Genomic DNA, 57,671 nt, shown 5'->3' with positions numbered 1-57,671 from the left:
TGGATAAAGTTTTTTCTTTACCTCCCGTTTTTGCTACAAAAGATTTTAAAGATGGTGTAATTCACGAAATGAGAGAAATGCAGATTGCTAACATGGGACAGTATGCACATGGAAATCAGCCCATTCAGCACATGATTTATCTTTATAATTATGCAGGAGAGCCCTGGAAAGCACAATATTGGGTAAGAGAAACCATGAACAGAATGTACCATGCAACACCCGATGGCTATTGTGGTGATGAAGATAACGGACAGACTTCGGCCTGGTATGTTTTCTCTTCCTTAGGATTTTATCCTGTTACTCCGGCTTCTGATCAATATGTTATAGGGGCTCCATTATTTAAAAAAGTCACAATACAACTTGAAAATGGCAAAACCATAACCATAAATGCAGGTTCAAATAGTAATGAGAATCGATACATTAAAGGAATGAAATTGAATGGAAAAGCTTATTCAAAAAACTGGCTGAGCCATTCCGAACTAATGAAAGGAGGAACACTTGACTTTGATATGTCGGCAACGCCAAATAATAAAAGAGGAATAAATAAAGAAGATTTTCCGTATTCACTATCAAATGAATAACAGGAAGTTCTTTTTTTACAATTTTAAAATATAAAGAAATGCAAAGAAGAAAATTTATCCAGAACACTGTTTTATTTAGCAGTTTAGCACTTGTTGATCCTATGGAAATAATTGCCAGTACTAAGGCAGTCAAAGATTTTCCGATTGTAAGAGTTGCAAAAGGCAAAAGAAATTTCGAAAGTGAATTTATTGAAAAAACAATAGTAGAGTTTCAAAAGAATGTAAAGGATAAAGAATTAGGATGGCTATTTAATAACTGTTTTCCTAACACTCTTGATACAACGGTGACTCACACCCAGAAAAACGGAAGGCCTGACACATATGTTATTACAGGAGATATCGATGCGATGTGGTTAAGAGACAGTTCTGCGCAGGTTTGGCCTTACATGGCTTTTGCCGGAAAGGATTCAAAATTAAAAAATCTTATTGCAGGTGTTATAAACAGACAGACAGAATACATTCTGAAAGATCCGTATGCAAATGCATTTTATAATGACCCAAATAAAAAAGGGGAGTGGACCACAGACCATACTGATATGAAACCGGGTGTTCATGAAAGAAAATACGAAATTGATTCGCTTTGCTATCCAATAAGACTGGCTTATAATTATTGGAAAAATACCGGAGACATTGCCCCATTTGATGAAAATTGGGTCAAAGCTATCATAACGACACTTAAAGTTTTCAGGGATCAGCAGCAAAAAGACGGCAAAAACCCTTACACATTTCAAAGAACAACACAGTTTGCTACTGATACAAGGCCATTAAAAGGGTATGGATATCCAGTAAAACCAGTTGGCCTTGTTTGTTCTGCTTTCAGACCAAGTGACGATGCAACTGTCTTTTCATTTCTTATTCCATCTAACTTTTTTATTGTAGCCAGTATGAATCAGGCTGCAGAAATGTTGGAAGTGATTACAAAAGATACAGCCACAGCAAAAGAATTAAGGAATTTAGCAAATGAAGTTGATAAGGCTATTAAGGAACATGCAGTGGTTAAACATCCTAAATACGGAGAAATTTATGCATTCGAAGTGGATGGTTTTGGAGGTCATTTATTGATGGACGATTCCAATGTTCCGAGTTTGTTGAGTTTGCCTTATTTGGACGCAATTGGTGTTAAAGACCCAATTTATCAAAATACCCGAAAGTTTGTCCTTTCAGAAGACAATCCGTTTTTCTTTAAAGGAAAAGTAGCCGAAGGAATTGGAGGACCACATGTTGGGATGGATATGATCTGGCCAATGTCTCTTGTAATGAGGGCTTACACAACTTCTGATCCAAGCGAAATTAAGGATTGCATCAGAATGTTAAAAGCATCACACGGAGATACCGGATTTATGCATGAATCTTTCCATAAGGACGATGCTAAAAATTTCACAAGATCCTGGTTTGCATGGACAAATACTTTGTTTGGGGAGCTTTTATGGGATACTTATAAAACGAATCCTAGATTACTTGAACTGTAAATAAGACCAAATAAAGTTTATACAAAAAGAGACATACTATTTATCGTATGCCTCTTTTTTGTTAGTACTACCAAATTCAGTTATTTTTCATCCTTAAAAATCACTTTTCTTTTCATGATTGGTATTAACATCATTTTTATTTGTGGTTTTTTCCTCATTCTGAATATTTTCTGAATTGCTATTTTTGTTGATTTCAAAATCGTTTTCAGGATGTTTAAAATCTTCAATAAATTCTTCCTGATATTGATACGGATCTTCATCTCTTGCATAGTTATCATTATCAACAAGTGTATTTTGATCTATAAAATCAGGATCGCTTTCTCCAAATTCAGTTTTGCTTTCTTTGTTCAGATCCTGTTGAGAATGATTTTCATTTTGAATATCATTACCGTCAACAAGTGTGTTTTGATCAATAAAATCCGGATCTGTTTGACCATATTCGTTGTTGTTTTGCTTTTCCATGATATTGTGTTTTAGAATAGTTATTTTATGAAAAAGGAATTTTTTAAACTTATTTTTTTTACTGTTTTAAGTTTAAATTAATTTCTTTTCTACAAATTTATTCTAAAGAATAACTGAAGTATTTACAGAAAAATAAATTTTAGTTGCATAATTAATAGATTGCTTTCTAACATCAATAAATTGTATCAGGTTAAGATTCCCTGTCATGATTATCCTTTTAATCTGTACGTAATTTATGACACCTGATACCAAAGTAAAGTCTCTTGAAGAGTTTTAGAAACAATTTTAAGAGTATTTAAATAATAATCGTTTTCAGGAAAAAAAGTAATGGTTTTTTTTGTTATTAATGTGTTGATAAATAATGTTTTATAAGTTTTTTTTGATGATTGTTTTAAAGTAATTAATAGTTATATTTGAATTAATGAACGACTTATTAATTTAAAAATACTTACTATGGATAAAGCTATAAAACTAAAAGTTCGTAAAGAGTTAAATGGTCAGCAGCAGTTGAATATAATTAGATTAAAAGGAAGCTTAATTTCTAAAGGTTATACAGAAATAATACATATTCTTGATCAGGACGACGAATTTCATATCAATTCTTTTGAAACTCCTTTAGAGTCTACTAATGAAGTACAGGAATATATTACTGCATTTATTAATAAAGAAAACCTGAATGATACTATAACACTGTATAAATGATTTTTTACTTAGTTTTCAACTTATAAAATAACTTAAAAAAAATAAGTCAACAACACTACAGACAACAAAAGTGTTTGAATATTCTATGATTATCTATAGATCTTATTCGGTTAAATAGACATAAACCGTTATTAAATTCATTCTTAATTTTAATTTGTAATTAGTCAAATTTTCTTAAAAGACTAATTCAATTATGTTTATTTTTTATTTTAAATATTGATTGTCCTTGTATTATATAGAGATTTTTATAATCCTTAGGATTAAATAATCACGTAAATACAAACGAAAGCAATGCATGATTAAGATAAATAGTATTAAAGAACATTTGTTGTTAAAGATATTGGGTAAGATATTTACTAATATTGTTTTTTTATTATAATTTAACGGTTGTATTTTTTTTAATATTCAAAATTCTATGGAGTATAATTGTATTTTTTGTAATTATTCAAGGAAATTCAATACTTATTTGCTGAAAAATTAAAAATACATAGATTTGTTTTTTGTAGCCTATTTGCTTTTTTTTAATACTTACGTTGGAAATAGATATTGTTTTAAAAGAACTTCAAAATCAAAATAAATCCGTTTATAAAAGTGTATTTGATCATTTCTATAAACGATTGGTTATCTATGCCAATAATTTTTTGTTCGATCAGCAAGCAAGTGAAGATGTGGTACAGGAAGTATTTATTTTTTTATGGGAAAACGCCCATAACATTGAAATAAAAACCTCACTGAAAGCCTATTTGTATGCAATGGTACGTAATAGATGTTTGAATTACCTTAAATCAGTTAAAATTACAGATGATTTAAATTTGATTGATTTAAACTCAATGCTAATTTTGGATGACGATTTAGATTTGATTTCCGAAGAAGAAAAAACAATTCTTTATAATCAAATTTTAAAACTTATTGAAACCTTTCCTGAAAGTATGCAACAGGTTTTTAAACTCAAATTTATTGAGAATTATAAATACGATGAAATCGCCAATGAAATGGGGATTTCTGTAAATACTGTAAAAACTCAGCTTAAAAGAGCTAAAATCAAAATCAGCGAATTATTAGTTGTGATATTAGTTTTATTATCCATGAATTCGTAAGAAAGTTACTCTGCTTTCTTTTTAATTTAATTTTTTCTTCATTTTTTCTTAAACTTTTGTCACCCATTCTTTAGTTTCGGTTGTCTTAGTATTAAATTACATCATGTAATTGTTAATTTAAAGAGATTCTACAAATGGAATTTAAACTGATCATAAAAAAAATAAACGATACTCTTACCCCAGAAGAGAATTCGATTTTTGAGCTATGGTACAATGATTCTCAGGAGAATAAAAAATATTTTGCTAAAGTTCAAAGTAACTATCAAAATGAGATTGAGAATGTAGATCTTGATAAAGCATGGAAAGCTTTAGATGGAAAAAACAATCCGGAGAAAAATAAGAGTCAGTTTTACAAATATGCTGTTGCCGCATCAATAGCTTTATTGTTGGGAACAGGAATATTTTATTTTACAAAACCCAAAGAACAAATTATTCAGGTAGTTGAAAAACCAAAGGAAATTGCTCCGGGTGGAACAAGGGGAATCCTGACTCTTTCGAACGGAAAGCAAATTGTATTGTCTGATATTTCGGCAAAAGATACTATCGCACAAGAAGGAGAAAAAGAAGAAGTTACCATTAAGATGGATGCAAACGGAGTTATTACCTATACCATAAATCCGAATGCAGATGTTTCAAAAGCTGATGCAAATTCATTCAACACGCTTTCAACACCAACGGGCGGACAATACAATATCGTTTTGGGAGATGGTACAAAAGTATATCTAAATACAGTTTCATCGATTAAATATCCAACACAGTTTAATGGAAATCAAAGATTGGTAGAATTAGAAGGGGAAGCATATTTTGAAGTAGCCAAAAATAAAGACAAACCTTTTATAGTAAAATCAGGTAATCAGTCTATAGAAGTCCTTGGAACCCATTTTAACGTACATGCTTATAATAATGAACTGATTACAAAAACTACCTTATTAGAAGGAAGTGTTGCCATTACTTATAAAAATCAAAAAGCAATTTTAAAACCGGGACAACAGTCTAATGTATCTGATAATTCTAAAGGGATTGCAATTCGAAAAGTAGATACCGAAGCTGCTATTGCCTGGAAAAATGGCCGTTTTAAATTTGATAATGCCGATCTGAAATCAGTAATGAAACAGCTGGAGCGCTGGTACGGAATTAAGGTAGAATACCGTGGAGATGTTTCGGATGTAAGATTCAACGGAGGTACGTTTATGAATAAAAATTTGTCTGAAGTATTAAAAGTGCTTGAGCTTAGCAATATCAAATTTAAGGTCGAAGGAAAAACAATCATAGTGTATCCCTGATTTTAAATTTCCCCGATTATATTGCGCTATATACTAAAAAACCAGAAGCAGTTGCGATGCTTCTGGTTGTTAAAAGGGACTAGCCAATATAAGTTGTTCACCATTGTTTAACTAAAACCAAATGTAAATGTATGAAAATTAATTTGCAACAAAAAAAGCCTTACAAAAAACTAGAAAAAAAGATTACTGTGTTTAATTTATCTACTTATTTATGGATATTTAGTGCATTGTTTATGCTGTTTTGCAATTCTACAGCACAGGCGCAGAGTATTTCCATTAATTTTAAAGATGCCCCACTTGAAAAAGTTTTGAAAGAAGTGGCAAAGCAGGCCAATTACGAAGTTTTTTATACGCAGAAATTGCTTAAAGATTCGAATCCTGTAACTATTAATGTTAAAAATTCAGGTTTAAAAGAAACACTGAATCAAATTTTCAGCTCTCAAAAATTAAAGTACACACTTACTAATCAGACCATAGTGGTAACTGATGTTAAAGAAAAAGAGGAGGGACGGGGAAACGGAAAAATACAAGGAAAAGTATTAAATAGTAAAAATGAACCTTTTCCGGGAGTAAGTGTTACCATTTCTGGAACGAATACACATAGTATAACTGATTTTGACGGCAGTTTTTCTTTTGACAATGCACCTTTTGATGGTATATTGGAGTGTACAGGATTAACAATTGAAAAAAAATCTTTTGCTATCGATGGACGTTCTCAGTTGACACTTGTTGTTGAAGATAAAGTATCTGCCATGAAAGAAGTAGTTGTGACAGGTTTTCAGACACTTACGAGAAGCCATTCTACCGGTGCAATTGCCAAGATAGATGAGAAAGTGTTAAATGAAAATATCAACGCCAATCTAATGACTGCTATTGAGGGTCGTGTGGCAGGTTTAATGTTCCAGAAAAACCCAACCGGAGCTTCTGGTGATACTCCTATATTGAGAGGTATCGGTACCTTTTCTTCTGTAGAAGTAGGTTATAGCCCGCTCGTGGTAATTGATGGTTTGCCAACAGAATTAACTCTGGACGAAATTAACCCTTATGATATTGAAAGTGTAAATGTCCTTAAAGATGCCGCAGCAGGATCTATTTATGGTGCAAGAGCAGCAAACGGTATCATTGTTTTGACTACTAAAAAAGGAAATGGTAAGTTAAAAGTGAGTATAAATTCTGATTTCTTTATTTCTACAAAACCAAGTATAAAGGATATGAATTATGCTTCTACCAGCGATTTAGTTGATTTTGAACAAGCTGTTTATAATAGGGAAAGAGCCAGATTTACCAATACTGCAACAATGTTTAATAGTTATGGAGACATTGGAAGCAGCAGTCCGAAGTATTATAGTCCTCTTTATCAGCTAAACAGAGATTTGGAAGATGGAAAAATTAATAATTCAGATTATGACAGTACTATTGCCCAGTGGAGAAAGAATGACTACATAAAAGATTATCGAGATAATGTGTGGCAAAACGAATTCAGACAACGTTACAATATCGCATTTTCGGGAAGCACAAGTAAGCAAAATACATATGTGTCATTAAATTATGACGATGCAAAAAACAGAATAAAAAACAATACAAGCCGTGAGTTTAATCTTTATGCAAAAAGCAGTTTTCAGGTAAACAACTGGTTAAACGCTACTTTTGGATTAAATGCAAGTTATAGTAATGACGACGTTACTGATTTTGATTTGGGCAATTATAATATCCAAAAAAGATACGAGCGTATTACTGATGATAACGGAAATTTAGTAATGTCACCCTTTGTAGGTATTAAGGATGGTTTTACGAGCGGTAGTGTTCTTAACCCTGCCATGGCTGCAAAAATAAATAGTTTAAGTGGTTTTAAATCAGTAAATTTTAACGTGTTAGATGCGCTTCAGGAAGGTATCACACATGAAAATTCGCTAAGCTTAAGAGCTTTTACAAACTTGCGAGCCAAGATATGGAAAGGTCTAAGCCTTAATACACAATTTCAATATGAGCTAAGAAAAAATGATAACGATCAGTATTATGCTGTAGACTCATACAGAATGCGTTATGCAATTAATGCCTTGACAGGTTACAATCCTACTACAAATGCCTACACCTACGTAGATGGTTTTTCTACAGGAGGACGTTATAAGCAATGGAGCAGTCAGGTAAGCAACTATTCTTTTAGAAATCAATTAGATTTTAGTCAGGATTTCAGTGAAGGAAAACACTCGGTTAATGCCATAGCGGGTTTTGAAATGCGCGAAACTTTTGCCCCTCGAGGTATTGAACAAATACGATATGGTTATGATCCCGTTACACTTACCTCTGCTACATTAAACAACCTTTCGTTAAGTCAAACAGGGGTTGCGAGTTATATCTATGGAAATAACGCCACTTTAGCAGCTTTATCAAGATCGCAGACAGAAGTTTTACATCATTATTTTTCAGTTTTTAGTACTGCAGGTTACACCTATTTGTCAAAATATAACGTAACAGGAAGCTATAGAGTTGACAGGGCAGATTTATTTGGAGTTGATTCTAAATACAAAAACCGTCCATTATGGTCTGCTGGTTTAGGATGGAATGTTAGCAATGAAGACTTCATGAAAGATATAAAATGGGTCAACATGCTTAAATTAAGAGCAACTTATGGAGTTAGTGGAAACATTGATCAAAGTACAACTCCATACGTAACGGCTACAAGAAGAAACGATAACTTATATCAGTCTTTACAATATATAAACATCACGGCACAGCCAAATCCTATGCTAAGATGGGAAAAAACACAAACCACCAATTTAGGATTAGATTATACTTTGTTTCAAAATAAATTAACGGGTAGTATTGATATGTATCGAAAATACAGCAGTGATTTATTAGCTACAACTGATTTAGATCCAACTGTTGGCGCAACAAGCAGAAGAATTAATGCCGGAGCTTTGCTAAACAAAGGAATAGAATTTAGTGTGGGTTCTCAATGGTATAATAATGGTAACTTCCGTATTAATTCTAATGTAGTTTTTGGGTTTAACAAAACAACTATTGACAAAGTCACCAGAGCAGAATCAAGTGCTTCAGTATACATTAGTGCACCAACAAATTACTTTTTTGAAGGAGAAGTATTCAATAGTTTATATGCTTACAAATATGGAGGTACAGTTAACGGATATCCTTATGTTTTGGATGAAAACGGAAATCCGTCAATTACTTTTGATGCCAATGGTAATCCAATATCCACCACTGTAAAAACAATTACTAGTCCTAAGGCGTTGGTAAATATGGGAAGTTTAACCCCAACATACACAGGTTCCTTATCACAGCGATTTTCGTACAGACAATTTGATCTGAATATGCTGTTTGTTTTCTCAGGCGGAAATGTAATGCGCAGAGAAACTATTGACATGAGTACTGATGCAGTAAATCTTTCAGGTATTACGGATCGTTACACAGATGCACAGCCAAATAGCAATACGCGTTTATATGTAGATTTTGCAGAAAACGTTAGAAGTTATGCAGGAACAATCAGCAGTCAATGGAGAAACTCTAATGCCAATGTTGTAGATGGTGATTATATCAAATTAAGAAACATTTCATTAGGCTATAACCTGCCAAAAAATTTCGCAAATAAAATCAAAATGGAATCGGCTAAATTTACTTTTCAGGTAAATAATATCTGGTATTGGAGTGCGGCCGGTAGTCGAATCGATCCGGAAGTCTATTCGGCTAATTCCGGTATGCGTAATTTACCATTGCCTGCAACTTACTTATTTGGTTTTAATTTAACCCTTTAAAAAAATGAAACATTTACATACTATAATACTATCGCTAATCCTGCTAACTGCAGCATCCTGCGAAGAATATACAGATCTTACCCCTAAAGGAGCTTTAGTAGTAGAAACTGCAGATCAATTTTACGAAATGGTGTCTTTGCCAAACAGAGGCTATCCCATAAATAACTTTCAGTATCTGGTTGATGATCAATGGATGAAAGAATCTAATGTAATAGGAGTAACGCCTAATATCAATACGATCAATTTTACTTTTGATGAAACTACGGATAGGGTTTCTTTAATAAACAATTCAAGTTTTTATAATCAGGCTTATACCTATATTAACAGATGGAATACCATTATTACATTAGTTGATGACAGTAAAGGAGAATCGGGTACTAAACAATTAGCAAAAGCAGAAGCCAAAATTAACAGGGCATACGATCACTTTTTATTAGTAAACCACTATGCAAAAGGATATGACCCGCAAACTGCTGCTAATGATGGAGGTATTTGTATTATGGATAAATTCGATTTAGAGGCACAGCCATCAAAATCTACTGTTGCGCAGGTTTACGATTTTATTCAAAAAGATATTGAAGATGCATTGCCATATCTTCAGGAAAAACCACGTGATGTATACCACCCGTCTCTGGCATTTGCTTATGCATTCAAAGCAAAAGTTCATTTGTTCAAGCGTGAAATTGCTCTTGCAAAGGAAGCTGCCGAAAAATCATTAAGTTATAATAATAAAATATTTGACATGGTTGCTTATAGTGCACAAGGAGGACCAAATGTACTTTCTGTACCGGCAGCAAATAATATAGAAGTACTAAGTTACCAGTATATGACAGGTTATAATGAGATGAATTTTGCATATCAAAATATCATAAGCCCCGAGCTGAGAACTTTATTTGGTACAAATGATGCACGTTTTAATTTGTTTTTTAATACAACCAGTACAACAAATCTGGATCAGGGATCAAATACAGCGTATTGGGCTACTGTATATACCAGATTCTTTTATCCTACTGTTGGAATGAAAACGACAGAGGTATATTTGATGCTGGCAGAATGTTATGCCAGAGAAGATAAGCTTACAGAAGCGGTTGATATTTTAAATACATTAAGAGCAAAACGTATTTTATCAGGAACGGTAAATTTAACTGTTCCGGCTACCCGAAAAGAAACCATGGAACTTGTTATCAATGAACGCAGAAAAGAATTACTTTTAGGTTTTAATCGTTTTTTTGATCTTAAGAGGTTAAATACTGAAACTGAATATGCAAAAACGATTACAAGAGTATTTCCAATCGTGAATAAGACCGTTCCTCAAAAAACGTATACTTTATTACCTAACTCAAGATTATATATTATTCCGTTTCCTTTATCTGTTCTGATAAAAAATCCAAAACTTACATTAAACACAGACGAAAAAGTTCCATTTTAATTCTGATGAAAAAAATATTTATAATACTAACCATGCTGCTTGCCATACAGCAGCATGGTTTTTCACAAAACCCGACAGAAAAAAAAGCAGACAGTACAAGCACGCAACCAAAAGGTATGCTGGCTTACAGCAAAGTAATTACTGATAAAGCTAAAAGCAAAACAGGTCTTTTTACGGTTAGTCAGGTTGATACTAAATACTACTTTCAGGTTCCGGACAGTTTGTTTAACAGGTATATGCTGGTCGTAACACGTTATCTTTCTACTCCTGAAGGAATGGGAGTTTTTGGTGGAGAAAAAGCTAATGAGCAGACCATTTATTTTGAAAAAGGGGCAAACAATACCGTTTTTCTAAGATCATTACAATACAGACAGGATGTCCGCAACGCAGATTCGATGCTTGCAAAAGCACTGGCAGGAAGTAATGAAAATCCTATTGTGGCTGCTTTTCCAATAAAAACAACTAATCCGGATAATGGAAATGTTGTTATTGATGTGACAGATGCCTTTAAAAAAGAAAATGCAATGTTCTCTTTGGAGAGCAAAGAAAAAACAGAAAAAAAACTAACTGCTCTTGCAGATGATAAATCTTTTGTTGAAAGTATAGACACCTATCCGATTAACATCGAAGTAAAAACAACAAGAACATATACAAGTTCTACAGCCAGCAGCGGAACGGTAACACTTAGATTGAATACATCAATCGTATTACTTCCAAAAACGCCAATGCGCAAACGTTTTGCTGATGAAAGAGTGGGGTATTTTGCGAATAAATATATTTTGTTTGATGACGATCAGCAGCGTGCTGAGAAAAAATTCATTATTCAGCGTTATCGCCTGGAGCCTAAAGATAAAGACATTAAAAAATATCTAAAAGGGGAACTGGTTGAACCGAAAAAACAGATCGTTTATTATATTGATCCGGCAACACCAAAAAAATGGAGACCTTACTTAATTGCCGGTATCAACGACTGGCAGAAAGCTTTTGAAGCAGCAGGTTTTAAAAATGCTATTGTTGGTAAAGAATGGCCTGAAGATGATAAAACAATGAGCCTGGAGGATGCAAGGTATTCTGTAATACGATATTATGCTTCTGAAACTCCCAATGCTTATGGGCCACGTATAAGCGATCCGCGAAGTGGGGAAATTATTGAAAGCCACGTGGGGTGGTATCATAATGTGATGAAATTAGTACAAAGATGGTACATGATTCAGGCAGGACCGTTAGATCCAAAAGCCCGAAAAATGCACTTGGATGATGAATTGATGGGACAGTTAATCCGTTTTGTTTCTTCGCATGAAATAGGACATACCATTGGTTTACGCCACAATATGGGAGCGAGCAGTGCTACTCCGGTAGAAAAACTTCGTGATAAAAACTGGGTTGAAGCAAATGGTCATACCGTTTCTATCATGGATTATGCCCGTTTTAATTATGTTGCACAGCCGGAAGATAATATTGGTCCGGCAGGTATTTATCCACGTATTGGAGCGTACGATAAATGGGCAATTAAATGGGGATATAGCTATCTTCCAAACACTAAAGATGAGTTTGAAGAAGAAAACATTCTTGCCAAATTAACAACAGACAGCTTAACGGCTAATCCTAAATTATGGTTTGGAGGCGAAGGGAAAGACGAAGATCCACGAAGCCAGTCAGAAGACCTTGGTGATGACGCAGTACTTGCCAGCGATTACGGAATAAAGAATTTAAAGCGTGTAGTGCCTAACCTTGTAGAATGGACTTATGAGCCAAACGATGCTTATAACAATTTGGAAGATATGCATAAAGCGGTTGTAGCACAATATTCAAGGTACTTGTATCATGTGCTGAAATATATTGGGAATAACTACATTACTAAAAGAACTGTTGACGAAAAAGGTATCGTAAACCAGCCTGTACCTAAAGCAAAGGTAAAAGCAGCTATCGATTATTTAGGAAGACAATTGTTTGTGGCACCTCTTTGGATGTATCCACAAAATATTGATCAGCTTATTTCTTTAAAAACAGAGGATCAGATTTCAGATCAGCAGAATCAGGTATTAAATATAGTGTTAAGTTCAGGGATACTTTACAATATCAATCTTAAATCGATGCAGTTTGAAGGAGCTTACACCGTTCCTGAGTTTTTAAACGATGTGCAGCAAACCGTATGGGTAAAATTTACCGGTGACGCAAAACAGGACTATTACAGAAGATCGTTACAACGCAGCTATATTGATAAATTGGGTATGTTGTTATTGCCTAAAGAAACAGAGCCGGGTAAAGCTTTGAATGCAGCACAGCGCAGTGATGTAAGGTTATATGGCAAACAGCATCTTTTAAAATTAAGAACTGATGTTACCAAATTAATGAGTGCATCAACAGGATTAAACAAAGAACATTTTGAAAGCATTTTGATAGAAATTGACAAAATTATTTCAAAACTAAATAAAACAGATATATGAAAAAAATAGTAGTTATAGCATTCATCTGCCTGAGTGCTCTGGGACATGCTCAATTAACTTCAAAAGAGGAAGTAACGCCTGAATTAGTTGCTAAACGTGAAACACAAAAAAAAGAAGTCACAAAAAATTACCTGGCTTTAAAAAACAGTCTTATAATTTCTGATAGTCTTGCTGTTGTTAAAAATGCAGAGGCATTAAAGGCATCATTAAATAAGTTCAAATTTAAAAAACTAAGTCTTGAACAAATGAACGAGGCTACTATAAAAAGAAAGGATATTATTGATCTTGTAACTCAGGTAGCAGCTACTAAAAATATAAATAAACAACGAAAAATTGTTCAGGAACTTTCTGTTAAGTTCTGGGAGTTAGCACCAAAGTTCAAAGCTGAAGATGCAACATTATATCTTCAGGTCTGCCCAATGACAGGTGCTGTCTGGACAAGTGACAGTAAGGAAATCAAAAACCCTTACTATCCCAAAAATATGCTGACTTGCGGTGAAGTAAAAGCAACGTTATAAAAATTGAATTAGTTTGATAAATGCGGTATTCTGAAAAGAGCCGTATTTGTCTTTTTTAATAAAATCGTTTTCTTTTTGAGAAACCAATATTTTTAATTTATCAGGATAAAATTGGTTCGGCAGTTCAATACTTATGGTTTTAAATTAATCACTTCCCGGATAGGGAGGTGTCCATGCTCTGCGGAACAATTTATCTTCTTTAGTTGTATTAAAAAAAGAACCATTTAGAAAGTGAAATAAAAAGACAGTATTAACCGACATATGGATTGATTTCTTAGATTTGTATTAAGGACTCTAAAACTTTTTATTATGCCTATAGTTGAACAATCAGAATATAATTTTCCGGCTATAATTCATCGTAACAGGCATATTTCTACCATTTATGCAGCTGTTTTTAAAAGGTTTGAAATTCCAAAATATACAAGAGAAAAGCTCGAGTTAAGCGACGGAGATTTTATTAATATTGATTTTATTATTAATGATTCTAAAAAGGCAGTTATTTTATGTCATGGTTTAGAAGGAGATTCTCGCAGAACATACAATAATAGCTGTTCGGCTTATTTTCAGCAGAAAGGTTTTTCTGTTTTCGCATGGAATAATCGTACCTGTGGAGGAGAAATGAACCGTCTTCCCAGACTTTATCATCATGGCGCAGTTGATGATCTTGATGAAGTGATTAGATTTGTAATGCAAAAAGGATTCGAAGCAGTTTATTTGATCGGATTTTCTATGGGAGGTGTTCAGCTTCTTAATTATTTAGGATGGACAGAAATTGATGAGCGTATAAAGGCTGCAGTCTCAATTTCAGTACCAACTCACATCGCAACAAGCGCTGCTGTCCTTAAACAAGGATTTAACCGAATCTATTTAAAGAATTTTACAATCGATATTAAAAGAAAGCTGAAATACAAAGCGGCACAATTTCCTGATTTTATAAACCGTGATCAAATTGATAAAATTTCTTCTTTTGATGAAGTAGATCAGTATTTTACTGCACCACTGCATGGTTTTGCAAGTCGTGACGATTATTACCAGCGTGTTTCTCCTGAATTTTCCCTTAAAAACATTACCACTCCCGTTTTAATTATTAATTCTCTTGATGATCCTTTTTTAGGCGAAAGGTGTTATCCCAGAGCTATAGCCCGGGAAAGTGCATACGTATATCTGGAAACCCCTAAATACGGAGGGCATTGTGCTTTTCCTTTACGTAATTCAATGTATTCGTATGTTGATAAAAGAGCCTATGAGTTTTTTGAATCTTGTAAATAGACTGCATAATATTTTCTGAAAATTTTGAATATCGATATATTTTCAAGGCAAAAAACTGAAATTCTCTGTTTCAGGATTTTTAATTTATTGAGCTGCTTTAAATAAATTATTCATAAGTCATTCTTGAATAATATATTTTAGTTATTGTTTAATGACTAATAGTATTTATAAATTTCAGGTACGTAAACGGTATCGCAGTATAGTTTCTAAAACTTCTATGATATTTTCTATATCGTTATCAGCAGTTTCAATACCAAGACTATTGTGATTATACGGACTATATTTTAACGGGTTTGTAACATTGAACAGTCCTATGACAGGTATTTTTGAAGCGCTGGCCAGATGCATAATCCCGCTATCAGCCCCTATAAAAACAGATGTATTGGCAATAACAGAACCTATTTCACGAATATCCCGACTATAATAAGTTAAAGCTTTAGACCCAATCTGTGAAATATTCTCGACGGGCAAAATTTCAATAATGGTATAATCTAAGAAATGGAGACGAACTTTTTCATAAAATTCCTCCCACCATTCAACACAATGACATTTGCTTCCGGTAGCATAGGTAAACAGACTGATTACTTTTGTATTTTCCGGTACCAATGATTGTAAAATTTTACGTCCATTTAATATTTCCGAATGATCTAATTTTAAATCCAGATAAGGAATCTTGTCACTCTTGTCGAAGATGTTTTCCTGTAGTCCGGCAAAACGAAAATTATATACCGGAGCTTTGGCGATATGTTTGAAATCAAAATACATTAATCCAATAGACTCATTTAAAGAATCTCCAAAAAGCTTAAATCTAGCCCGTGAAAACCGGACAGATAATCTCCCCGATGAAGATACTTTATCGACGTTAATAGCCAAATCATAACTTGTCGTTCTGATTTTTAGCCAGGATTTCAGATAACGAAAAGGTTCTTTGAAAGGCTTTTTAGGCAGTTCAATAATAGTATCTATAATATCATAATTCTGGAATATTTGAGGGGCTACACCGCCTTTTACAAATAAGTCAATCTTACATTGAGGATAAACTGTGGCAATTTCCTGCAGCAAAGGGGTGATTAATAAAAGGTTGCCAAGTCTTTGATTGGGTCTCGAAATCAATATCCTTTTGATGTTGGTATCCTGGAAAATGTTTTCAGACGAGTTGTTTTTACGTCCAATGTTTGCAGTTAAGGTTCGCATTAAGGTCCTTCTTATTATATTTATTCTCTTTTTAAATTCCATTTCTGTATACTTTATTTTAATTAGTATTTATAAAGGTATGGCCGCATAAATCCTTGAGCACTTCTAAATCTACTTATCCCTAAATTCCATAGACGAACTATCTGATTTTACGCCATTAAGTAAGAATTAATGTATTGCTTTGTGGGATTAATTCCCAAAAGCATAACGCAAGGTGAATCCAGAACTAATGGTCGTAAGCGGAAATGAGGTTGAAATTGCCGGCTTTGAAAAAGAGTGATTGTAATAAAAGATCATAGTTAAGTTTTTGCTTAGCGAATAATCTGCGCTGGTTTTTAAGGTCCAGATATTTTGTCCGGCAACTAACTGATTATTTTCGTAATCAAGATATCTTACAATGGTTTGATTGTTTCTTAAAATCAAATCGGCTTTTATAATGATGTCACTTTTTATTGTATTGGTAGGATTATCAGCTAGTTTTGAAGTAAAAACAACATCTTTTATTCGATATCCAATTCCTATTACATATTCAATTCCGTTAACTTCTGTCAAATTATTATTGTCAAAACTCATTGATAACGTCCTGTCTTTATTAATTTGGGTCAAAAGTTTAAAAGAGTTTTTTAATTCAAAATCAACTTTTAAGAACGGGTTAAATTGTTCAGTCAAAGTCACATTAGAGGTTATGGTCTGGTTGTAGTAGTTTCCATTATCATCCATTCCGTCTGGATTTTTGGTGTAATTATAATTTGAATTGAAAGCACTTACCGTATAAGTTGCCTGATAACTGTGCTGTAAAGAGAATCGTTTGAAAGTGTTTTTGAAAAATGGGTAACGCATCAGACCATTATATTTCAACGACCAGTTTGGGATAGGAATATTTTTAAAAATCCCTAAGGCCGAATTATTGGCATCGACACCTGTATAAGCCGCTAAAAAAGAAGCTAATAAAACAGCCTGATTGGTGCTGCCATACCCTAGTGGAAAACCGTCCGGACCTACATTGGCGGTATTATTTATGTTGATTCCTCTTTCTATAGCGAGTCTCTTTGCTATTATGAGTCTGTTTTTTCTAAAATCATTAAAAGCTTCTGAGCTATTTTCATCGCTGGTTAAAAAGGCAGTTTTGATTAACACAGTTGAAATTGAAAATGCACCGGAAGTATAAGGAGATCTTGAATTGTAGTGACCATTGCTGACATCATATTGTTCAGAAAAATTTTCAGAATAGGTTCTGTTTGCAAATAAATCAATCTTTAAATCTGTTATAGGTTCTATATTGGCGAGACCTTTAAAAATCTGACTTTTTGAGGTTGTATAATTTTGATTGAAATCCTGATAAGTAGTCAGCCAGCCCTTTCTGGCAGCTTCATCACGAATATCATGCTGGCTTCCAAAAATAAACCCTAAAGTCGGTTTTGAGAATCCCATAAAACCCGATGTTGGGAGATAACCGGGTAAAACTATTCCTTTGTTTTCCGTAAAATTCAACGTAATATTTTTTACGCTGGTCAATACATTGTAAAAACTTTTTAAAAATGGGCTTCTGATGCTTTTTTGAGGAATATCTGTACGTGTAATTTTTTCACCGGGTTTGATAACGGTTGTCTTTTTTACAGGAGTTTTAACATCGGCAGTTTTTGAAATTCCGACATATTTATAAAAAGTCTCCATATTAAATGAGGCACTTAGATTGCTTGTATTGGCATTTTGTACCGTATTGCCTAAATTATAATTGACGCCATCGACTTCTATTTTTGTTAATGCCTCAGAAGAACGCTGCCAATTATAATCACCGGTATAAGTCAGATTGGCTTTTACAAAACTAAATACCGGAATTTTATTCAGCGGAATTTCATAAGTTACCACAAGCTTCTGAGTATGTTTGTTGGGTTCTCCAGGATTAAAATAATTATCAGAAATTTTGAAATTGTCAATAGGCAGATTATCACTGTTCAGATAGTTTTTTACAATGTTGCTTGATGATGATGTGAAATTTAAGCGTAAAGATTTTGTCAGGTTAAAATTAAAGCCATATTGAATATTAAATTCAAAATTCCTGCTGTACGATGGATCTAAAGCAATTCCTTCAACATCTACTTGCCGGTATTGCTGTTTGTTATACTGCCTGATAATATTTGTGTTGAACGTAATATTTGAAGGCATATAATTAAAATTAAAATCACTCAAAAGCTTCCAGTAATTGCTTTTTTTCATGAATTTGGTATTCTTAAAAGGTTCAATATTTTTAGCCTCCGCACTATAATCATAATTTAATGCAGTATTGGTTTTTTGATCAACATAGCTTTCTCTTTCATAATCATGACTGGATGTTTCGTTGTAAGATTGTGAGAACGAAAAATTTTCAATATCATAAATATGCGCTTTCTGTTCCGGTTTCCTTTCTTTCCTAATTCCAATTAAATTAATACTGGTATTTTTAGTATAATCGACCGCCCGGTTTTTAATATTTGCTTTTTCTTGTTCGGTTTCTGCAGCATCTATGGCTGTCTGCAGTGTAATATCAGGATTTTCAGGATCGTATTTTGGAGTAATAAATGCTTCGGCTGCTGCATAATTTAATGGCAGGTTTAGTCTCCAGTTTTTAGGTAGTAATTTGCCAAAATTGATATTGGTCATTACACTATATTGTTTTACATCTTCCTGGCTTCTTTCGCCGGAGTTCTGTTGTAAAGACCCAAATCCCATGGTACTCATTTTTCCGGTTGCTGAAATAGTAGCAAAATCAGCTAAATTTGAATCAAGATTTACAACTGTCGCCATTCCGCCGCCATTATCCATTTCTGCCAGTCGTAATTCATCAAACCAGACTTCTCCTTTTATATCCTGATGCAAGTCATTATTTTTTATTCCTACCATTAAAGTGCGTACAGATCCTAAGTTGGGATTCCCTTTGACACCTAATCTTAATTTATTGATTTTATCACGTAATGAAGGATCCAGTTGCTCATCATCTTCATTTAAATAATAAATTCCGTCAGCAGGCAGATCAGCAGTTGCAATCTTTTTATAGAGCATTTTTAATTGAGACAATAGGGAGAGTGACAAATCGATTTCATTATCCTCGGGCCAGACAATTTCTGAACTCAAAGGCGAACAACCTGAGGAAAGCGTAACTTTTAAAGGAATTTCAATCTGATAAAAATTTTCTGTGTAATCATTTCCTAACCGTATAAAAGCTGTCATTTGATTGTCTGAAAGTGGTATTTGACCGGTTAGGGATTCGGCATGCAAAAACATTTTCAGTTTTTTATATTGTCGCATATCCATACTAATGCTTTTATAAACCGATCTGGAATCATTAGGCTCCAATCCTTTACCTGCGACTTTTAATCCTAAAGACTGCTCATTTTGGTAAGTAACAGTATTTCCGCTGTAGGATTGTTCTCTTTCTACGCCCGGAGGCAAAACATAATTTACAGGGCACTTTCCATCATTTTCTTGAATATTTATTGTTAATACATCTATATCTGTATTATCATCGTCCGGGCTGCTGTCTGCAATGTCTAAGGTTTCGGTGTATCTTCGCCATTCACCTCGCTGCAAATCCAAAGAACCAAAACGTAATGTTACAGGTTCACTAAATCCGGTCATAAACATTCGCATGAAACGTATAGAGGTAAAATCTGAGATACTTCCAATGGTGTTTTCAGGCTTTGAAATCGGAATTTTAAACTGAATCCATCTGGCTTCTGTCGAATTTCCGTTGGGCAGTGTAACTTGCGTATTTCTGATATCGGTAATATAATTTTGGCCAATTTCCATATTCGGTTTCATATCAATACTATACTCATAATAGGCATTGATGGTATTCATGGTATAATCATTATTAATATCTTCCGTATTGGGCAGGGTAGTAGCCCCTCTGTTAGCATCATCTGCACTTACGGCTGAGTTTCCATCGGTGCCATTGTATTTTTTATAGCGTTCTAAAACATCTCCGGTAGTATTCAAATAGTAGCTATAATCATCTGCCGCTGGATCATTTTCAGCACTATAATTGGTATAAATCTGAGTTTCCTGACTGTTTTTTAAACCATCCAGTCCCACATCCTGATTAGATCGATTGGCAGCATCGGTATCAAAGGCATACGTTAAGGATTGTGAAGCAGGAACATCACCCCAAATTCCTTGTGGCGTTACCATAAGCTGGTCTGTTCCAAGTCCGTTTTCGTATTGTTTTCTTCCGTCTTTCAGAACGTCTTCGGAGATTTCGCCTAAATTAAAATACAATTTCCCGGAATTGTTATCATTCGTTTTGCTGTTTCCAACATAAGGATCTAAAACCCAAAACTGAATATATTCTACATTTCCCTGTTCAAAATTGGTTGAAGTTAGGGCTCTCATGATACCTCCAAAATTATCTTTTGGAGTATTTGAAAAATCTACTCCATTATTGTAAGGGCCTCTTTCAGATGGGTAATAGCTTAAATCCAGCGTGTTGACAACAAGTGTTTGTCCTGTTTCTGTTTCCAGGTTCGGATATAATTCTTCTTTGTAAATTCTTCTGGTAGCATTCAGGGAAAGATCATTATTTGAAATTCCGGATGGTTTAGAAGTATAAAAAACAGGATCAATTGTATACCAGGCTAATTTGGCTCTTTTGAAACCATAACTTAAATCATTGGTACTTTCGTTAAAATTGTAGGCACTCGAAGTATTATTTGCGGGAGTTGACGATAAACTCCAGGTATAGGCCGAACTCAAATCCGTAGTCGAGGCAGCGCTTTCAAAAGCATCTACATAAATAGTAGATTCTCCTTCAAAATCACTTGCTTTTGCTGTATTTGGCTTTAGAAATGCAACTTCTCCACGTACTGAAATGTTCGACGGTACATCAGTATCAATATTGGGAAGTTTGTTGACCAATCTGGTAAGAAAAGGAACTTCACTCGAAAAATTAGTATTTAATCCAAAAATCGTATTGTCTACGGATTCCTGTCCATAAACTGATTTTTGAGTCAATGGTTTTTCAGTATATTTTAAATAGGTAGCGCCAATGGTAAAATTATCCGATATTTTGTGGTCAATATTTAACCCGACAAAACTTTTGGTCTGCTGCCCAAAAACCGAATTGTTTTCTAAGGATACTGTAATAGTGGCATTTGAGGCTAATAGTGCAGCGTCAAGAATATGAACTTTTCCTAACTGATAATCAACACTGTAATCGATTCCTTCGGTCAATGTTCGCCCATCGGCCGTAACAATTACAGATCCATTGGCGACATTGGTCGATCCTATCGAGATACCGTCTGATCCTGAAGATTTATATTTTCCTTTTAATAAATACTTATTTTTATCACTGTCCTGCAAAGCACCTGTTTGTGTATTGTTGTATAAACTTCTAAAGACATATTTTTTTTGATTGGCGTTGTAGGAAGTCGTATTGTTGTAGTCTTCAGTTGAACTAGTCGATAGTTTTTTAAAAATTAACTCTCCAAAAGGCTCTTTTGTGGTAAAAATGATTCTTCCGTTCGTGGCATCCATTGTGATACCGGAGACGAAATCGAAGAAACCGTCACCACCTTCCTGAGGGTCATTAGTCGAATTTAACCTGTCCAGATTAAAGACTTTCAGCAAAGGAGTTTCTGCTATTTTGTTTTCATCAGACGGGTTGGGAGGGAAGGATGTTACCGGCTTAATATAATTTAACGGTGATGGATCAGAATAAAAGATATTAAATTTAAAATCTTCCTGACTCAGCTGATAGCCGCTTGGAATTTGATAAATGTTTTTCATCATCAGATTCCAAACCGGATTTTTTAAATTTACAAGACTGCTTTTTAGCATTTTTAATACTAAACTTTGCGTAGTAACAGTTTCTGAATTTGTAACCACAGTAGCGTCAACACCATCACTGGCAAATTCTCCTACCTGATACACCTGGTCGCCGGAGGTGTATTGGTAAGCAACAGCCAGTACTTCATCATTGGCGAGTTTTTGTACCAGCGAAATATAGCCCAATTGTTTGTTTAAGGTGTATTCAGTTGAGCTTAATTTTCGGGCATTTTCGAGTTTTGAATAATCCTGTCCTTCACTTACCGTAACATTAAATCCAGAAGATGCAGTAGCGATTTCACGAATATTGCTATTCAGTAAACCGCTTCCGGACTTGATTTGAGCAGGATCGTAATCGTTATTTGAGTTGTCCGAAGGCGAATCGGCGCTGTTGTTAAATATTCCTGACGACGGATTCAAAACCACGACCTGATCATCTGTAAGATCAGATAATTGTGATTCTCCCAAATCCTGAATTGCAATAATATTTCTCAAATTGTTTGCGGTTGTACTGACCTGGCTTTTTTTATTGGTCACCCACACTTCAATTCTTGAAATCTGGATTCGGCTGTCTATTAGGGGATAATTTTTTAGAGAGGTATCGTATTTATTTCTAAAGTATTGTGATAAGAAAAAGTGTCTGTTGCTATCGTAATCAAGCGCATACATATTAAATTCCTGAACGGCTCCGCTCCCTTGTGCGGTGACACTTTTTGTTTCTGATTTTTGCTGTGAGAAAACGCCGGTAACAGTAGTTTTTCCAAATTGTAATTGTGTTTTTACACCAAATAAATTTTGTGCACCAGTTATCAAAGTACTGTTTAAGGGCATACTGACATTTCCAACTTCAATGTTTTTAACGATATCATCTTCGTCTGGGGTATAGGCCAATTTGAATAAATTTTGAAAAGCAAATGTAGATTGCGTATCGTAATTTACATTTACACTTAATCTCGTACCCACCTTTCCAACCAAAGACATACTAATTCGCTGGTCAAAATCAAAAGTGAGATTCGATCTGTTACTTGGCGATAATGCTGGATTATCTTGTTTAGAATACAATAATCCTATGTCCATTTCTACAGATCCTGCAGGTTTTACATCGATAGTATTACTTCCAAAAATGGATTCAAAAAATCCTGAATTAATATAATATCTTGGCAATAAATCTTTTTGTTTTGTTTCTGAACCTGCTTTTTTAGCTTCAATAGCATCTGCTTTTTTTCTGAAATAATTACGTCTGGATTCTTTCAATACCAAATTTTCATATTCAGCTGGTGTTAGAAACAAAGGATAGTTGATTGAGAGTTCACTCTCAGAATCGCTATAAACGTAAGTATTGGTAAAAGAATCATAAACATAGGCAGATAATATGCTTGCAGGATTTGTTATTTGAATTTTTCCAATGGCAAATCCGCTTTTTACAGTATCCTGAACCGTGGCCGCAACTTGGGCCTTTGATACAAGAGTACAGAGAAACATCAAAATAAAAAATAATTTTTTATGCATTTAAAGGCTTTCCGGTAACCTTTATTGTTTTTTAAAAGGATTAAGATATTCTTTAATTCAATTTGTTTTCAAAACTAAAGTGCGCTCATATTATCATTAAAAGGATAGTATAAATTGCTTGTTGAAACAAAAAATTATGTGATGTTACCAGAAAGTAATTTTGCTGAATAGGCAAATGAATTTTAAATGTGTAGAGGTTTATTCCTCCCAATTCCTATTCAAAGAAATTACTTAAGGCTGGTATAAAATAATAAAGTAGAAGTATGAAGCTATTTGCTATACAAGGTTGTAAATTCGATCGATGAAAATATTTGAAAAGAACAAATAGGATATGAAAATCAAGAAAATTTAGAGTTTTTATAAAAAATTCCCTGGTTTCAAATTTTATGAAACCAGGGAATTATATAAAACAACATTTTTAAAACCAATAATTAAGTTGTTTATATGGAGTTTTTACCGATAAAATTTTGAAATTTACCCTTGTATTGTTCCGTAACCCTAACTTTTTAAGCTATAGGTTTATTTGTATTTAATATTAAGACTTATAATATCAGAAGTCAGATTGTTGGATCTATCGTAATGTCCGTATCGGATTTCAAGCGTATTCCAATGTTTAAGACCAAAAATACCATCTGGAGGCGTGAATTTCATCCCCATTCCAAAAAAACTGCTGTCAAACTTAGACAGGTCATAGTTGCTGGTGTAGAAGTTATCAGCATCGGTATGAGCTCCGTATGGTTTGAAATACTTTGCGGCACTTTGTGTATAATATCTGTAAAAAGGACTTAGCGAAAATGACTGGGTCAGCTTTACCGGTATTTCAAGATCAGCCGTATGGGCTTTTAAATTCCAGTCATCAGTATAATACCTGTAGTAGGCTCTTATGATAATATTATCGCCTAGAAAATAACTGGCTCTTATTCCCAATGGAATTTTAAGTCTGGTATCAGGCATTTTTTCCTGTCGAACTGGGCCATCAGCAAAATAAACCCTGTGGAAAGGAAGACTTAAGTAACCGTTCTGACTGATAATATCTCCTACAAGCATAACCTGAAGCCTCTGGTTGATGATTTGAGAATAACTCAGTGTTCCGGCAAAAGTGTTTCGGTTTGCGCTTCCATAATTTTCACCTGAAGTACGAAGTTCAAGGGGTTCAATAAGTTTTAACTGGTCAATAAACGTTTGGAATTTAGCTGTAAATTCACCATTCTTATTTTTTGTTTTTTGTGAGAAGCTGATGTTTCCTCCAAAAGACTGATAATCAAATTCTGTAGAGGATGAAACGCCTATTCCAAAAGTCCTTCCCTTTTCTTCATTCTCCCTGAGATAGCTTAAAGAAGGGTAGAAGCGATTATCTGAAGAAGAAGCAGAAGAATTAGCACTCAGGTCAATCATATCTGAAGAAGCTGATGTATAGTGATCAATACCCGCTTCAATATCAAAGGTGTGTTTAATTCCTGTTTCGCCGTATTTAACGAGTTTAACATCAATAGTATTCGCTATATCGGTTAGGTGCTGTGATCCGATTCCTCCTCCGACAGCTGAATTATTACCATCTTGTTTATAATAACTCGATACTAAATTTACCTCTTCAAGTTTTAATTTTTTGCTTTTGTAAGCCGTCGAATCAGAAGGTATATTTTGTGCTTTTAATTGGAATAAAGCCAATAATGCAAATCCTGTAATGAATATTCTTTTCATCTGTTTATGATATCAAATTAGTTACAGCCACAGCCTCCGCCGCTTTTACCTGCATTTGCTCCCGAAGCTCCCTCGCGGTAGGATTGAAAACTTAGTTCTGTTTTTTCAATTTTCCTGTTGGCAAGTACCATTTCAGAATCGTTGATTTTTCCCTTCTGATATTCTTTAACAGAAGTACAGGATGATGTGAGAATGCCTGCTAAAGCAATACTGCACAAGAGTACGAGATTTTGCTGCTTTTGATTTTTCATTTTAGGCGAATGTTTTTTGAAGTGTAAATTTTATTGTTGTCATCTATTATTATACAATGCAAATCAGGAATCTGATCTATTAAATACAAACCAGCTTTGATTCCCATAACGGCTATTGGAGTAGCCATTGCATCTGCAAATTCAGCATTTGATGCGATAATGGTAACGCTTTTTATTCCCGTTATCGGAAGGCCTGTTTTTGGATCTATGGTATGCGAATATTTCCTGCCGTTAATGGTTACAAATTTTTCATAATTTCCGGATGTGGCTACTGCTTTATTGGATATTTCCATATAAGAGAAAGCCGCATTTGGAGCATCAGGATCAGCTACTCCAATAGTCCATCTGCTGCCATCGGGCTGTAATCCCCATGCGCACAAATCCCCGCTGGCATTAATGATTCCGCTCTTTACATCGCGTTTCAGCAGGACTTGTTTTGCCATTTCGGCTGCATAACCTTTACCAATTCCTCCAAAGCCGATGTGCATACCCTTTTCTTTTAAAAATACACTTGTATTTTCTTTATCCAGAATTATATTTCTGTAATCAATAAGATGTACCATTTTCAAAGCTGTTTCGTTATCTGGAAGTGAGGTCATGGAACGATCAAAATTCCAAAGTGTTTTGTCAATGCTTCCGTATGAAATATCAAAAGCTCCCTGAGTAATACCAGAAATACCAACTGATCTTTCAATAAGATTGAAAACTTCCGGATCAACTTTTACGGGATTGATGCCGGCAGCATTATTAATCTGATTGGTCTGGCTGTCATCTTTATAGGTCGTAAGCAGATTTTCAATACGCTTAATCTCTTCAATCGCAGCATTAATATGTTCGTCAGCAGTAACCTGATTCCCGGCTGTGACAGTGATAGTGAACATATTTCCCATAAGTTTCAGGGACTGTGAATATTTTTGATGACCAGACATGTTATTTTCTATTATCACATAAAGCTTTTATCTCAGCAGTCCACTGTTCTGCAGCGTTCTCTGGTTTTCCGTGCCATGTTTTGAGGACTTTTCCTTCTGAGTCAAGCAGCAGTGTTAAAGGAAAACTTCCTTCTTTATTGTATATTTCAGCAAGCTCTTCATTTTGTTTTACCTGTTCAGGAGTACCAATGTTTTTCTTTTTTCTTGGAAAATCTGCATTTACCAATATTAAATTTTTGTCTGCCAATTCAGTAAAGGAAGGATTCTGAAAATAATCTCTATGCATTACAATACAAGGCCCACACCAGTCCGAACCCGAGAAATTAAGAAGAATGAGTTCGTTTTTTTCCTTTGCCGTTTTTTTTGCCTTATTAAAATCAGTTTCCCAGTTTATAGTTCCTGGAAGAATCCCCAATAAAAGGAACATAGTAATTAGTTTCATATTGATGTGTGTTTTATATATCTAATTAACGAAATATATGCATTATTGGTTTTTCAGCATGCTTAAGATTTGATTAAGTTTTCAAATTTTACTTTAGAATAATAAAATGCATCTGTAATTTTTAAGCTTCATAATATTACACGTATTTATTTTAACTCTTATAAATATACTTGTTTTTTATTTTTTTGTAGGATAAATATGTTAAAAATATCTGTATTTTTGAAATGTTTATTCTAGCTATTATTTATTATCTTTCATTGAATTAGAATTAAAATATTTATCTCTAGAATGTTGTTGATTTTGTACTCTAAAAATTGAATATTTAATGCAACTGCTGTTTGAAAAAAACTTTCGTTTAACCTAAAGTCTGTAGCCCTAAATGTATTTTTATAAAAAAGTGATGAAGAAAATTTATTCGTTAATTATAAGTAGTTTTTTGACTTTAAGCGCCTTTGGGCAGTCTCACAGTTCGGATAGTCTGAATATCAATAAAGACTTAAAATTTAAATATGAAGCCTTAATTATTCCGGGAGTTTTAATTGGATATGGAGTTATTGGGCTCGAAAGTCACACCCTTAAAGACATCAATACAGATACTAAAAATGAAATAAAAGAGCATATTGACAAGAAGTTTACTATTGATGATTTTTCACAGTATTCTGCTTTTTTGTCTGTTTATGCTCTAAATGCAGCAGGCGTTAAAGGGAAAAATAATTTCAAAGACCGCACAATTATTCTGACCTCAGCTTATTTAATTATGGGAACAACGGTAAATATAATTAAAATGACAGGAAACGAAATGAGACCTGATGGGACTTCAAACAACTCATTTCCTTCGGGTCATACAGCAACTGCTTTTATGGGAGCAGAATTTTTGTATCAGGAATATAAAGATGTATCTATATGGTACGGTGTTTCAGGATATTTGGTAGCTGCAGGAACGGGATTTTTCAGGATGTATAACGACAGACACTGGTTTAGTGATGTTGCAGCCGGAGCCGGCATCGGAATTTTGAGTACTAAAATAGCCTACTGGCTTCACCCTGTTACTAAAAAAATATTCAAAAAAAAGGAAAATCTAAACGGAGTGATTTTACCGGTATATAATGGCAGAGAATATGGACTTGCAATGGCGGTGTCATTTTAGAGGGGATTTAATTCACCCGTTGGTTGGAATTAAAAATAATTGTCAGGCTGAGCGGAGTCGAAGCCCTTTTGTGTTCAAAAGCCTTCGACTTAGTTTATCCTGAGCGAAATCGAATGGACTCAGGATGATATCAATTCCTTAAGTTATAAATGAGGTTTTACTCCCGATTTTATACTTTTTATAATCAAATCAATTTTTTAATCAATTTCACCCAACGGGTTTAATTATTAAAATTCATTAGCGTTAGTCTTTTCTTTAGTTCTCCATTTCCTGATCTATTATTTTATTGTTCTCAGTTAGTTTAAAGCTATGTGTAAGTTTGAATTTCTTAACTTTGTAAAATGAAAGAGAAAATAATAAGAGAAGTTTCGAAGTTTAACAATGAACTGAAGCTCCAGGGATTTAAAGCATTCCAGATAGAAGATGATGGTGCTGAAACCAGAACTTACAGCAGAAAAGAATTTTATAAAATCTGCCTTACGACTGGGAAAAGTAAGATTCATTATTCGGATAAAACCTATGAGCAGGAAGGTACAATTCTATTTTTCGGCAATCCGCACATTCCATATTCCTGGGAAACCATTTCCACTACTTATGTTGGCTACACTATTTTATTTTCAGAAGAGTTTTTTAAAAACTCCGAACGTTCGGAAAGCTTACAGCAATCGTCGTTTTTTAAAATTGGGGGAACACCTGTTTTGAAAATTACAGAAGAACAAAGAACTTTTCTTAATACTATTTTTCAGAAAATGATTGCGGAGCAGGAAAGTGACTATGTGTTTAAAGATGAGTTGATTCGAAATTATATTAGTCTTATCATTCACGAATCTTTAAAGATGGAACCTTCTGAAAATTTCGAACAAAATAAAAATGCATCTTCCAGATTGTCATCTGTTTTTTTGGAATTACTGGAAAGACAGTTTCCTATTGAAACGACTTCAAATCCATTACAATTAAGAACGGCACAACATTACGCAAAACATTTAAATGTGCATATCAATTATCTGAATCGTGCAGTAAAAGAAGTTACCGGAAAATCTACGACTACTCATATTACAGAACGAATCATTACAGAAGCCAAAGCACTCTTGCAGCACACTGACTGGAGTATTTCTGAAATCGCTTATTCACTTGGATTTGATTATCCAACCTACTTCAATAATTTCTTCAAAAAAGTTACCGGAACTAATCCAACCGCATTTCGTTCAGTTCAAGTTTGAATTTCTTAATCTTTGGTTTGATAATCGTTACTATCTTGCTTAAAGGCAATCATACCTTTGTATCTGATTATTTAATTCAAATACAATGTCAGATTCAAACCCTGTTTTTAATGCTGCGCCATTTCAAAAAGATATTTTTGAGCGGCTTTTAACTGGTGAAACCATACTGCCTAATGATTCGCAGATAACCAGATTAAGAGAGAAAGTATTTGCTGTGAAAGCATTACTTACTCAGATCAATAATTCTTCGAATCCTGAAGAAATCACGCAAATATTGAGCAGGATTTTAGATAAAGATGTTCGGGATGCTGTCGTATTTACACCTGTTTACATTAATTACGGAAAACACATTACAATAGGCAAAAACGTATTCATCAATTTTGACTGTACCTTTTTGGCATTGGGCGGAATTACGATTGAAGACGACGTTTTAATTGGCCCGAAAGTCAGCCTCATTACCGAAAACCATCCATTAAATCCTCTGGAAAGAAAAGGACTGATTTGCAAACCCATCCTCATCAAAAAAAATGCATGGATTGGTGCCAATGCGACCATTTTGCCCGGCGTAACAATTGGCGAAAATGCCGTTGTAGCAGCAGGAGCGGTTGTCTCGAAAGATGTTCCAGATAATACCATCTTTGGCGGCATTCCAGCGAAATTCATTAAAAATGTTCAACCTTAAAAGAAATAATTATGAAACTGAAATTCTTAATACCATTTATAACTATTCTTTTCACTTTTTCTTTTTCTACCGCAAGTTGCAGCAAAGATGGTGAAACAGCACCGTCTCCAAATAATGGTAGTGGAAATAATACCCCTTCAACATCCAAAATGAAAATTACAATTGGTACAGCAGTTTTTACAGCAATATTATATGACAACCCAAGTGCAGCTGCGTTTAAGTCAATGCTGCCGCTTAGCATAAATATGACTGAGCTGAATAGAAATGAAAAGTACTACGATTTTCCAGGTACGCTTCCAACAAATGCTTCGGTTGGCGGAGATATAAAAGCTGGTGATTTAATGCTTTACTGAAATAATGTACTGGTGCTTTTTTATAAAAGTTTCAATACCTCATACCGCTATACCAAACTCGGATATGTTGATAATCCTTCCGGACTTGCTGATGCATTGGGTAACGGAAATGTAATCGTAAAATTTGAGAATAATTAAAAATAGTATAAAATGAAAAAAGTATTGGGAATCGCAATATTGTTTCTGGTAACAGGACAATTATTTGCACAAAAAGTAAAATTAAATTCAGAAAAAATGAATACATCAAAAGAACATTATACATTTCAATTAAGCGATAAAGTAACCCGTAAAAAAGTATCCTTCAAAAACCGTTACGGCATTACATTAAGTGGAGATTTATACCTTCCAAAAAATGCAGGAACTGAAAAATTATCTGCATTGGCAATCAGTGGACCTTTTGGAGCGGTAAAACAGCAATCATCAGGATTATACGCTAACCAAATGGCAGAACGCGGTTTTATAGCTTTGGCATTCGACCCATCTTATACAGGAGAGAGCAGTGGCGAACCAAGAAATGTTGCTTCTCCGGAAATCAATACTGAAGATTTTAGTGCAGCTGTTGACTTTTTAGGATTACAGAAAAGTGTAGACCGAAACAAAATAGGTATTATCGGAATTTGTGGTTTTGGCGGTTTTGCGTTGAATGCAACTGCTATAGACAAACGAGTGAAAGCTGTTGCCGCTACAAGTTTGTATGATATGACCAGAGTAATATCAAAAGGCTATAATGATTCGGTAACACTGGAACAAAGAACCCAAACACTCGAAGCTTTGGGTCAGCAGCGCTGGAAAGATGCAGAAGCAGGAAAACCGGCAGATGGTTCAAGAAATTTACCTGAAAAATTGAAAGGAGACGAGCCTCAATTTGTAAAAGAATATTTTGACTATTACAGAACGCCCCGAGGTTTTCAGGTTAATTCTGTCAACTCAAACGGAGCCTGGTTAGTAACCAATCCACTATCCTTTATGAATATGCCGATTTTGACTTATGTAAAAGAAATTTCGCCAAGACCAATGCTATTAATTGCTGGTGAAAATGCGCATTCAAGATATTTTAGTGAAGACATTTTTAAAGTAGCAAATGAACCAAAAGAATTGATAATTATTCCAAATACTGTTCACGTAGATTTGTATGATAAAGTGGATGTGATTCCATTTGATAAATTAGACACTTTCTTTAAAGAATATTTGAAATAAAACCAAAACCACAAAACCGTTGACATTCATCAACGGTTTTTGTATTTAAAACAGATCATCTTTCTCTAAAAAGTGTTTGTTTTGGAAACCAAAATCACAGAAAAAACAATCTAACCTAACTAAAAATGGTCATTTATGAAGCAAGGAGTTATCTTCCCTTTTTTTATTAATTTTTACCATCCTCCTTTAAGCCCTTCTTTCAAAGCATTATTATATTTTTCCAAATCAAAACTGTACAAATCCGGTGCTTTATGTGCTCCGCCTTTTCTGGATTCGTCTAATTTTGTTAAAATATCATAACGAAGAATTTTTCTGTAAAAGTTTCCTCTGTTTAATTTCTTTCCTAAAATACCTTCGTATAATTTTTGAAGTTCCGGCATTGTAAATTTTTCAGGAAGAAGGTTATAACCAATTGGATGGTTGTTTAATTGTTCACGAAGTGTCACTAAAGCTTTGTTAAAAATAGTTTGGTGATCCATCATAAATGCGGGAAGATTTTCGATAGAATGCCATTTAACAACGCTCGAGAATTCATCAATATCCATTTTTACCTGCCCATGCTCTGCTAAAGCATAATACCCAATAGAAACAAATCGTTGTTTGTGCCACATGCTGTCATCATATTCTTCAAAAGCAAATTCAGAACGATTTAAATTTCCAAAAGTGTAAAACTGCTGCAGGTAAATATTTTCAGTTCCTGTTCTGTCTTTTAAGATGCGAATTGCAGCATTGTCAACATTTTCGGTCTTTTCGACATAACCTCCAGGAAGTCCTCATTCTTCACGGTCTCTCAATTTTAAAAGTAGAACCTGAAGTTCATTTTCGTGAAAACTGAAGATAACACAGTCAATATAAAGTGTTGGAATATACTTTTTCCAGGACTCTTCAGAACGTATTTCGAGTAGTTTTTTAAATTCCATGAGGATACAATTAGATTCAAGTTTAAACTTTTTAATAGGTATAAGTCAAATAAATTAAGTTTTTACCTATAATTTATTGAGCTGCACAAAAAAACTAAAAAGTGATATTTTCTTTTTTAAGAAACTTCATTCGAATTTTAGGGAATCAATTTTTAGAGATGTCTTTTTTTTAATAATTACAGGACTTTACGCAAACGAGGTAGTAAAATGTCATTATGAAGCAATGAAAATTTCATTTTGAAAACCTAACTTAAACTACTCATGAAAAAATTAATTATTGCCACAATCTGTTTGGTGTTTTATCCAGCCTCCGAAGTTTTTTCGCAAGAAGAAAAACAACAAAAAGCTACAGATTCGATTAAAAAAAACATCAAAATTGTAGAATCAGACACCAAAGAAGAAAAAAATAGAAACGTAATGCTAAATGCGGCCAATAATACAGGACCGCGTGATGTAAATATTGGTCTTCCCTCAACTGTGGGTGGAATAACCATTCAGGAAAATGATCTGCCGGTGGTATATTATTTCTGGCCAGAATTGCCAAACAGAACCTGGAGACAAAGCAAGAGCTTAGAAAAAACCGGATTATTGAAAATTGGAGAAGCGGCAATTACAACAGGAGATTTAGGTTTCGCCGTAAACTCATACACAAAATTAGCAACAGATAAATTAGAAATTGTTGGAAACCTTTCCGGTTCTTATGCCGTTTTCAGATATAAAGAAGGAGGCAAAGTCGAAGAGTATAATGATTTTAAAATTGGACGTGATTGGTATATCGTAAACGACGGAACTTTGAAGTTTAAAGATATCATGACCGGAGAAACTAAATTTGCAGACATGGGTGGAAGTGATGCTGCATCGACTTCTCACACTTTTGATATTTTAGGAAATTATGATTTAGCGAACGACTGGAAATTCAATTTCTCAACTCGTTTTCGCTATGCAGAAGCTTCTCAGCTAATTGCTTTCTACTTGGAATTTTCCAGGCAAGTGCGGCAGATAATTTCACTTATAAGTCAACAGGAAACGCGTATGTTGGAAACGTAAATTCGATGTTGGGATTATACACAGACGGAACTCCGACAAAAACAGCGCTTTCCAGATTTGAAATTAAAAAGAATGTAGAAAAACACAAATGGAGATTTGGTCTTTTAGAATACTATTACCAGGTTGATGATTTTACTTCAAGCCGTTCTTTTTTTAATCAGACAGTAAGTGCAAATCCGGATAAATTGGTCCGTAATACACCAGGCGGAACTTCAAATACTGATGCTCACGGATTTTAAAACTATAATGCAGGAGGTGAATACCACAATGGTTTCGAAAACAAATTATCGGGTTATTTCTCAGATAATTGGACAATCAGCGATCGTTTCAGCTTAGCTTACGGAGTGAGATATCACAAATTAAAAGGAGATTATTACCTGATGCCAAGAACACCGGATTTAATTTTTGATCCAAGTCAGAAAACCTATTTTGACAACAATTGGTTTCATTTAGGAGGTTCTATTAATGCGGTTTATAAAGTAACAAAAAGCGCCGGAATCCTTGCTGACTTTACCTATACAGAAAAAAATGGTCAGTTAGAAAGCTACTCAGGAGCTGTGGCGCCAAATATGGCTAAAACAAAAAGTCCATTAGCAGCTTTCGGATTGTATTTCAATCAGGAGAAATTTAGTTTGGTTTCTCAGGCGACATACCTAACGAGAAATAATTATCAGGCAAGATTAAATTTAGTAAACCCGTCAAATGTCAGCCAGTCAGAAGTGGCAACAGTTTTCTACGATATTCAGACTTTGGGCTGGACTACAGATATCGTAGCAACTCCATTCAAAGGATTTAATCTGCATTATTTAATTACGTTTCAGGATCCGGTTTACAAGAATTATGATTTTTCAGCTTTTGGAAATAATTATTCTTACAATGATAAAAATGTATTGGAAGTTTTTAAAGTATTAATGGAAATCGATCCAAGTTATACCTACGGACATTTCAAGGTTTGGGCAAGTTTCCAGGATCTTACATCCGTCCATTTACATTGGAAGTTTCTCTTAATTTCAGATTCTAAATTTTATTTCGATAAAAAAAATAATGATAACTGCCGGTTTTGCTTTTTTTCTGAACGTTACCATGCAGGCACAACAAGCCAATTTTACGATTGTAAAAAATAATAAAGGTTCAGATTTGGGATATTCTCCCGAATCTGGCATCAAAATTTTGACAGTCAATGGTAAAAAGTTCAAAGATTTAAACAAAAATGGAAAGCTCGATAAATATGAAGACTGGCGCCTTTCAGCAGATGAACGTGCGAAAGATTTAGCTTCAAAAATGTCGGTTGAACAAATGGCAGGATTGATGCTTTACAGTCGTCATCAGGCGTTGCCGGCTCCGGTTGATGGTTATAGAGCAGGTCATTATAACGGAAAATTATATCCTGAAAGCGGTGCAAAACCCTGGCAATTGACAGATGAACAGCAAGCATTTCTAAAAGAAGATAATCTGCGCCATGTTTTGATTACAAGTGTAGAAAATCCCGAAGTTGCTGCTTTGTGGAACAAGCAAATGCAGGCTTTTGTAGAAGGAATTGGATTGGGAATTCCGAGCAACACAAGTACAGATCCGCGTCATACAGCAAATGTGACCTCTGAATTTAACGCAGGAGCAGGAGGAACAATTTCGATGTGGCCCGATGGTTTAGGAATGGCCTCTACTTTTGATCCTAAAATTGTAGAACTGTTTGGACAGATTGCAGCTAAAGAATATCGTGCTTTAGGAATTGCAACGGCTTTATCTCCGCAAATCGATTTAGGATCTAAGCCAAGATGGTACAGAATCTCTATGACTTTTGGCGAAAGCCCAGCTTTAACCAGAGATATGGCAAGAGCCTATATTGACGGTTTCCAGACTTGATACGGAAAAGACGAAATCAAAAACGGCTGGGGTTACAAAAGTGTGAATGCCATGGTAAAACACTGGCCAAGCGGTGGTGCCGAAGAAGGAGGACGTGATGGCCACTGGGCGTACGGGAAATTTGCCGTTTATCCGGGAAATAATTTACAACAGCATATTGATCCATTCATCAATGGCGCTTTCAAATTGAAAGGAAAAACGAGTAAAGCTTCGGCGGTAATGCCTTATTACACGATCACTTTTGATCAGGATAAAAAGTATAATGAAAATGTAGCCAACGGTTTCAGTAAATTCATTATTACCGATTTATTAAGAGATAAATACGGTTATGACGGTGTTGTTTGCACGGATTGGCTAGTAACAGGTGAAGAAGGAAAAACACCAAATCTTTTTGCAGGAAAACCGTGGGGAGTTGAGAATCTTTCTATTGATGAAAGATATTACAAAGCCATTGTTGCCGGAGTAGATCAGTTTGGTGGCAATAATGATAAAAAAACAGTTTTGGCTGCTTATGAAATGGGGGTTAAAGAATTTGGCGAACCTTTTATGAGAGCCAGATTCGAAAGATCAGCAGTGCGTTTATTGAAAAACATTTTCAGAGTCGGGCTTTTTGAAAATCCGTATTTAAATGTTGATGAAACGAAAGCAATTGTTGGAAATCCTGCATTTATGAAAGCTGGTTATGATGCACAGTTAAAATCGGTTGTATTATTAAAAAACAAAGCTTCTGTTTTGCCTTTAAAAGAAAAGAAAACGGTTTTTATTCCGAAGATTTATAACGCTTCAACCAAAGACTGGTGGGGAGTTGCGAGTCAGCCGAAATTAGAATATCCGGTAAATTTAGAATTGGTTAAGAAATATTATAATGTTACTGAAGATCCGTCAAAAGCAGATTTTGCGATTGTTTTTGTAACAAGTCCACAGAGTTTAGAAGGTGGTTACGATTTAAAAGACAGACAAAACGGTAGTAATGGTTATGTACCGATTTCACTTCAATACGGAACTTACACTGCAACTGAAGCGAGAACAAAAAGTATCGCTGCCGGAGATCAGGTTATTGATCCGACAATTAAAGACAGAACATACAAAAACAAAACGGTTACCGCTGCCAACACTATGGATTTGAGAACGATTCTCGATACCAAAGATATGATGAAAGGAAAACCGATTATTGTTTCTGTTACAGTAAATAAACCAATTATTTTTAATGATTTTTAATGAATTTGAAAGAGAAGTGGACGGAATTGTTCTGAATTTCGGCGTTTCTTCTCAGGCTGTTTTGGATATCATTTCAGGAAAAACAGAACCTTCAGGATTGCTTCCGGTGCAAATGCCGGTAAATATGGAAACGGTTGAAAAACAGTTTGAAGATGTTCCTTATGATATGGTTCCGCATAAAGACAGCGAAGGAAATCTTTATGATTTTGCTTTTGGACTGAACTGGAAAGGTGTTATAAAAGATGCCAGAACGGAAACTTATAAGAAAGAATAGTTTAATCGCGCAAAGTTTTTTTGTCATTTCGACGAAGGAGAAATCTTAATAAGTATCTCCGATCCTAAAAGTAGCCAATCTTTGTCGAGTTTCTCGCGGAGATTTCTCCTTCGTCGAAATGACAAACTTAATGTGATAAAAAAAATGTTAAATAAGACTTTCAAGAACCATAAAAATCAGCAAAATCAGCTCAAATCTTAATAAATCTGCGTGAAACAATAAACAACAACACTATGAACAATAAAATCACAATACTATTCGCTTTTCTAATGCTTGCAGGAAGAACAGCAAAAGCACAAGAAACCGTAAAACTATACGCCGGAAAAGCACCGGGATCTGAAAACTGGACGCAGAAAGAAGCCCAAATGTATTCGGATCTTTTTAAAACAGAAGTCGTTTACAATGTAACCGATCCGGGTTTATTGGTATATCAGGTTCCGAAAGGAGTTAAAAATACAGGAACAGCAATTGTTATTGCGCCAGGAGGTGGATTTCAAAGCTTATCCATTAACAGAGAAGGTAAAGAACTGGCAGAAATTTTAAGTAAAAAAGGAATTACCGCTTTTGTTTTAAAATACCGTTTGAATAAAACCGAAACCAACGATCCGGCAAGGGAGATGATGGACAAATTAAAAGACAGGGCCGCTTTTGAAAAAAAATCTCTGGCAACAATTCAACTGGCCGCAAAAGACGGAAAAACAGCTTTGAACTACGTCCGCAGCAATGCTTCAAAATACGGTATCGATACTAAAAAAGTGGGGATTATTGGTTTCTCTGCTGGAGTCGCAATGGAAACGGTTTTGGATAATAGAGCAGAAGAGCTTCCAGATTTTGTAGCCAATATTTATGGAGGGCCAAGGCCAGAACTTTTAAACGTTCCGGCACCGGAAAAAAAGATTCCAATGTTTGTCTGCGCCGCAAGCGACGATCAGTTGAAATTGGCTCCAAGAAGTATTCAAATGTATACTAAATGGCTGGAGGCAGGTCAAAGTGTAGAATTACACATGTACTCTAAAGGCGGTCACGGTTTTGGAACCGGAAAACAAAATTTACCGGTCGATTCAGGGGAAACCCGTTTTGAAGAATGGCTTTTACTGGAAGGCTTTTTAGCTAAATAAATATGGAAGGTTTCACGCAGATTTAAAAGGATTTAAGCAGATAAAAGCAGATTTTTTTAATTAAATCTGCTCAAATCTGTCTCAATCTGTGTGAAAATTAATTAAGAGTTTAAAAACTATATATTATGAAACATACAATTATAAAAACAGCCAGAGTTACGCTTTTAACGTCGTTAGTACTTTCTAATTTATCATGGAAAACCATTCCGAATGATGAAACGAATCCGCCTCTTCTTACTGTTAAAGGATTTACGTTTGCTGATTTCAACAGAAACGGAAAATTAGATGTTTGGGAAGATACGCGTCTTTAAGTAAATCAGAGGATTGATGCTATCATCAAAGAAATGACGAATGCAGAAAAAGTAGAATTGTTAATCGGAACGGGAATGCCTGGAATCGAAGTACTGACAGGTCCAGTTGGAGATTCTAAACAAGGTCTAGTACCGTGAGCGGCAGGAGGAACAGCTGCTTTTGAGCGTTTCGGAATCCCTGCAACGGTCGTAGCCGATGGTCCTGCGGGATTGAGAATTGCACCAACCAGAGAAAATGATTCGAAAACGTATTATGCAACAGCATTTCCGGTAGGAACGGCTTTGGCTTCGACCTGGAACAAAGCACTTTTGGAAGAAGTTGGAAAAGCAATGGGGAATGAAGTAAAAGAATATGGTGTTGACGTTTTATTGTCCCCAGCTTTGAACATTCACAGAAATCCACTAAACGGAAGAAATTTCGAATATTATTCTGAAGATCCGCTGATTTCAGGAAAAACGGCCGCAGCTATTGTTAATGGAATCCAGTCGCAAGGTGTTGGAATTTCTATCAAACACTTTGCAGTGAATAACTAAAAAAGTAACCGTTTGACTATCAATGCACATGTTTCTGAGAGAGCGATTAGAGAATTGTATTTAAAAGGTTTTGAAATTACAGTTAAAGAATCAGATCCTTGGATCATCATGTCTTCCTACAATAAACTCAATGGGGAATATACTTCAGCCAGAAAAGATTTGTTGACGGAAGTTTTAAGAAACGAATGGGGGTAAAAAGGAATTGTAATGACAGACTGGTTTGGTGGTTTCCCAGGTTATGAATCGATCAAAGACGGTTCAAACTCTGATGTTGTAAAACAAATGATTGCAGGAAACGATCTTTTGATGCCGGGAATTCCTGTTCAGAAAAAAGCGTTGTTAGAAGCTTTAAATTCAGGAAAATTATCTCAGGAAGTAGCGAATACCAATGTAAAAAGAGTTTTAGAATATATTTTCCGTACACCAACTTTTGCAAAATATAAATATAGTGACAAACCAAACTTAGCTCAAAATGCAGCAGTAATAAGAAAAGCCCCTGCCGAAGGAATGGTTTTGCTTAAAAATGAGAAAAACCCTTTGCCTTTCGCTGACAAGCAAAAAGAAGTTTCTTTATTCGGAGTGACTTCGTACGTGTGGATTACGGGTGGAACAGGATCTGGAAGTGTGAACAATAAACATACGGTTTCTCTTTTAGAAGGTTTGAATGCTGCGGGTTATAAATTGGATAAAGAATTAGTTGATTTGTACACACCTCACGCAGAAAAAGAAGTAGTTGCTGAGAAAGAAAGAAGAAAAGCAAGAGGAATTTTGGCTTTGCCGGAAAGACTTCCGGAACTAAAAATGGATGATGTTTTCCTGGCTAAAAAAGCAGCAAGTTCTGAAATTGCTTTTGTGACTTTAGGAAGAAATTATACCTTTCGGCACCTTCAAAATCAATTGACAAACCGAAAGAAGAATTAAAAGCTTTCGCTAAAACAAAAGAATTGAAACCAGGCGAGAGTCAAACATTGACATTGAGGTTAGCTCCAAAAGACTTGGCATCTTTCTTAGAAAACAGAAGTGCGTGGATTGCTGAAGCAGGAAAATATAAAGTACTTGCAGTAACATCATCATTAAATATTAAACAAACGACATCATTTTCTGTTGAAAAGGAAATTACTGTTGAAAAAGTGAAGAAAGCTTTTGAATTAGATTCAAAGTTTACTGAACTTAAACCTTAAATTTAGTTAGTTATTGTTGTTAAAAGACCGTTTCAAATTTTTGAGACGGTTTTTTTGTTTTATAAAATTATGTTATGAATACCCAGTATAAAAAAACTTTAAAATTTTGAATCAGCCGGAAATGATCATTTAGAGTATCATTAATTATCACAGCAGCTGGATAAAATTCTATTTAATCAATAGTATAAATTTGTTTAAACTTTTGGATCCAGTTAATTTTTAGATAACCTCATTTAAACAAATAGAAATTAGAAAGTTAATCATTGTTGCTGAGAAAGTAGATCATCCAAATCAGAAAGCCTGTAAAATTTAAGATCATTTAGCTTCATATATTTGCAGATAAATTCGAGTGTTTCTATTTTGGTCTGATAATTTTCAGTTATTTCTTTAACAGGTTTGTGGCCGCACAGTATTAAAATTTTATTATTTTCTTTAGCGTAATGTAAGAGTTCCAGAAGATAAGGAATACTAAAATGAATATGGCTATTATCAATATCAAAAGCAAAAACAATTTTGGAGTTGTTGAAATAGCTATCTTGTTTTTCAGGAATCTCCCCTCCAAATGCGCGACCTCTTATGATCTTAAATTTAGGAGATAATGCATGATCAAGAGAATCAGATCTTTCTCCATATGGATAAGCAAATGAAGTAGTCTTAAAGGATTTATTTTTCAGAGAGGTAATCATAGGATTTATTTCCTGATCCATGTACTGGTGAATTCCGTATTCTTTTGCGAATTTAACAGCATTATAATGGTGATAACCGTGTCCGGCAATCTCGTGACCGTATTTTTGCATTTCCAGCAGTTTTTTAATTTGTGGAGTTCCTATAGAATCTATTCGGCAGACATTAAAAGTGGCTTTCCATGAATATTTTTTTAAAGCCTGATCAGCTTCGTACCATTCATCAACATAAGCATCATCAAAAGATAAAATTACGCCCGCTTTATAAGGCTTTAGCTTTGAATTTTTGGTTTCACAGGAAAATAAATTTAACAACATTAAAAATAAGAGTGTTTTAGTAAAAAATAGCTTCATAGATTTTTGCTGTTATTAAATTAAAATTTTAAACGGAATTTCATTCAAATATAAAAAATAGTCTGAATATTATATTGTACCTGTATTGAAAAAATAAAAAGACAATTCTTTTACAAATAGATAATAATTGTACATTTATATACGCCTAAATTTGATTTTCATAACTAAATTATCAATAAGATAAATATGAAAGTACTGACCATTTTCAATAAGTTTTCAGATTACTTTAAAGAAACAAAAGGTATTTCCTTTTTACGGGAAAATGATAAAATTATAAGGCAGTTTGTATTCACTATTTTCTTTATTGGAATCGGAATCTGGTTTATCAAACATGAAAATTCAGAGCTTAAAGAAGTAAAAAATGTAATTGCAGATGCAGGCATTTTTTGGGTCTTGTGTGGAATTGCCTTAGCCGGAATTTATATTATCCTACAGGCACTAATGTATTTTGCTTCTTTTAAAGCGATACAAAGTGAGATTTCATTCAGGCAATCCGTTGTTTTATTTCTCAAACGAAATTTTGTAAGTGTGTTTTTGCCGGCAGGCGGAATTTCGTCTTTGGCATTTTTTACAAAATCCATTGAAAAAAAAGGGGTAAAGCAGACTCAAATTCATTTTGCCTCAATACTATATGGTTTTGTCGGAATCCTTTCCGTAATTATTGTAGCAATCCCTGCTTTATTGTATTCTTTCTTTCAGGGTACTTTAGGAGCAGGAGAATGGTATGCATTTGGAGCTGTTGCGGTATTGGGGATTCTGATTTTCTATATTTATAAATCAATTTTAAAGAAAAGCTATGTATACCGCCTCATTGTAAAGTTTTTTCCATCTGCTGAGGTATTTATGGATGATTTGCAGAACAATCGAATCAATAAACAAAAATTCTGGCTGGTAATCTTTTTTTCTTTACTCATTGAGTTTGTCGGAATTGGGCATTTGTATATCGCTATGATTGCTTTAGGTTTTACACCATCATTATCTGCAGCCATAATGGGGTATATTATTTCGGTGATATTCCTGATTGTTTCTCCCTTTCTGCGCGGTCTTGGCGCTATTGAAATTTCAATGAGTTTTATACTGATACAATTTGGCTTTTCAAATGTCAATGCCATAGCCGTTACTTTTTTGTATCGTTTTTTTGAATTCTGGATTCCGTTGCTGGCCGGAGCATCACTTTTTCTGTTTAATGCCAATAAATTGTTGATGCGCATCGTGCCTTCTTTTCTGCTTTTTCTATTAGGATTAATCAATATAATATCGGTTTTAACTCCGGCTATTTCTGAACGTCTTCATACTCTGGAAAATATCGTTCCGGTTTCGGCTATTAAAGCTTCAAATTATTTTGTTATAACAGCCGGATTATTTATGCTTGTTAACGCGGCTTTTATGCTCAAAGGATTAAGAAATTCCTGGTGGTTTGCTGTTTTTCTTACCAGTATTTCAGTTATCGGACACCTTACTAAAGCAATTGATTATGAAGAAGCCACTGTTGCACTGGTGGTTTTGATTAGTTTAATTGTTACCAGAAAAGAATATTATGTAAAAAGCAGTTCGCATTTGCAGAGTGTAGGTTTAAAGACCGTTTTAATAAGTATTGTTTCTGTTTTGGTATACAGCATTCTGGGCTTTTATTTTCTGGATAAAAAACATTTCAATATTGATTTTAACTGGGTCGAGTCTGTCAAATACGGCCTTCAGAATTACTTTTTAATAGGCAGTTCAGATTTGGTGCCTTTGGATCGCTTTGCGAGACGTTTTTTACTGTCCATTAATAGTTGTGGATTTTTATCACTCGGATTTTTGATTTACACCTTAGTTCGTCCATATACCATAAGAAAGGAAACAGTAGAAAATGATTTTGCAACAGCTATTGAAATCATGAATGAGTATGGAAATTCTTCTTTGGATTATTTTAAAACCTATAATGATAAAGTTATTTTTATTGCCGGTTCTAAAAAAGCCTTTTTAGCTTATCGTGTGACTGATAATTTTGCCGTAGTACTTGAAAATCCCGTTGCAGCATCAGAGACAGAAATGAAACAATGTATTCTCGAATTTGATGCCTATTGTTATGACAATGGATTAAGAAGCCTTTATTATCGTGTACCCGAAGAAAATTTGGAGTTGTTTTATTCGCTTCAGAAAAAGAGTTTATTTATCGGTCAGGAAGGAGTAGTAGATTTATCAGCATTTACTTTGGAAGGCAGTGCTAAAAAATCCCTTCGCAATGCGATAAGCAAAGTAAAAGAGAAAGGTTTTAAAACTACAATTCATACAGCACCGGTAAAAGACGGATTATTGCAAAAAATAAAAGCAGTAAGTGATGAATGGCTCGCGAGTACCGGAAGAACCGAAATCATTTTTTCGCAGGGTAGATTTGACTGGGAGGAACTTAAACAGCAGGCCATTATTACGGTTGAAAATTCCGAAGAAAAAATTGTAGCTTTTTTAAATGTAATCCCTGATTACGCAAAAGGGGAAGGGACATATGATTTGATTCGTAAAACCAATGATGCTCCAAACGGAATCATAGATTTTATCCTTTTAGAACTTTTTACGTATTTAAAGTCTCAGGGCTGCACATCCGTAAATCTAGGGTTAGCAGCAATGAGCGGATTAGAAGAAGCGAATACTTTTCCTGAAAAATCAATGAAATTTGCCTATGAACGAATTAAATTCTTTTCGCATTATAAAGGATTACGCGATTTTAAAGAAAAATTCTCTCCAGTTTGGTACAATAAATACTTAGTTTATTCTCATGATTATGATTTACTACAAGCCCCGATAGTTTTAAATAAAGTCGTAAAACCATAACTTTAAACTATAGCAATCATGAGAGTAGCGCGGGTAAATTTAGTTAAAAGCACAGCCCTGATTTGTATTACTGTTTGTATCTCTGATGTTATTGTATTGTTGTTGTCAGGATGTTATTATCCTGGATACCGTCAACTGGAAAGGACTATGAGTTCTTTGGGAGCTTCAGAAAGTCCTGTATCAGAATTCATTTCGGCATGGTGGATATTTATTGGAATTGTATTTATTTTCTTCGGAATCATTTTTAGAAAAGCATTTGGAGGCAATCATAAAAATGTAAGACTAGCTTCCCTGCTGCTTATCCTTTACGGATTAGGAGAAGGCATAGGTTCCGGTGTATTCAAAGCAGACAGAATAGCGGGAAAAATGACCGATTCGTTTGTAATGCATGATATAGCAGGAGGTATTGGTGTTATTGCAGCATTGATCTTGCCTTTAATAATGAAAGAGGTAATAATAGAGGGAAATAAGCCTGGTTTCACTTTATTGTCACGGATTATTTTTACCATTGGATTTATTACGATGTTACTTTTTACAATTCACTTTTCTTCTGATGAAAATAATTTCATTGTTTTTTATAAAGGATTGTGGCAGAGACTTTTCATGCTTAATCTTTATGTGTATTTTATTGTAATTTCAGCTATCATGTATCATAAAAATATATAGTTTTCAATTTCATAATGCTAAATAATAATTAAGATGAATAAAATTGTATGGGTAATTCTGGTAATTACTTTTTTAGGAAGCAGTGCTTTTGCTTCTGAATCAGATACTATAAAGGTTGGAGCATTTGGAAAAGTTACGATTTATAGTCCCAGGGAAACACCAAAAGCGGTTGTTCTGTTTGTTTCAGGAGACGGAGGGTGGAACAGCGGTGTCGTTGAAATGGCTAAAAATATAGTAAATCAGGGCGCTTTTGTTGCCGGGATAGACATTCAGCATTATTTTAAAGAGATTAAAAAAGAAAAAACAAAATGTTATTATCCAGCTGGGGATTTTGAAGAGCTGAGCATGATTCTGCAAAAAAAGTTAAAGATGAAACAGTATCTGAAGCCAATATTAGTTGGATATTCTTCAGGAGCAACTTTGGTTTATGGTATGTTGGCACAAGCTCCTGCCAATACATTTAGCGGTGCCCTCGCACTGGGATTTTGCCCCGATATAGAAACAGACAAAATATTATGTGACGGTTCCGGACTTACTTCTCATGTTTTAAAGGAGGGTAAAGCCTATTATCTGGATAAAACAGAAAAGTTAACAGCTCCCTTTATTGTACTTCAGGGAACTACTGATCAGGTTTGTAATTATGCCGATACTAAGAAATATATGGATGGACTAAAACAGGGAAAAATAATTTCGCTTTCTAAAGTTGGGCATGGTTTTTCGGTTACCAAAAATTGGTTACCACAGTTTATTGGGGCTTATAAGGAAATTTTAAACCTGTCTTATACCAAACAAAAATCAGAACAGAATCCTTTATTCAAAGAACAGCATCTCACACCTTTGCCATTCGAAATGCCTCTAACCCTAATTCCGGCGAAAAAGAAAGACGAAGATTTACCGATTGCTTTTTTGATTTCAGGTGATGGCGGGTGGACAAGTTTTGATCAGTCTGTTGGTGAAGCTTTGGCAGAGAAAGGAATTGCTGTAGTAGGATTAGATGCCCAAAAATATTTTTGGAATGCCAAAACCCCACAGAAAACTTCAAATTCTATATCGAAAGCTGTTGAACATTATTTACAGCAATGGAATAAAAAAACATTTATTCTTGCCGGATATTCATTTGGCGCATCCGTAGTGCCATTTGTAGCAGCAAATTTTACAGAGACTTTAAAAGAAAAGTTAAAAGGTGTATACTCTTTATCGCCAGATATAAAAGCAGATTTTGAAATTCATATTGCCGATATGCTGAGTATGGGAAGTTCGGATGACAATTATAATGTGATTGCTGAAATGAAGAAAATAAAACCGTACGATCTGGTTTGTTATTTTGGAAATGAAGAGGATCCTGAAACCCGCAAACGTTTTTCAGAATCTGAAATTAAAATAATTGAGTTACCGGGTTCACATCATTACAACAATGACTATAATAAAATTGCAGAAAGTATTTTAAAAGAAGTTATCCTGTCTTTAAGATAATTTGAATTATAATAGTTTGTTGTCCTGTTAGGATAAGTTTTAAAATACCTCTTTAGTTAAATCAAATATTGAAAAAATTATATCCAGTAAGTTTTATTAACCCATTATTGGGTTAAATTGATTAAAAAAAATTGATTTGATTATAAAAAGTAAAAAATAGGGAGTAAAACATCATTTATAACTTAAGGAATTGATGTCATCCTGAGTCCATTCGACTTCGCTCAGGATAAACTAAGTCGAAGGTTTTTGAATACGAAAGGGCTTCGACTCCGTTCAGCCTGACACTTATTTTTAATTTCACCCAACGGGTTTTTATTATTCTCTTTTTATATTTTAAAAAGGGCAATTCATGAAAATTATTTTTTCTGTTTTTGAAGTCATAGGAGGTCTAGCTATTAAATCAATGAAAGGCTGATGAATAGTTATAAAAAAAACAGAAACTGACTAATAGTGGCTTAAAAATGACCTTTTCCATACCTTGGTTCTGAAATAAATTTGCCGTAATGAAATACCATTACATGAAATTTAATTTCCTTTTCTTTCTTTTTTTTACGGTATTGAGCTACGGACAGATTCCGGTTGACAGGGATTCTGTACATACAATTATTACATCACTTCCTGCATTCTCTATATATAAGGATAACTATTTCGTAACAGGCGTTGACATGGGAGAGCAGCCGTCACGCAATACTATGGATGCCAAATTCCAGTTTAGTTTTAAACAGCGTTTGGCCGACAAGGCTTCTATAGCAGGCTTTTATTCCTATCTTACCTATACACAAAAATCGTTCTGGAAAGTATATAAAGCATCAAGTCCTTTTGAAGAAAGCAACTATAATCCAGGGCTAATGCTTTTAAAACCGGTATTTAAGGACAACCGCTTCTTTGGTGCCCTTACTCTTGGTATAGAGCATGAATCCAATGGACGAGACAGTATTTATTCACGGAGCCTTAATACTGTATCAGTTGGTTTTACAAGGATATTTTCACCAAAACTCATACTCAGCTTCAAAGCATGGATTCCTTTTCTCATTGATAATAATCCATCATTACCCAGATATATTGGCTATGGCGAAGGGCATTTGCAGTGGGCGCTGCACAAAGACAGACTGTTTTTTGATCTGACAGTAAGGAAAGGGGCCGACTGGGATTTTAAAGGAAGCATCAATACAGCGGTTAGTTACCGACTTACAAAAAGTGCAAATCAGCTGGTTACCCTGCAGTGGTGGCAGGGTTACAGTGAGAGCCTTATTGATTTTAAAAAAGAGCGGGGCATGTTGCGCGTAGGATTTATTATTAAACCGACTTTTTATCGCTTTTATTGAGCATGTTTGACTGTTTAAAAAAGATGATGTTATTAAAAATTATCAATATGAACCTGAACTTATTAAAACAAAGCATTTATTGGATTAGTATTCTTGTAGCTTTATTGGGCGTGACCAGTTGTAATGATGTAAAGCAAAATCAGACTTTTTATACGGCAGTAAAGGGAAGGGATACTGCATTTTTAAGAATCGAAACTTATGAAAAGAGATTTTACGGCAGCTATGAAGTGTATTACGGAAGCAGAACCATGAAAGATTCCGGAGCTGTGGAAGGATTGATTTCTGGTGATACCCTTCGGGGTAAATTTCGATACATTAGTTACGGAGGCAGCAAAACGATAAGTCCGATTATTTTTCTGCGAAAGAAAAACAAACTAATCCAGGGTCAGGGTGTGGTGGCAAGCTATATGGGAATTTCTTATTTTATGCCCGAATATCCTATAGAGTTCAGTAATAAAGGATTTGTTTTTGGTGCTTCTGCTGACAAAGTTTCAAATTAGAAATAGTGAAGAATGAATTTCCTTTATTATACGTTTTTCATAAAGCGGGAAATTGACCAATATTAGCAGAAAAACGCCCTTTTCTATGCCATCTATGTGGAATATCTTTGATTTTGGATGTATTTGGCGCAACTTATATCACTTGTTTTCTTTATGGAATTCTTAAACAATCAGATAGAGATATGGTTTGCAGTCCTAAAATAATCTACTAAAAGATGATAACTCAAACTACCATAAAAGGACAGATTCAAATGGCAAGACGGCGGAAAATCATAGCCGCAGTCCATTTTTTTTTCAGGTATAAGGATTTTTTAGGCAATAAAAAAGAAAATGCCATAAAGCAGGATACCAATGTTTTTTCTGGTATGAATTATTACTTTGAACAGGAAAATTGGGTTTTCAGGGAAAGGGCAAGACACAACAGTACTCTTTTTTTTACAGAAGTATTGCAGACTTTAAATAATGCCCAGTCAACGACAGAACAAAAACTGGAACAGCTTGTACTGAAATATGTTGAACTATTATTCGAAAAGCCAGACTTTGCGGCTTATTTAATTGCAAATAAAACTGATTTGAGTTTATTCTGTTATCAGAATCGATTAGAATTTATGGCTATAAAGAAAATGATCACTTTATATTCTTTTAATCCTTTTCCTGTTGTCATCAGCCTTATTGGAATGCTTCTTCTGCCTTTGGCCATGACAATTAGTCCCGAGGATAATCAGTTCTCTCAGGTTAATGAATTTGACGAATTAATAGAAGACCGTAAAAAACTCTTGCCATTATGGATTCATTTTGCATCACTATAAGGGAAATTTTCATCAAATTCACAGACCAAATCATTGCTGAACTTTTAAACTATAAACTATATTATTTATGTCACTATCCACATCCATAATTGCTGCAACAAATTTTACAGCAACAGCATCAAACGCGGTAAACTATGCGGCGGCATTCGCAAAAGTAAAAGGATCAAGACTAATCCTTTTTAATTCATTTACTCTTTCAATTCACAGTTCAAATTCAAGAATTTCAGGTGATAATATGCAATTAGAACTCAACAATTCTGAAGAAAGACTCAAACATCTTGCAGATGATATTGCACGTTTATATAGCATTGAGGTAGAGAGTTTGTGTCTTTATTCTTCACTTGAAGAAGAGCTTCCCCTGCTGATTGAAAAAAATCAGACTGAACTTGTCGTTATGGGAATGGCAGAGCGGTCAATCGAGCAGGACTTATTGGGTAATTCAACAACCTGGGTTATTAAGAATGTAGATATACCGGTACTCGCCGTACCTCACAGTGCCCGTTTTGTAAGTGAAAAAAAAATACTCTTTGCCTTTGAAAGTCGTAATTTAGAATCCATTCAGAAATTAAGCTGGTTCAGCCAGACTGCCGAAGCTTTAAAAGCTGAGGTTGAGTTTTTCAGCGTTGACCACAGAGTTGAAGAAATGATCGAACAGCAGCAGGAGGTAATAGGTGAGAAGGAACAGTCGGAACAGCGGGCTGAATACCGTTTTAAAAGTATCCGTTCAAGCGATGTTGTTAGAGAAATTAAAAAAGAGATTGAAAATTATAATGCCGATATGTTAGTGATGGTGCCACAAAAATATGGTTTCTGGGATTCCATGGTTCACATTAGTAAAACCCGGACTATGGCATCAGGGCTTCAGATACCATTATTATCACTTCCAAATTTTTAATTTTTTATTACGACATTAAGAGTATCGGTAGTACTCAGCATGTAAATAATGATCACCACAAAAGAACAAATGTTTGGCCGGTTTGCAATTTACAGATAAACTGGTTTTATATTTTGTATTAGTTAATTATTGTTGAAAAAAGAGCCTTCAAAGCATCGCCTTCTGAAGGCTTTTTTCTTAAAAAAGGTTTCTTGCAGACTGATTTATTTTTTTGATAAAATTATCTTTTCTTTGAGGTTGATAATACTCTAGTAAGTGGTTTCTGTATTAAGTAGTACCGTGTTGGCAGTAAGTTTATTTTGAAGTTTGCTTACTGAAACGGCTTTTGAAGCTGCCTGTCTGGCATAATTAATTTTACCTCCAACAAGATCAGCTGTGTTAGTGCCAGAGAGCCGTTCCCCTGTATTCTTATAGAATGGTATATATGGGGTCGCATGAAATACCAGAAACTCAAGGGTCAAAAAGAGTTACAGAAAGTAAATTAAGAAATTCTCATTAAGCAAGATGTAATCAACTGCTTTTATGTTTTTCTTCTGTATTCGGATGGTGATAAACGGGTGTGTTTTTTAAAAAACTTTCCAAAGAAAGACTGATCGCTGAAATTCAGTTCGTCTGATATTTCAGAAATGCTTAATGTTGGATTGGCCAGTAGAATACAGGCCTCAGTTATAATAGCGGCATCAATAAGTTCACCGGTTGTCCTTCCTGATACTTCTTTAAGTATTTTCGAAAGATGGCCTGCTGTCATGTGCAGGGTATCAGAATAGAACTGTACTTTTCTCTGCTGTTTAAAATTTTTCTCCAACAGTTTTATGAATTTTGAAGTTATTTCTTCCTTGCGAGTCATTTTTATAATGTTCTCATCGTATCTTTCCCTGTATACAGCGGCAACCTGATACATCAACAGATTGAAACTGTGAACTAAAAGTTCTTTACCGTAAAAACGACTTTCAGTTGTATTTTTTTCATGTAGCAGATGAGTTAGTTTAACAAGTTCTTTGATTTCTTCTTTCTTTAATCCCAGGTTCAGGGCAGTTTTTGAAGCAAAAAACTCGAAGGCATTCAAGTCATTTCGGTTAATGCTATGGGTTAATGCAAAATTAAGCGTGAAAGTAATTGATATAACAGACATACTTTCTTCAATTTCCATAATATGAGTTACTGTATGGGGTGAAATCAGCACTATATCATTTGTTTGAAGAGTATAATCCATTAAATTACACTGGATTTTTGCACTCCCTGACAAGATGATCATAATGCTGTAGCTATCTGTACGGAAGGGATAAGGAAAGGGATTTTCGCTTATACTTTCAGTGCTAATGTAGATATATAGTTCGTCAGCCTGAGGCTTGTCGCCCAATGCTTCAAGGATATCCGTAATAGAGTTTTTCTTAATATTTTCTTTCACTCAAAGTTTTTTGTAAATATAAAGTTTTTATTAAATTATGCTGGCTACATAATCGTGAGAAAAGCGGAAAGACCTGATTTCTAAAATACCGCAATAGGATTTTTCTTTTGCTTATCATACACTCAAAATCTATAATTGAAATTGATTCTGCTTTTGTTTAAGTGGTTGAAAGAGAGTTTATGATGTTTTTTTTACTTAATAAAACAAGAAGTTTTTTCAAAATAAAAACAAAATTAGTTTACTTTTGCATTTGTAAGCAAACAAACATTCTTGAAAAAGTATATTATCATATTACTTTGTGGTCTGATTTTTCTTCCTTCTATGGGCAGTATGTTTGTATATGCCAATTTTAAAATAAATCAGCAGGAAATTGCCAGAACTATCTGTATACAGCGTAAACAGATTTTTAACACCTGTAATGGGCGATGCGAACTGCAGAAAAGCCTTAAAAAATATTCCGATAACGAAAAACAAATGCAGGACAGCCTGAAAGAAAATTTTGAGCTTGTTTATATTTGTTTTTCTTCTGACATTGACTTTACTTTTAATCCTGCAATAGAACCGCAACAAAAAAACTTTGCTTTTTTTAAAAGCAAACCTGTTGGAGTTTCGTCAATTACTTTTCGCCCGCCCGCCGCTATTTTATAATTTTAAATCCTTTTCCCAATTTTCATTGGGACTAATTTCTTATTGCGTTAATGCATTGATTGGAGCATTCCTGCTCTGAAATAATTTAATTTTTATAAAATACAAATGAAAAAGATACTATATAAATTGATAATAGTAACATTAGGGATTTTTATTACCTCATGTTCAAGTGATGATGAACAAAACAATACTGCTACTGAAACAGGAAAATTAGGTTTGAAGTTTGACAACTCTTACAATGATAATGACCTTATTCTTGATACGCAGGTTATTACAACGGCTAATAATGAAAAACTGAAAGTAAATGTTGTTCGCTATATTGTAAGCAATATTGTTCTTACTAAGTCTGATGGTACAACTTTTACTTATCCAAAAGCAAAAAGTTATTTCATTGCTGATGAAGATGATGCTGCGGGTTACCAGTTTGATCTTGCCGATATCCCTGCGGGTGATTATACTAAAGTGAAATTTGGTATAGGAGTAGACAAGGAGCAATGGCAGTTAGGAGCTTCAGGTCAGGGCGATTTTCTTGCGAAGGCTCAGGCCAAAGATTTGCTTTGGAGCTGGTCGGCGGGTTATAAATTTCTTGCTTTCGAAGGAACTTTTACCTCTGCCACTGTTACAGAATCTTCCTCATTCATGATCCATACCGGACAAATTGGAACTTCCTATAATTATATAGAAGTAACATTAGACTTACCTACTAAAGCTTTGGTGAGAAAAAATATCACGCCGGCTATTCATGTCGTAACAGATTTGTCTAAAATTCTTGACGGAGAAAACACTATTAAACTCTCTGATTATAATGAAGCAGGGATGGGCGCCATGATTATGGGCGGAGAAGCCCTGCCTAAAATCACTGCCAACATTTCAAAAATGTTCAGGATAGACCACGTACACAACGACTAATTAGCTACAGTAAAACCAAGTATTGATTTCTGCCTTTTTGCGGGCCGATTTTTCTTATCTGTTATTTTATGCAGGTTAAGGAAGATTGTCTTTCTTATGCTATAAATAATGCTTGCGTTCTTAAACTTAAAATATGTTCAAATTAAAATATTTTATCTGTTTAGTGATTCTACTCCTGATAGCCTGCTCTGATAGTGAAGAACAAGAATATGTAGATGTTCCACTGAATTTTACGATTCCATCCAACTTTCCATCTCTTGCTTACAACATCGAAGGAAACAAACCCACTGAAAAAGGTTTTGAATTAGGAAAAAAACTTTTCTACGATGGAAGACTGGCATCAGATGGACTGGTATCGTGCGGTTTTTGTCATCTTCAGGCCAATGCATTCACCCACCATGGGCATACGGTAAGTCATGGAGTTGCAAACGCTATGGGTACACGTAATGCTCCCCCGATTCAGAATATGGCATTTCAAACCAGTTATATGTATGATGGTGCTGCTGAAAATTTAGACCTTCAGCCTATTATTCCATTGACGAGCGTTATTGAAATGGATGGAAATCTGAATACTATTCTTCAAATGATGAAAGGGGACAAAGAATACCAAAAGCTCTTCGGTCAGGCATTCGAAGATAAGGCCATCACAACTGAGAACATGCTAAAGGCATTATCTCAGTTTATGGTAATGATGGTTTCTTCAAACTCAAAGTTCGATAAATACAGACGTAATGAAATCGACGGAACTTTTACCAGTGATGAACTGGCCGGATATAATTTATTTAAGTCAAAATGCGCCTCTTGTCATGCAACCGATTTAATGACCGATAATTCGTTTCGAAATAACGGTCTGGCGGTTAATCCAAAGGTGAACGATGTAGGCCGCTATAAAGTTACGGAGCTTGTAGAGGATTATTATAAGTTTAGAGTACAGAGTCTTCGTAATATAGAAGTAACAGCTCCTTATATGCATGATGGACGTTTTGGAACTTTAGACGCAGTATTGAATCATTATGCTTCCGGTGTGATAGATTCCCAGACATTGGATCCAATTTTAAAGCAGAATGGCAAGCTCGGAATTTCATTGTCAGATACAGAAAAAAAACAAATTATTTTGTTTTTAAAAACACTCACAGATACACAATATTTAACCGATAAGCGATTTTCGGAATTTTAAAAATTAAATATAAAAATATACAAAAATGAAAAACTTTATAAATTTTGCATTGGCTTTTATTGCCATAATTTCTCTTAATTCCTGTTCAAACGATGATGCTCAGGCTGTTGCTGCATACGGCACGGTACAGATCAATTTTGATTCAAAAGTAGCAACAGCTGATTTTGCTTTGAATACCCCTTTTACCATCAGCGGACAATCCTATCAATTTGATCGTCTTCGTTACTGGATCAGTGATGTTAAACTGGTAAGTGATAAAAATGAAACCTACGGGCTTTCGAATTCTTTTTTTCTTATAGAAGAAACTACAGAAATTAAAGTTCAGGATGGTAAATATACTTATCCAGCCAGAAAAAGAGAAGCTGTTGATTTGAAAGCTGTTCCGTCAGGATCGTATACCAAACTTATTTTTTCTGTTGGGGTTGATGCGGCCCACAATGATAATATGAGTATTCAGGATGGTGAGTTATCTCAGCTTAACGGTATGACTAATATTTCATGGATGTGGCATACGAGTTATATTTTCTCCAGTTTGACAGGAAAAAATATGACACCGGAAACTCCGGTTGCAATTGCTGTGGAAACCGGTTTAAATACAAATTACAGAACAGTGGAAATTACATTGCCAACTGCTTTGGTAATCAGCGCAGACAAATCTTCAAAAATAAATCTGAATGTTGATGTTGAGAAAATTGTGAATGAGATTGACCTGGCTGCCACTCCAAAAATATCAGCGAAAACCCCTGAACTTATGACTAAGGTTGCCGATAATTACAAAAAAACTGTTTTTACAGTTAAAAGTGTAGAATAATTAATGCGGTACAGGAATATAAAATTTTGGAGTGTTTTAGCAGCAGTGACTATATTTAGTTTTTCCTGTAATGACCTCGATGATTCTTATCAGGAACCGTTGCTTCTGGTAAGGATTCCTGATAATTTTCCTCAATTTACTGATTCGAAAACAAATCCTTTAACAGCAGATGGAATTGCTCTTGGGAAAAAACTTTTCTTCGATAAAAGACTTTCAGGAAACAACCAGATTTCTTGTGCAACCTGTCATCAGCAGCATCTGGCTTTTTCGGATGGTCTTGCTTTGACCAGTCAGGGAGTTTCAGGAAATACTCTGGAACGAAATTCGCCCGCTTTAATAAATCTGGCCTGGGCAGAGAATGGTCTGTTTTGGGATGGCGGCTCTAACAATTTAGAATCACAGGCTTTTGCCCCTTTGGCACACGAAGACGAAATGCACCAGAATCTAACCGAACTGATAGATGAGCTGAATGCCGATGCAAATTATCCGGGATTGTTTAATAAAGCATTTGGCAAGGCTATTAATCAGGCTGATATTGCAAAAGCCATTGCCCAGTTTGAAAGAACGCTGATTTCAGGAAATTCAAAGTATGACAAGTATGTTCGCGGAGAATTAGCTGGTGTTTTAGATCAGGACGAACTAAAAGGACTGGAGCTGGCCAGGCAACTCTGTTTTTCATGTCATGCAGGGGTTTTAATGACAGATAATTTATATCACAATAACGGAATCGATATTGATTTTACAGATAATACTGAACTGATGATGAAGAGAGGAAGAGCCAGAATTACTAATAATTCAGAGGATTTAGGAAAGTTCAGGACACCTACTCTGCGCAATGTTGAAAAAACAGGACCTTATATGCATGACGGACGATTTATAACTCTGGAGGCTGTAATTGAACATTACAGCAATGGGGTACTGGATTCCCCAACATTAGATCCTCTTTTAAAAAAAGATAAAAAATTAGGCGTTACGCTTTCTGATACAGAAAAAAAACAATTGATTGCCTTTTTGAAAACGCTGACAGATTATCAGTATTTAAACGATAAACGCTTTTCAGAATATAAACAATAAAAAATGAAAAAAGTAATAGCACTCTTGATGTTTTTGGCTGGAAGTTCAGCCTTTAGCTTTACAGAAAAAGACAGTATTTCACGTTTTACTTTTCAGCGTCTTGTGATGATGGAATATTTTGATTGCGATGCATGTGGCTGTTCAGCTAGTGGAGGTAGTATGGGATTTAGTTCAATGCTCAATAACAATTTTGTTGGTGTGCGGTATTTTAAGCAGAGCTATACCAGTCGTGACGGAATCTTTGCCAATTCGCCATGGATTAATGAAAATTTCAATACAATTCAGGCCTGGACTAGAATTCCGATAACAGATAAAATCCAGATTTCTGCTTTGATTCCATACCATTTGCATGAAAGAGAACTGACAAAAGGAACGGAGAATATTTCGGGTTTGGGTGATATTACAGTAATGGGACTATACACGGTTTTTGAGACAAAAAAAGACAGTACTGTTTTTACTCATAAAGTAAATATCGGAGCAGGTATAAAAATACCAACCGGAAAATTTACTCAGGCTAATAATTTGGGCAGCATAAACCAGAGTTTTCAGCTGGGAACAGGAAGCTGGGATTATTCTATGGTTTCAGAATACGTTATCAGCAGAAATGATTTAGGCCTTAATACAACATTGAATTACGTTTTGAAAACACAGAATAAAAAAGAATATCAATACGGAGATCAGTTCAATTATGCTGCTACGCTGTTTTACACGATTGATCTGGATGCTTTGCAGATAGTGCCTCAGGCAGGTTTGGCAGGAGAGGTTTACCAAACTAACAAACAGCATGGACTTTCTCTACCCAATACAGCCGGAGATATTCTCTTTGGTAAATTCGGTTTTGAAGCCGGAAAAGATAAGTTTTCAATTGGTTTGAATACCATGCTTCCAATCAGCCAGAACTTATCATCTGGAAAAATGGAAGCCAACTACAGATGGAGTGTCAATCTGAATTATACTTTATAAAAATGAAAATAAGTTTAGCTAGTCTATTCTTGCAAAAAATAAAAATATGAAAAAAATAATTTTAGTACTGTTATGCTGTGTGCTGGCAGTATCGTGTGAAAAAGCACAAGAGAAACTTCCTGTTTTAGGAAATCCAATAGTAAAAGGAAATGAAACCCAATATCCCCGCATCAAAGATTTTTCGTTTATCAATCAGGACAGTCTTGAGGTAACAAACAATACTTTTTCCGGCAAAATATACATCGCTGATTTTATTTTCCTTTCCTGTCCTTCAATCTGCCCAAAAATGAATGTACAGCTCAAAAAGGTGTATAATGCATACAAAACAGATGGCGAAGTCTTGTTTCTTTCTCATACAATAGATCCGGATAATGATACTATACCCCGCCTTAAGGCTTATACTGTAGATAACGGCATAAAAAAGAACTGGCATTTTGTTACCGGCAACAGAGACAGCATCTATAAAATTGCAACAGAAAGCTACTTTGCAACAGCTTATCCTGATCAAAATGAGCTGGGCGGTTTTGTGCACAGCGGCGGGTTTTTGCTCATTGATAAAAACAGACATGTACGTGGGGTTTATGATGGGACTAATCCAAAAGAAACCACAAGACTGATTGCCGATGTCAAAAATCTTTTAGCAGAAGACGAAGCCAAATAATAGCCGCTGATGAAAAAATGCATCACTTTAATTGTTTTGATGCTGCTTGCGTTTCAAAATGCCGACAGTCTATGGATTATTGGTGACTTTTACATCAATCAGGATTACATTGCCCAAAATGTTTGTATCAACAGGTTCGATGCCGTGCCGATATTTAACGGAAAATGCTATCTGGAACAGAAATTAAAAGCGAATGACAGGGAGGAGCAAAAATTCCCGACAGTGACTTACAGAGAAGTCCAGCTGTTTCTGCAAAACCAGATTCCGTTTTCATTTACAGTTGTATTCTTTTCATTAAAAAAGGAGTATCCTATGCTACGGGCATACAATCAGAGATACAGTTATATTTTTTCTATTTATCATCCTCCCAGATGGTGTTAGTACTCTTGTTTTAGTATTAATCATAAAATAAAAAAAATGCAAATATCAGAAATACCAGATCGCAGCCTGCAATTATTTACAGGTGATGGCAGTCATTTCTGGATGGATAACACGGTTAATCTGCTGCAGCGTTTTCCTGTTTTGGAATATCCGCACAGGCAGGATTTCTTCATGCTGCTCTTTATTGACAATGCAGAGGGCGA

Annotated in this window: 52 protein-coding genes and 3 pseudogenes (2 of these 55 cut by a window edge); 42 read left to right on the top strand and 13 right to left on the bottom strand. The window is 34.7% G+C overall.

Annotated features, from left to right (window positions below):
* Both BXU10_RS16320 and BXU10_RS16315 read left to right on the top strand, forming a co-directional pair.
* Positions 1-581, top strand: the 3' portion of a protein-coding gene (locus BXU10_RS16320) for a GH92 family glycosyl hydrolase (protein ID WP_369803417.1). The gene continues 1,711 nt to the left of window position 1, outside the view; 581 of the gene's 2,292 nt are visible here — the last part of the coding sequence; the start codon falls outside the window, past its left edge; it ends in the stop codon at positions 579-581.
* A gap of 38 nt (positions 582-619) precedes the next feature.
* Positions 620-2,050, top strand: coding sequence for a glycoside hydrolase family 125 protein (locus BXU10_RS16315; protein ID WP_078228493.1), 1,431 nt, complete (start codon positions 620-622; stop codon positions 2,048-2,050).
* 93 nt (positions 2,051-2,143) lie between these two features.
* Here the strand turns inward: BXU10_RS16315 and BXU10_RS16310 are convergent, their stop codons facing one another.
* Positions 2,144-2,512, bottom strand: a complete 369-nt coding sequence (locus BXU10_RS16310) for a hypothetical protein (protein ID WP_078228491.1) — start codon at positions 2,510-2,512, stop codon at positions 2,144-2,146.
* 453 nt (positions 2,513-2,965) lie between these two features.
* On the opposite strand from BXU10_RS16310, the gene BXU10_RS16305 reads away from it, so the two are divergent.
* The 8 genes from BXU10_RS16305 to BXU10_RS16270 all read left to right on the top strand — a co-directional run bounded on the left by BXU10_RS16305 (position 2,966) and on the right by BXU10_RS16270 (position 15,027).
* Positions 2,966-3,214 carry a hypothetical protein gene (locus tag BXU10_RS16305; protein ID WP_078228490.1) on the top strand — a complete coding sequence of 83 codons (249 nt, stop codon included), beginning with the start codon at positions 2,966-2,968 and terminating at the stop codon, positions 3,212-3,214.
* Positions 3,215-3,747: 533 nt separating this feature from the next.
* A complete protein-coding gene (locus tag BXU10_RS16300) occupies positions 3,748-4,311 on the top strand; it encodes an RNA polymerase sigma factor (protein WP_189328104.1) in 564 nt (187 codons plus the stop codon).
* 134 nt (positions 4,312-4,445) lie between these two features.
* Entirely contained in the window at positions 4,446-5,594 is a 1,149-nt protein-coding gene (locus BXU10_RS16295) for a FecR family protein (protein WP_223255484.1), read from the top strand.
* A gap of 131 nt (positions 5,595-5,725) precedes the next feature.
* Complete coding sequence (locus BXU10_RS16290) at positions 5,726-9,364, top strand: SusC/RagA family TonB-linked outer membrane protein (RefSeq protein WP_078228487.1); 3,639 nt, start codon at positions 5,726-5,728, stop codon at positions 9,362-9,364.
* A 4-nt stretch (positions 9,365-9,368) separates the two neighbouring features.
* A complete protein-coding gene (locus BXU10_RS16285) occupies positions 9,369-10,793 on the top strand; it encodes a RagB/SusD family nutrient uptake outer membrane protein (RefSeq protein ID WP_078228486.1) in 1,425 nt (474 codons plus the stop codon).
* 5 nt (positions 10,794-10,798) lie between these two features.
* Positions 10,799-13,240 (top strand): zinc-dependent metalloprotease, encoded by a 2,442-nt coding sequence (locus BXU10_RS16280; protein ID WP_078228484.1) that lies wholly within the window; start codon positions 10,799-10,801, stop codon positions 13,238-13,240.
* Positions 13,237-13,758 (top strand): DUF3347 domain-containing protein, encoded by a 522-nt coding sequence (locus tag BXU10_RS16275; RefSeq protein ID WP_078228482.1) that lies wholly within the window; start codon positions 13,237-13,239, stop codon positions 13,756-13,758. The genes BXU10_RS16280 and BXU10_RS16275 overlap by 4 nt, the downstream gene beginning before the upstream one ends.
* Positions 13,759-14,067: 309 nt before the next feature.
* Positions 14,068-15,027, top strand: coding sequence for a YheT family hydrolase (locus tag BXU10_RS16270; protein WP_031453331.1), 960 nt, complete (start codon positions 14,068-14,070; stop codon positions 15,025-15,027).
* Between the two features lie 174 nt (positions 15,028-15,201).
* Here BXU10_RS16270 and BXU10_RS16265 read toward each other — a convergent pair whose 3' ends face one another.
* From BXU10_RS16265 to BXU10_RS16240, 6 genes are all read right to left on the bottom strand, one after another.
* Positions 15,202-16,263, bottom strand: a complete 1,062-nt coding sequence (locus tag BXU10_RS16265; protein WP_078228481.1) for a glycosyltransferase family 9 protein — start codon at positions 16,261-16,263, stop codon at positions 15,202-15,204.
* A gap of 147 nt (positions 16,264-16,410) precedes the next feature.
* Positions 16,411-23,529, bottom strand: coding sequence for a cell surface protein SprA (gene sprA / locus BXU10_RS16260; protein WP_078228479.1), 7,119 nt, complete (start codon positions 23,527-23,529; stop codon positions 16,411-16,413).
* A gap of 519 nt (positions 23,530-24,048) precedes the next feature.
* Entirely contained in the window at positions 24,049-25,230 is a 1,182-nt protein-coding gene (locus BXU10_RS16255) for a DUF3570 domain-containing protein (RefSeq protein WP_078228477.1), read from the bottom strand.
* A 17-nt stretch (positions 25,231-25,247) separates the two neighbouring features.
* Positions 25,248-25,481 (bottom strand): DUF4266 domain-containing protein, encoded by a 234-nt coding sequence (locus BXU10_RS16250; RefSeq protein WP_031453335.1) that lies wholly within the window; start codon positions 25,479-25,481, stop codon positions 25,248-25,250.
* Entirely contained in the window at positions 25,478-26,371 is an 894-nt protein-coding gene (locus tag BXU10_RS16245) for an FAD:protein FMN transferase (protein ID WP_255406143.1), read from the bottom strand. The genes BXU10_RS16250 and BXU10_RS16245 overlap by 4 nt, the downstream gene beginning before the upstream one ends.
* Positions 26,372-26,411: 40 nt before the next feature.
* Positions 26,412-26,852 carry a thioredoxin family protein gene (locus BXU10_RS16240; protein ID WP_078228473.1) on the bottom strand — a complete coding sequence of 147 codons (441 nt, stop codon included), beginning with the start codon at positions 26,850-26,852 and terminating at the stop codon, positions 26,412-26,414.
* Positions 26,853-27,252: 400 nt separating this feature from the next.
* Here BXU10_RS16240 and BXU10_RS16235 point away from each other — a divergent pair, with 400 nt between their 5' ends.
* The 5 genes and pseudogenes from BXU10_RS16235 to BXU10_RS16215 all read left to right on the top strand — a co-directional run bounded on the left by BXU10_RS16235 (position 27,253) and on the right by BXU10_RS16215 (position 31,451).
* Positions 27,253-27,999, top strand: coding sequence for a phosphatase PAP2 family protein (locus BXU10_RS16235; protein ID WP_078228863.1), 747 nt, complete (start codon positions 27,253-27,255; stop codon positions 27,997-27,999).
* 341 nt (positions 28,000-28,340) lie between these two features.
* Entirely contained in the window at positions 28,341-29,219 is an 879-nt protein-coding gene (locus BXU10_RS16230) for an AraC family transcriptional regulator (protein WP_078228472.1), read from the top strand.
* Positions 29,220-29,304: 85 nt separating this feature from the next.
* Positions 29,305-29,901, top strand: coding sequence for a DapH/DapD/GlmU-related protein (locus tag BXU10_RS16225; RefSeq protein ID WP_078228470.1), 597 nt, complete (start codon positions 29,305-29,307; stop codon positions 29,899-29,901).
* Between the two features lie 11 nt (positions 29,902-29,912).
* Positions 29,913-30,392: pseudogene (locus tag BXU10_RS16220) on the top strand (cyclophilin-like fold protein).
* Between the two features lie 12 nt (positions 30,393-30,404).
* Complete coding sequence (locus BXU10_RS16215) at positions 30,405-31,451, top strand: alpha/beta hydrolase (RefSeq protein WP_078228469.1); 1,047 nt, start codon at positions 30,405-30,407, stop codon at positions 31,449-31,451.
* Between the two features lie 173 nt (positions 31,452-31,624).
* Here BXU10_RS16215 and BXU10_RS25800 read toward each other — a convergent pair whose 3' ends face one another.
* From BXU10_RS25800 to BXU10_RS25790, 3 genes and pseudogenes are all read right to left on the bottom strand, one after another.
* Positions 31,625-31,930, bottom strand: a complete 306-nt coding sequence (locus tag BXU10_RS25800) for a hypothetical protein (RefSeq protein WP_369803416.1) — start codon at positions 31,928-31,930, stop codon at positions 31,625-31,627.
* An 18-nt stretch (positions 31,931-31,948) separates the two neighbouring features.
* Positions 31,949-32,209: pseudogene (locus BXU10_RS25795) on the bottom strand (NUDIX hydrolase); the annotation flags it as partial.
* A gap of 15 nt (positions 32,210-32,224) precedes the next feature.
* Positions 32,225-32,371, bottom strand: coding sequence for a hypothetical protein (locus BXU10_RS25790; RefSeq protein ID WP_369803412.1), 147 nt, complete (start codon positions 32,369-32,371; stop codon positions 32,225-32,227).
* A gap of 261 nt (positions 32,372-32,632) precedes the next feature.
* Here BXU10_RS25790 and BXU10_RS16205 point away from each other — a divergent pair, with 261 nt between their 5' ends.
* From BXU10_RS16205 to BXU10_RS25300, 11 genes and pseudogenes are all read left to right on the top strand, one after another.
* Positions 32,633-33,418, top strand: a complete 786-nt coding sequence (locus BXU10_RS16205; protein ID WP_078228467.1) for a hypothetical protein — start codon at positions 32,633-32,635, stop codon at positions 33,416-33,418.
* Positions 33,419-33,423: 5 nt separating this feature from the next.
* The gene (locus BXU10_RS16200) at positions 33,424-33,657 is read left to right on the top strand and encodes a hypothetical protein (protein ID WP_078228464.1); all 234 of its coding nucleotides are present in this window, start codon (positions 33,424-33,426) and stop codon (positions 33,655-33,657) included.
* A 105-nt stretch (positions 33,658-33,762) separates the two neighbouring features.
* Complete coding sequence (locus BXU10_RS16195; RefSeq protein ID WP_078228462.1) at positions 33,763-34,542, top strand: hypothetical protein; 780 nt, start codon at positions 33,763-33,765, stop codon at positions 34,540-34,542.
* Entirely contained in the window at positions 34,463-35,281 is an 819-nt protein-coding gene (locus BXU10_RS25785; protein ID WP_369803411.1) for a glycoside hydrolase family 3 N-terminal domain-containing protein, read from the top strand. Before BXU10_RS16195 ends, BXU10_RS25785 begins: the two co-directional genes overlap by 80 nt.
* A gap of 51 nt (positions 35,282-35,332) precedes the next feature.
* The gene (locus tag BXU10_RS25780) at positions 35,333-36,499 is read left to right on the top strand and encodes a hypothetical protein (RefSeq protein ID WP_369803410.1); all 1,167 of its coding nucleotides are present in this window, start codon (positions 35,333-35,335) and stop codon (positions 36,497-36,499) included.
* Complete coding sequence (locus tag BXU10_RS25775) at positions 36,489-36,773, top strand: hypothetical protein (protein ID WP_369803409.1); 285 nt, start codon at positions 36,489-36,491, stop codon at positions 36,771-36,773. The genes BXU10_RS25780 and BXU10_RS25775 overlap by 11 nt, the downstream gene beginning before the upstream one ends.
* 233 nt (positions 36,774-37,006) lie before the next feature.
* Positions 37,007-37,891, top strand: coding sequence for an alpha/beta hydrolase (locus BXU10_RS16185; protein WP_078228460.1), 885 nt, complete (start codon positions 37,007-37,009; stop codon positions 37,889-37,891).
* A gap of 125 nt (positions 37,892-38,016) precedes the next feature.
* Positions 38,017-38,202, top strand: coding sequence for a hypothetical protein (locus BXU10_RS25315; RefSeq protein ID WP_223255483.1), 186 nt, complete (start codon positions 38,017-38,019; stop codon positions 38,200-38,202).
* Between the two features lie 210 nt (positions 38,203-38,412).
* Positions 38,413-38,931, top strand: a pseudogene (locus BXU10_RS25310) (glycoside hydrolase family 3 protein).
* A gap of 12 nt (positions 38,932-38,943) precedes the next feature.
* Positions 38,944-39,657: a glycoside hydrolase family 3 C-terminal domain-containing protein gene (locus BXU10_RS25305; protein WP_223255482.1), complete on the top strand. Its 714-nt coding sequence runs from the start codon at positions 38,944-38,946 to the stop codon at positions 39,655-39,657.
* Positions 39,633-39,917 (top strand): fibronectin type III-like domain-contianing protein, encoded by a 285-nt coding sequence (locus BXU10_RS25300; RefSeq protein WP_223255500.1) that lies wholly within the window; start codon positions 39,633-39,635, stop codon positions 39,915-39,917. Before BXU10_RS25305 ends, BXU10_RS25300 begins: the two co-directional genes overlap by 25 nt.
* 260 nt (positions 39,918-40,177) lie before the next feature.
* On the opposite strand, the gene BXU10_RS16175 is transcribed toward BXU10_RS25300, so the two are convergent.
* Complete coding sequence (locus BXU10_RS16175; RefSeq protein WP_223255481.1) at positions 40,178-40,918, bottom strand: polysaccharide deacetylase family protein; 741 nt, start codon at positions 40,916-40,918, stop codon at positions 40,178-40,180.
* Positions 40,919-41,140: 222 nt separating this feature from the next.
* On the opposite strand from BXU10_RS16175, the gene mprF reads away from it, so the two are divergent.
* The 7 genes from mprF (at position 41,141) to BXU10_RS16140 (ending at position 49,436) form a co-directional block, all read left to right on the top strand.
* Positions 41,141-43,768, top strand: coding sequence for a bifunctional lysylphosphatidylglycerol flippase/synthetase MprF (gene mprF, locus BXU10_RS16170; protein WP_078228456.1), 2,628 nt, complete (start codon positions 41,141-41,143; stop codon positions 43,766-43,768).
* 18 nt (positions 43,769-43,786) lie between these two features.
* The gene (locus BXU10_RS16165) at positions 43,787-44,434 is read left to right on the top strand and encodes a DUF998 domain-containing protein (protein ID WP_078228454.1); all 648 of its coding nucleotides are present in this window, start codon (positions 43,787-43,789) and stop codon (positions 44,432-44,434) included.
* 33 nt (positions 44,435-44,467) lie between these two features.
* Entirely contained in the window at positions 44,468-45,907 is a 1,440-nt protein-coding gene (locus BXU10_RS16160; RefSeq protein WP_078228451.1) for an AcvB/VirJ family lysyl-phosphatidylglycerol hydrolase, read from the top strand.
* A gap of 503 nt (positions 45,908-46,410) precedes the next feature.
* Positions 46,411-47,232: a phospholipase A gene (locus BXU10_RS16155; RefSeq protein ID WP_078228450.1), complete on the top strand. Its 822-nt coding sequence runs from the start codon at positions 46,411-46,413 to the stop codon at positions 47,230-47,232.
* Positions 47,233-47,255: 23 nt separating this feature from the next.
* Positions 47,256-47,732 (top strand): hypothetical protein, encoded by a 477-nt coding sequence (locus tag BXU10_RS16150; RefSeq protein WP_223255480.1) that lies wholly within the window; start codon positions 47,256-47,258, stop codon positions 47,730-47,732.
* Between the two features lie 215 nt (positions 47,733-47,947).
* Positions 47,948-48,541 carry a hypothetical protein gene (locus BXU10_RS16145; RefSeq protein ID WP_078228448.1) on the top strand — a complete coding sequence of 198 codons (594 nt, stop codon included), beginning with the start codon at positions 47,948-47,950 and terminating at the stop codon, positions 48,539-48,541.
* A 67-nt stretch (positions 48,542-48,608) separates the two neighbouring features.
* Entirely contained in the window at positions 48,609-49,436 is an 828-nt protein-coding gene (locus tag BXU10_RS16140) for a universal stress protein (RefSeq protein ID WP_078228445.1), read from the top strand.
* A 248-nt stretch (positions 49,437-49,684) separates the two neighbouring features.
* Here the strand turns inward: BXU10_RS16140 and BXU10_RS25040 are convergent, their stop codons facing one another.
* Positions 49,685-49,897: a hypothetical protein gene (locus BXU10_RS25040; RefSeq protein WP_078228443.1), complete on the bottom strand. Its 213-nt coding sequence runs from the start codon at positions 49,895-49,897 to the stop codon at positions 49,685-49,687.
* A gap of 59 nt (positions 49,898-49,956) precedes the next feature.
* Positions 49,957-50,844, bottom strand: coding sequence for an AraC family transcriptional regulator (locus BXU10_RS16130; protein WP_078228440.1), 888 nt, complete (start codon positions 50,842-50,844; stop codon positions 49,957-49,959).
* 270 nt (positions 50,845-51,114) lie between these two features.
* On the opposite strand from BXU10_RS16130, the gene BXU10_RS16125 reads away from it, so the two are divergent.
* The 9 genes from BXU10_RS16125 to BXU10_RS16085 all read left to right on the top strand — a co-directional run.
* A complete protein-coding gene (locus BXU10_RS16125) occupies positions 51,115-51,492 on the top strand; it encodes a hypothetical protein (RefSeq protein WP_223255479.1) in 378 nt (125 codons plus the stop codon).
* 105 nt (positions 51,493-51,597) lie between these two features.
* Positions 51,598-52,401: an MbnP family protein gene (locus BXU10_RS16120; RefSeq protein ID WP_078228437.1), complete on the top strand. Its 804-nt coding sequence runs from the start codon at positions 51,598-51,600 to the stop codon at positions 52,399-52,401.
* A gap of 133 nt (positions 52,402-52,534) precedes the next feature.
* On the top strand, positions 52,535-53,578 hold the full coding sequence (locus tag BXU10_RS16115; protein ID WP_078228435.1) for a cytochrome-c peroxidase: 1,044 nt from the start codon (positions 52,535-52,537) through the stop codon (positions 53,576-53,578).
* A 25-nt stretch (positions 53,579-53,603) separates the two neighbouring features.
* A complete protein-coding gene (locus tag BXU10_RS16110; RefSeq protein WP_078228433.1) occupies positions 53,604-54,389 on the top strand; it encodes an MbnP family protein in 786 nt (261 codons plus the stop codon).
* Between the two features lie 3 nt (positions 54,390-54,392).
* Positions 54,393-55,463 (top strand): cytochrome-c peroxidase, encoded by a 1,071-nt coding sequence (locus BXU10_RS16105; RefSeq protein ID WP_078228432.1) that lies wholly within the window; start codon positions 54,393-54,395, stop codon positions 55,461-55,463.
* A 3-nt stretch (positions 55,464-55,466) separates the two neighbouring features.
* Complete coding sequence (locus BXU10_RS16100) at positions 55,467-56,426, top strand: hypothetical protein (protein ID WP_078228431.1); 960 nt, start codon at positions 55,467-55,469, stop codon at positions 56,424-56,426.
* A gap of 46 nt (positions 56,427-56,472) precedes the next feature.
* Positions 56,473-57,087 (top strand): SCO family protein, encoded by a 615-nt coding sequence (locus BXU10_RS16095; RefSeq protein ID WP_078228430.1) that lies wholly within the window; start codon positions 56,473-56,475, stop codon positions 57,085-57,087.
* 9 nt (positions 57,088-57,096) lie between these two features.
* On the top strand, positions 57,097-57,468 hold the full coding sequence (locus tag BXU10_RS16090; RefSeq protein WP_078228428.1) for a hypothetical protein: 372 nt from the start codon (positions 57,097-57,099) through the stop codon (positions 57,466-57,468).
* A 36-nt stretch (positions 57,469-57,504) separates the two neighbouring features.
* Positions 57,505-57,671, top strand: partial view of a hypothetical protein gene (locus BXU10_RS16085; RefSeq protein ID WP_078228426.1) — the 5' portion only. The gene runs 280 nt beyond the window's last position; only the first 167 of its 447 coding nucleotides appear in the window; the start codon lies at positions 57,505-57,507; the stop codon falls past the right edge of the window.

The sequence above is a fragment of the Flavobacterium sp. LM4 genome (assembly GCF_002017935.1).
GTDB classification, from domain to species: domain Bacteria; phylum Bacteroidota; class Bacteroidia; order Flavobacteriales; family Flavobacteriaceae; genus Flavobacterium; species Flavobacterium chungangense.
The sequence above is the reverse complement of the archived record's forward strand: the minus strand, read 5'-3'. Positions and strand labels throughout refer to the sequence as shown.

What these genes read in the sequence shown, in the direction of transcription:
- BXU10_RS16120 (WP_078228437.1), top strand. Translation starts at nt 51,598, where the DNA reads ATGAAAAAGATACTATATAAATTGATAATAGTAACATTAGGGATTTTT.
- BXU10_RS16295 (WP_223255484.1), top strand. Translation starts at nt 4,446, where the DNA reads ATGGAATTTAAACTGATCATAAAAAAAATAAACGATACTCTTACCCCA.
- BXU10_RS25780 (WP_369803410.1), top strand. Translation starts at nt 35,333, where the DNA reads ATGGTAAAACACTGGCCAAGCGGTGGTGCCGAAGAAGGAGGACGTGAT.
- BXU10_RS25775 (WP_369803409.1), top strand. Translation starts at nt 36,489, where the DNA reads ATGATTTTTAATGAATTTGAAAGAGAAGTGGACGGAATTGTTCTGAAT.
- BXU10_RS25315 (WP_223255483.1), top strand. Translation starts at nt 38,017, where the DNA reads ATGAAACATACAATTATAAAAACAGCCAGAGTTACGCTTTTAACGTCG.
- BXU10_RS16305 (WP_078228490.1), top strand. Translation starts at nt 2,966, where the DNA reads ATGGATAAAGCTATAAAACTAAAAGTTCGTAAAGAGTTAAATGGTCAG.
- mprF (WP_078228456.1), top strand. Translation starts at nt 41,141, where the DNA reads ATGAAAGTACTGACCATTTTCAATAAGTTTTCAGATTACTTTAAAGAA.
- BXU10_RS16310 (WP_078228491.1), bottom strand. Translation starts at nt 2,512, where the DNA reads ATGGAAAAGCAAAACAACAACGAATATGGTCAAACAGATCCGGATTTT.
- BXU10_RS16290 (WP_078228487.1), top strand. Translation starts at nt 5,726, where the DNA reads ATGAAAATTAATTTGCAACAAAAAAAGCCTTACAAAAAACTAGAAAAA.
- BXU10_RS16235 (WP_078228863.1), top strand. Translation starts at nt 27,253, where the DNA reads ATGAAGAAAATTTATTCGTTAATTATAAGTAGTTTTTTGACTTTAAGC.
- BXU10_RS16140 (WP_078228445.1), top strand. Translation starts at nt 48,609, where the DNA reads ATGTCACTATCCACATCCATAATTGCTGCAACAAATTTTACAGCAACA.
- BXU10_RS16115 (WP_078228435.1), top strand. Translation starts at nt 52,535, where the DNA reads ATGTTCAAATTAAAATATTTTATCTGTTTAGTGATTCTACTCCTGATA.
- BXU10_RS16150 (WP_223255480.1), top strand. Translation starts at nt 47,256, where the DNA reads ATGATGTTATTAAAAATTATCAATATGAACCTGAACTTATTAAAACAA.
- BXU10_RS16270 (WP_031453331.1), top strand. Translation starts at nt 14,068, where the DNA reads ATGCCTATAGTTGAACAATCAGAATATAATTTTCCGGCTATAATTCAT.
- BXU10_RS16245 (WP_255406143.1), bottom strand. Translation starts at nt 26,371, where the DNA reads ATGGGAAATATGTTCACTATCACTGTCACAGCCGGGAATCAGGTTACT.
- BXU10_RS16205 (WP_078228467.1), top strand. Translation starts at nt 32,633, where the DNA reads ATGAAAAAATTAATTATTGCCACAATCTGTTTGGTGTTTTATCCAGCC.
- BXU10_RS16185 (WP_078228460.1), top strand. Translation starts at nt 37,007, where the DNA reads ATGAACAATAAAATCACAATACTATTCGCTTTTCTAATGCTTGCAGGA.
- BXU10_RS25305 (WP_223255482.1), top strand. Translation starts at nt 38,944, where the DNA reads ATGACAGACTGGTTTGGTGGTTTCCCAGGTTATGAATCGATCAAAGAC.
- BXU10_RS16265 (WP_078228481.1), bottom strand. Translation starts at nt 16,263, where the DNA reads ATGGAATTTAAAAAGAGAATAAATATAATAAGAAGGACCTTAATGCGA.
- BXU10_RS16160 (WP_078228451.1), top strand. Translation starts at nt 44,468, where the DNA reads ATGAATAAAATTGTATGGGTAATTCTGGTAATTACTTTTTTAGGAAGC.
- BXU10_RS16225 (WP_078228470.1), top strand. Translation starts at nt 29,305, where the DNA reads ATGTCAGATTCAAACCCTGTTTTTAATGCTGCGCCATTTCAAAAAGAT.
- BXU10_RS16315 (WP_078228493.1), top strand. Translation starts at nt 620, where the DNA reads ATGCAAAGAAGAAAATTTATCCAGAACACTGTTTTATTTAGCAGTTTA.
- BXU10_RS16230 (WP_078228472.1), top strand. Translation starts at nt 28,341, where the DNA reads ATGAAAGAGAAAATAATAAGAGAAGTTTCGAAGTTTAACAATGAACTG.
- BXU10_RS16250 (WP_031453335.1), bottom strand. Translation starts at nt 25,481, where the DNA reads ATGAAAAATCAAAAGCAGCAAAATCTCGTACTCTTGTGCAGTATTGCT.
- BXU10_RS16090 (WP_078228428.1), top strand. Translation starts at nt 57,097, where the DNA reads ATGAAAAAATGCATCACTTTAATTGTTTTGATGCTGCTTGCGTTTCAA.
- BXU10_RS16165 (WP_078228454.1), top strand. Translation starts at nt 43,787, where the DNA reads ATGAGAGTAGCGCGGGTAAATTTAGTTAAAAGCACAGCCCTGATTTGT.
- BXU10_RS16285 (WP_078228486.1), top strand. Translation starts at nt 9,369, where the DNA reads ATGAAACATTTACATACTATAATACTATCGCTAATCCTGCTAACTGCA.
- BXU10_RS16280 (WP_078228484.1), top strand. Translation starts at nt 10,799, where the DNA reads ATGAAAAAAATATTTATAATACTAACCATGCTGCTTGCCATACAGCAG.
- sprA (WP_078228479.1), bottom strand. Translation starts at nt 23,529, where the DNA reads ATGCATAAAAAATTATTTTTTATTTTGATGTTTCTCTGTACTCTTGTA.
- BXU10_RS16145 (WP_078228448.1), top strand. Translation starts at nt 47,948, where the DNA reads ATGATAACTCAAACTACCATAAAAGGACAGATTCAAATGGCAAGACGG.
- BXU10_RS16215 (WP_078228469.1), top strand. Translation starts at nt 30,405, where the DNA reads ATGAAAAAAGTATTGGGAATCGCAATATTGTTTCTGGTAACAGGACAA.
- BXU10_RS16240 (WP_078228473.1), bottom strand. Translation starts at nt 26,852, where the DNA reads ATGAAACTAATTACTATGTTCCTTTTATTGGGGATTCTTCCAGGAACT.
- BXU10_RS16175 (WP_223255481.1), bottom strand. Translation starts at nt 40,918, where the DNA reads ATGTTGTTAAATTTATTTTCCTGTGAAACCAAAAATTCAAAGCTAAAG.
- BXU10_RS16110 (WP_078228433.1), top strand. Translation starts at nt 53,604, where the DNA reads ATGAAAAACTTTATAAATTTTGCATTGGCTTTTATTGCCATAATTTCT.
- BXU10_RS16200 (WP_078228464.1), top strand. Translation starts at nt 33,424, where the DNA reads ATGTTGGGATTATACACAGACGGAACTCCGACAAAAACAGCGCTTTCC.
- BXU10_RS16105 (WP_078228432.1), top strand. Translation starts at nt 54,393, where the DNA reads ATGCGGTACAGGAATATAAAATTTTGGAGTGTTTTAGCAGCAGTGACT.
- BXU10_RS25785 (WP_369803411.1), top strand. Translation starts at nt 34,463, where the DNA reads ATGATAACTGCCGGTTTTGCTTTTTTTCTGAACGTTACCATGCAGGCA.
- BXU10_RS16275 (WP_078228482.1), top strand. Translation starts at nt 13,237, where the DNA reads ATGAAAAAAATAGTAGTTATAGCATTCATCTGCCTGAGTGCTCTGGGA.
- BXU10_RS25790 (WP_369803412.1), bottom strand. Translation starts at nt 32,371, where the DNA reads ATGGAATTTAAAAAACTACTCGAAATACGTTCTGAAGAGTCCTGGAAA.
- BXU10_RS25800 (WP_369803416.1), bottom strand. Translation starts at nt 31,930, where the DNA reads ATGGATCACCAAACTATTTTTAACAAAGCTTTAGTGACACTTCGTGAA.
- BXU10_RS16255 (WP_078228477.1), bottom strand. Translation starts at nt 25,230, where the DNA reads ATGAAAAGAATATTCATTACAGGATTTGCATTATTGGCTTTATTCCAA.
- BXU10_RS16100 (WP_078228431.1), top strand. Translation starts at nt 55,467, where the DNA reads ATGAAAAAAGTAATAGCACTCTTGATGTTTTTGGCTGGAAGTTCAGCC.
- BXU10_RS16155 (WP_078228450.1), top strand. Translation starts at nt 46,411, where the DNA reads ATGAAATACCATTACATGAAATTTAATTTCCTTTTCTTTCTTTTTTTT.
- BXU10_RS16095 (WP_078228430.1), top strand. Translation starts at nt 56,473, where the DNA reads ATGAAAAAAATAATTTTAGTACTGTTATGCTGTGTGCTGGCAGTATCG.